Source organism: Morganella sp. GD04133 (genome assembly GCF_029835375.1).
Classification (GTDB): Bacteria; Pseudomonadota; Gammaproteobacteria; order Enterobacterales; family Enterobacteriaceae; genus Morganella; species Morganella morganii_B.
Map to the genome: position 1 here is coordinate 1 of NZ_JAODZS010000024.1, position 56,963 is coordinate 56,963.

Genomic DNA, 56,963 nt, shown 5'->3' on the forward strand with positions numbered 1-56,963 from the left:
AGTTTTAGCCAGAACGGTGGTGATTGCAGCAGTCAGGGTAGTTTTACCGTGGTCAACGTGGCCGATAGTACCAACGTTAACGTGCGGTTTCGTACGTTCAAATTTTTCTTTAGACACGACTCTATTCCTTATGGAGTCCCTTCTTCACTGTGAGAAGGGACTGAAATTAACGAGTTAAACCGGTAAATTACCGATTATTTTGCATTACGAGCTTCAATAACAGCCTGAGCTACGTTGTTTGGCGCTTCATTATACTTCAGGAATTCCATGGAGTAAGAAGCACGGCCCTGGGTCTGTGAACGCAGGTCAGTTGCATAACCAAACATTTCAGACAGTGGCACTTGCGCACGGACGATTTTACCGGTAGGCATATCATCCATACCTTCGATCATACCGCGACGACGGTTCAGGTCACCAATGACGTCACCCATGTAGTCTTCCGGTGTTTCCACCTCAACTTTCATGATTGGTTCCAGCAGAACGGGTTTCGCTTTTTTGAAGCCGTCTTTAAACGCCAGAGATGCTGCCAGTTTAAACGCCAGTTCAGAGGAGTCAACATCATGGTATGAACCGAAGTGCAGACGAACACCCATGTTAACAACAGGGTAGCCTGCTAACGGACCAGATTTCAGCTGCTCCTGGATACCTTTGTCAACCGCAGGGATGTATTCACCAGGAATCACACCACCTTTGATTTCGTTGACAAATTCGTATTCCATGTTGACGCCTTCTGCGTCTTTCTTGTTCAGCGGGTACATGTCGATAACAACATGACCGTACTGACCACGACCACCGGACTGTTTAGCGTGTTTACCTTCGATATCAGCCACTTTCATGGTGATAGCTTCGCGGTAAGCAACCTGTGGTTTACCCACGTTCGCTTCAACTTTGAACTCACGACGCATACGGTCGACCAGAACGTCCAGGTGTAATTCACCCATACCGGCGATGATAGTCTGGTTAGTCTCTTCATCACTTGATACGCGGAATGATGGATCTTCCTGTGCCAGACGGCCCAGTGCGATACCCATTTTTTCCTGGTCAGCTTTGGTTTTCGGCTCGATTGCAACAGAGATTACCGGCTCAGGGAATTCCATACGCTCCAGGATGATTGGTGCTTCAATCGCACACAGAGTATCACCTGTAGTGACGTCTTTCAGACCGATAGCAGCCGCGATGTCACCAGCGCGAACTTCTTTAATCTCTTCACGTTTGTTAGCGTGCATCTGAACGATACGACCGAAACGCTCTTTCTTGGATTTAACCGGGTTCAGTACGGTATCACCGGAGTTAACAACACCAGAGTATACGCGGAAGAACGTCAGGTTACCCACAAACGGGTCGGTTGCAATTTTAAATGCCAGAGATGCAAACGGCTCTTCGTCAGAAGATTTACGCTCAGCCGGAGTATCTTTACCGTCGTCCAGAATACCTTTAATAGCAGGAACTTCTGTCGGAGATGGCAGGTACTCAACAACCGCATCCAGCATCGCCTGAACACCTTTGTTCTTAAATGCAGAACCACAGGTTACCAGGATAATTTCATTCGCCAGTACGCGCTGACGTAATGCTGTTTTAATTTCAGCTTCAGTCAGTTCTTCACCGCCGAGATATTTTTCCATCAGCTCTTCAGAGGCTTCAGCTGCGGCTTCAACCAGATTCTGGTGCCATTCGTCAGCTAATTCCTGCATGTCCGCCGGGATATCTTCGTAGACGAAGGTAACGCCCTGGTCTTCTTCACTCCACTGAATCGCTTTCATTTTGACCAGGTCAACAACACCGGTGAATGACTCTTCAGCGCCGATAGCTAACTGAAGAGGAACCGGAGTTGCAGCCAGACGGGTTTTAATCTGGTCAACAACTTTCAGGAAGTTTGCACCCATACGGTCCATTTTGTTAACGAACGCGATACGAGGTACATGATATTTGTTTGCCTGGCGCCATACGGTTTCAGACTGTGGCTGAACACCACCAACGGCACAGTAAACCATGACAGCACCATCAAGAACACGCATGGAACGTTCTACTTCGATTGTGAAGTCAACGTGCCCCGGGGTGTCGATGATGTTGATGCGGTGTGGTTCAAATTGTTTACCCATACCGGACCAGAACGCAGTGGTTGCTGCGGAGGTGATAGTAATACCACGCTCTTGTTCCTGCTCCATCCAGTCCATCGTTGCTGAACCTTCGTGGGTCTCACCAATTTTATGGTTCACACCTGTGTAGAACAGAATACGTTCTGTTGTGGTGGTTTTACCGGCGTCGATATGTGCACTGATACCGATATTACGGTAACGTGAAATGGGTGTTTGACGAGCCATTTTTTCCTCTCTCTTGGACGTTCGTTTAATTTGGTCGGGCAGCCTTACGGCTACCCTATACACAATTCACTACGGTTTGATTACCAACGGTAGTGTGCGAACGCCTTGTTAGCTTCTGCCATACGGTGAACGTCTTCACGTTTCTTAACGGCAGTGCCTTTGTTTTCAGCTGCATCGGATAATTCATTTGCCAGGCGCAGAGCCATGGACTTATCACCGCGTTTACGGGCAGCTTCAACGATCCAGCGCATTGCTAATGCATTGCGGCGGACCGGACGAACTTCAACCGGCACCTGGTAAGTAGAACCACCAACGCGGCGGGACTTAACTTCGACAGTCGGGCGCACGTTATCCAGTGCGATTTCGAATGCTTCCAAGTGATCTTTACCTGAACGCTGAGCCAGGGTCTCAAGCGCGGTATATACGATTGATTCTGCGGTAGATTTTTTACCGTCTACCATCAGGATATTAACAAATTTGGCCAGCAGCTCTGATCCGAACTTAGGATCTGGCAGAATTTTACGTTGACCAATTACACGACGACGTGGCATGGAAATACTCCGTTGTTAATTCAGGGTTGTCCAAAACTCAATGAGTTTATTTGACATTAATGCGATAAATGTTTGGCCTTACTTAACGGAGAACCATTAAGCTTTTGGCTTCTTCACACCGTACTTAGAACGAGCTTGTTTACGGTCTTTAACACCGGAACAGTCCAGTGCGCCGCGAACAGTGTGGTAGCGAACACCCGGTAAGTCTTTAACACGACCACCGCGGATCAGGATCACGCTGTGTTCCTGCAGGTTATGACCTTCACCACCGATGTATGAAGAAACTTCAAAACCGTTGGTTAAACGTACACGGCATACTTTACGCAGTGCTGAGTTAGGTTTTTTAGGTGTGGTGGTATATACACGGGTACATACGCCACGTTTTTGCGGGCAGGCTTCCAGTGCAGGAACGTTGCTTTTCACAACTTTCGAGCTACGGGATTTGCGAACCAGCTGATTAATCGTTGCCATTATAAAAAAAGCTCCTGGTTTTTTGCTTCGTAAACACGGATTTGTGCCTCGTATCTGTCAAAGACAAAACACGAGGACGCGAAATTTTATTGCTGACGCAACAGGGTGTCAAGAAATATACAATGATATTTGCTATTCCCACGCAAAATGTTGCGTGTGTGTGACCGTGAGCGCCACAAAACCAGTATAGTCTGTGATTCTCACTTTGCCCGAAAGGAACGGTAATAAACCGCGTGCTTCGGCATCCTCCCGCAACACACAGGGAATATGACCCGACTGAATAAGCGCCTGCAACAACGGGTTACCTTCCGTTGCTGCGATTACGCCATCTTCGGTAAAAAGGATGTCATCCTCAGGGGATAACAGATTCAGTAATGATTGGATATCAATACGAAATGGCGATTGGCTGACAGTATATAGCATCTTGCTCACCGTAAGTAGATCAAAATGACACCACGGCGTCAAATGCCGCCAGTTTCCGGGCCAGTTCCGCCGCACTCAGGCAGGTGACCGGCAGGATATACGGCGTCTCCGGGGATAACCCGCGCGCAGCCATATCCTCCGCACAGCAGTAGCACTCTTCAATATCGTACAGCGGCAGGACTTTGAAGGTGGCGATATAATCCCGGGCGAGAATTTTGGCCGGCGTCTGCTCCGGTAATAATTGCAGCACCCCGTCAGACACAAAAAAGGCCGCAACCTCTTCTGTATAATTACTGGTTGCCAGCAGTGCATCCAGCCCTTCCCGGCCGCTGCTGCTGCCGTGAGGTGCACTTCTGAAAACAAATGCGATACGTTTCACCGGATCTCCCTAAAACTGGATGACACGATCACAGGTCATCATGGCTTCCGCCAGCGTGCCCAGGCCGCTGAGGGAAAAGCCGTCCGCCAGGTTGGCCGCCGCCAGTTTCAGCGATTCTGCCTGCGCGGCATCGGCGACACCGCGGCGCAGTGCCGCAGCCACACAGACTGCCAGCTGAATACCGTTATCGCGGGCAAGCTGCTGCCACTGACGCACCATGTCGGTTTCGTCCCCGGCCGGTGATGTCAGCACATTGGCGTTGCTGACCCCTTCGCGGTAAAAAAACACACACTGAATCCGGTGCCCGGCTGCAATCACATGCTGTGCAAACAGCAACGCGCTGCCGGCACGCTGTGTGCCGTAAGCCGGGCCGGTAACCAGCAGGCAGTAAGATAACGGTGTCATTGCTCCGTGCTGCCTTACTCGCCGTTTTTAAACTGGCGGATGTAGAGATAGACCGTGTGTTTAGAGATATTCAGACGCACCGCCACAAGGTTGATGGCATCTTTGATATCAAATATCCCTTTCTCATACAGGTTCAGTACCACCTGTTTGTTCTTCGCGTTGTTTGCCACGTTGCGGTCGGCATTGACTTCTTCAATCGTCTGTTCCAGCGTCTGTGCCACCAGGTCCTCAACGGAAGAGGCAAAGTTCACATTGGAGGTTTCTTCCGCCAGCTCTTTCGGGATAAACGTCTGAACGACCTGGGAGAACGGCACATCCAGGTTCATGTTAATACACAGCAGCCCGATAATACGCCGTGATTTATTGCGGATAGCAATCGTCAGCGATTTCATCAGTGCCCCGGTTTTCGCCCGCGTGAAATAGGCTTTCGAGGTGCTGCAGTCTTCATCGGTAATGTCGTGCAGCATACGCAGCGCGAGGTCAGTGATCGGCGAACCGATTTTACGGCCGGTATGGTGACCGTTTGCGATCTTCACCGCTGAGCGCTTCAGGTCTTCCAGTGAGTGGAGAACGATTTCACAGTGCTCACCGATGAGCAGCGCCAGGCCATCAACAGCCGCCTCATAGGATTTCAGGATCTCATAATCCGTTTCAGTAAACGGATGATTTACAATGTAATCCGAATCATTGTCATTAAATAATACTGGGTTAGACATTTAATACACCACTCTTTGTAACGTGTGAACGTCGTTGGTTTTACTCATCTGTAATCTTTCACTGCAGGAGGAGGATTACCCTGTCATCATCTGTCAATTATATACCCGGATTTCCCGGGTGCAGGAAAGCAGCAAATGACGGGCTTCCGGTTCTGTGCAGGTACCCGCATGTTAAGTTATAGCGAAAAACAGGCCGTTTTGCGCCTGAGGTGATCAAATTCTGGTAAAAAATACAAAAAAACACGGATGTTTTGCAAATTTTTCATAATCCTGATCGTGGCGGAAACAAAAACCCGCACAACAGGGCGCGGGTTTTGTCAGTTTCCGGTATCAGCAGGGCTTATTTGGCCGCAGGTTTGATATCCAGTAACTCGACGTCAAAGACCAGAGTGGAGTTGGCAGGTATCCCCGGAACACCGTCGGTGCCGTAAGCAGCTTCCGGCGGAATGACCAGCTTGGCTTTACCGCCTTTCTTCATCTGCTTCAGACCTTCGGTCCAGCCTTTGATTACGCTGTCCAGACGGATAGTCAGCGGCTCGTTACGGTCGTAAGAGCTGTCAAACTGGGTACCGTCGATTAATGCACCTTTATAGTGAACAACAACGGTGTCAGTGTCTTTCGGAGATGCGCCGTTACCGTCTTTCTCAGATTTGTAGAGCACACCGCTCTTAGTTTTTTCAACGCCTTTTTCTTTGGCGAATGCCGCACGGTATTTGTCACCGGCTGCCTTGTTTTCAGTCGCTTCGCGTGCCATTTTTTCCTGAGCGGCACCTTTCACCTGCTCTTCAAAGCCGCGCAGCGTCTGGTTGATCTCTTCATCACTCAGTTTGCTTTTGTTATTGAATGCATCCTGAACGCCTGCCATCATCTGATCGCGATCCAGATCCAGACCAATGGATTTCTGCTCATTCAGGGCATTTTCCATGTAACGGCCCAGTGACGCACCCAGCGCATAAGCATTCTGCTGACTTGCGGTTTTAAATGCGCTGTTCAGTTTCACTTCTTCTTTTTTCGGCGCGGTATCCGCATAAGCCTGTGACATACCTAATGTCATTGCCAGCGAGGTTGCGACAACAGTCGCTTTAAACAGTGATTTCATCCTTTTCTCCATAAATTTTGCAACAGTTACAGGACGTACCGCACAGCAGATCACGTCAGAGAGTCCTTGCAGCCGTCACCGGGCGACATCATAATGTCACGGTTTTGTGATGCTGAGACAACCTTAGCAAAAAGAGGTTTCATAGTAACCCCCCAATAAAAGATATCCTCTCACACTAAGTGTATTTCACAGGAATATTACATACTTTTACACAGGAATCACCGTCTCAGACAGGAGAAAACGATGGACCTTTTGGAACTTGAACAACGCCTCGAACAACTGGAAAGCAAAACCGCCTTTCAGGACCTGACCATTGAGGAACTCAATCAGGTGGTAACACAGCAGCAGATGGATATCACCCGGCTGAATGAAAGGCTCCGCCTGCTGACCGAGCGCCTGAAAGCCACTCCGGGCTCAAATGTGGCACCGTTGTCTGAAGAAGTGCCGCCACCGCACTACTGATAAACAGCGGACATAAAAAAAGCGCATCCGTCAGGTATGCGCTTTTTTTGTCCGGTTCAGACGCGGGTTATCAGTGACAACCGCAGCCGCCGTTACCGTGGCCTTTACCTTTACCGTGACCGCCACCGCCGCAGCAGCCGCCTTCACCATGTTCGTGACCATGGTCGTGATCGTGACCATGACCGCCGCCGCAGCAACCGCCTTCTTCGCCGTGGTCGTGACCACCGCAGCAGCCGCCTTCTTCTCCGTGAACGTGACCATGCTCCAGCTCTTCTGCTGTTGCTTCACGCACACCGATAACTTCGACGTGGAATTTCAGGTTCTGACCGGCCAGCATATGGTTGCCGTCAACGATCACTTCGTCACCTTCGATACCGGTGATTTCAACCGGTACAGGGCCCATATCGGTGTCTGCCAGGAAACGCATACCGACTTCCAGCTCATCAACACCGACGAAAACGTCTTTCGGTACGCGCTGAACCAGGTTTTCGTCATACTGACCATAGGCGTCGTTTGCGCCGACATCAACGTCGAACACATCACCGGCAACACGGCCGTCCAGTGCACTTTCCAGCCCGCTGATCAGCGCGCCGCGACCGTGCAGATAGTCTAACGGAGCACTTGCCGGAGACTCATCAACTAATACACCGTCTTCTGTTCTTACCTGATAAGCCAGGCTCACTACCAGGTCTTTTGCTACTTTCATGGTATCTCCTACACATCCGCGGGGGATAAGATTTTAATTAACGCGCCGATTGTAACGGAATTTACAGCCACTGTATCTGTTTTGGGACAAATTCCCCCAAATTCTCTGTGAAAAGCAGCAGCCTGTTATTCCCCCGGTCTGAAGATACCAATCACCTGTTCATCTTTGCGCACATGCTGCTCCGCATGCGCATCCGCCCGGCGCTCAAGATGACCGCACTGCACACACTGCACCACGTCCACATTATCCTCACGCCACATGGCGAGGGTGTCCTGTGCCTGACACTCAGGGCATACCGCGCCTGCAATAAACCGTTTCCGGTTGCTCATTTTTCAGCTCCTGTCTCTGTCCGTCCGCTGCCCGGTGAGTCTTCCGTCAGGTTCCAGCTGTCCGGCAGATGTTTTTCCCGTTTCATTTCATTATCAAACAGATTTTCCAGCTCGCGCCGCGCTTCTTTCACCCGGGAGATATGCGAGATCTCCTCTTCCGCCTGCGGGATAAGCTCACGCAGCAGCTGCATATCCAGCCTGCGGAATAATTGCTGCGCCCGGTGTGCTTCCGCCGGATGCGTGCCCAGCCCGATCAGGGTTTTGCGCGCCAGTTCTAGCGCTGACGAGAAGGTTTCGCGGCTGAACTGTGTTACGCCGTGTGTAAGCAGCTCGTGTGCCTCCACCCGTCCCCGGGCGCGGGCAATAATCTGCAGGTGCGGGAAGTGCTCCTGACACAACTGCACGATTGTCATGGTATCTTCCGGCTTATCACAGGTAATGACAATCACCTTTGCCGTCTCTGCCCCGGCAGAGCGCAACAATGCGAGTCCGGTCGCATCCCCGTAATAAACCTTATAGCCGTAACGGCGCATGGCGCTGACCGCACTGACATCTTTTTCCAGTACCGTCGGATGTATTTTGTTCGCCATCAGCAGACGACCGATGACCTGCCCCATCCGCCCGAAACCGACCAGAATGACATGCGGGTGGTTATCCTCCACAAACGGCGTTTCACCTGTTCCCGGTTCGGCATTATTGTAACGGCGCGCCAGAATCATATCGATGCCCTGCATCAGCAGCGGCGTGGTCATCATGGAAAGGGTGACCACCACCAGCAGCAGCGCCATCTGGTGATCCGTAATCACACGGCTGGCCAGCGCTGCCGAGAACAGCACGAACGCAAATTCCCCGCCCTGACTGAGCACCCCGGCAAACTGCAAGCGCCCGCTGCGGCGGCAGGCCAGATATGCCAGCAGATACAGCACCGTCATTTTGACACTCACCAGCACAATCACACCCAGCAGAATTTGCGGCAGATACTGCCACAGCACACCGATATTCAGCGACATACCGACAGAAATGAAGAACATTCCCAGCAGCAGCCCTTTAAACGGCTCAATGGTGATCTCCAGCTCATGGCGGTATTCCGTATCCGCCAGCATCACCCCTGCGATAAATGTTCCGAGCGCCATGGAAAACCCGAGCTGCTCCATAAACACTGCTGAGCCGATCACCACCAGCAGCGAGGCGGCGGTAAAGACTTCACTGACCCCGGATTTCACCACCAGCCGGAACAGTGGCCGCAGCAGATAGCGCCCACCAATCAGCAGCCCGGCAAAGGCCAGAATTTTGATACCGATACGATACCAGTCGCTGCCCGCGGCTTCCCCGCCCAGCAGAGGGATCACCGCAAGAATCGGGATCACTGCCATATCCTGGAACAACAGCACAGAGAATCCCATCTGACCACTGTCGTTGTTGGTCATGCCCTTTTCATCCATCAGCTGTAACGCCATCGCCGTGGAGGACATCGCCATTCCCAGCCCGCCGACCACCGCCGCCTGCCAGGAGAAATCCGTCAGCCAGAGCAGCACCCCGAGGATCAGGGCGGAGAACACCACCTGCGCGGTACCGGTGCCGAAAATAGATCGCCGCAGTTTCCACAGTTCACGCGGATTCAGCTCCAGCCCGATCAGAAACATCAGGAACACCACACCAAGCTCGGAGAAGTGCAACAATTCATTGACGTTTTTGATAAACCCCAGCCCCCACGGGCCGATAGCAATTCCCGCCAGCAAATACCCCAGTACCGCACCGATACGCAGCCGCTGCGCCACCGGCACCATCACCACGGCTGCCGCGAGAAACACAATACCTGCATGCAGCAGGTTGCCGTCAGCTGGCTCCATTTTTACGCCCTCCGGTCAGTTGTGGTGCCCGCAGCCAGTCACAATACGCCTGCGCCTGTTCATGCAGCATCGCTTTTCCCTGACGGCGCGCGGCATAGAGAATCACCGGTGCCAGCCAGTGCATTTCACACAGCGCCGCCGTCAGCTCAAACGGTCTCAGCAATTCACTGAGCGGAAAACGGTTATAGCCGCCGTGCTGGTAGGCCTCCGCCGGTTCCCCGGTGGTGATCACCTGACGCCAGTATTTACCGGACAGCTGTCTGCCGCCCTGCTCACCGGAGAAATCACGGGTCAGTACACGGTCAAACCACTCTTTCAGCAGCGCGGGGCAGCTGTAAGTGTACAGCGGGTGCTGAAACACAATGATGTCATGCTGCCGCAGCAGTTCCTGCTCATGGCGGATATCGATAAAAAAGTCCGGATAGGTGCCGTACAGGTCATGCACCGTCACATGCCCGAGTTCCGACGCCGCAGAGATAAGCGCCTTGTTGGCGATGGAGTGATGCGGTTCCGGATGGACGTAAATCAGTAATATAGTCGGATTATTTATCATCACTTCCTCTTAAAAACGTGAGAATCTTTGTGATTTTCGCTACTATGCCCGCTGCAACGATACTCCTCGCCTGCTGACGGGTGATTTGCTGCTGACAACGCACGAATTACATTAATTTTACTCTCAATTACTTACCCTATCGATATTTATGATTGTTTTCTCTTCACTTCAGGTTCGCCGCGGCGTCCGTGTTCTGCTCGACAACGCAACGGCCACCATCAATCCGGGCCAGAAAGTCGGACTGGTGGGAAAAAACGGCTGCGGTAAATCCACGCTGCTGGCACTGCTCAAGGGCGAGCTACAAGCCGAAGCAGGCAGTGTGTCATTTCCGGGAAACTGGTCCATGGCCTGGGTTAACCAGGAAACGCCGGCACTGGATGAACCGGCGATCGAGTATGTCATTGACGGTGACCGCGAATTCCGTGAGCTTGAGGCAAAATTACAGCAGGCGAATGAACAGAATGACGGCCACGCCATTGCCGTGATCCACGGTCAGCTCGATACCCTCGATGCCTGGACCATCCGTTCCCGCGCCGCCACACTGCTGCACGGGCTGGGATTCTCACAGGAACAGCTGGACACACCGGTACGGGCCTTTTCCGGGGGCTGGCGGATGCGCCTGAACCTGGCACAGGCACTGATTTGCCGCTCTGATCTGCTGCTGCTCGATGAACCGACCAACCACCTGGATCTCGATGCGGTGATCTGGCTGGAAAAATGGCTGAAGAGCTATCCCGGCACCCTGATTCTGATCTCCCATGACCGCGATTTCCTCGATCCGATCATTGATAAAGTCCTGCACATTGAACAAAACGGCCTGTTTGAATACACCGGTAACTACTCCTCCTTTGAGGTGCAGCGTGCCGAGAAAATGGCTCAGCAGCAGGCACAATATGAAAGTCAGCAGTTACGCCGCGCACATCTGCAGAAATATGTCGATCGCTTCCGCGCCCAGGCGACCAAAGCCAAACAGGCGCAGAGCCGTCTGAAAATGCTGGAGCGCATGGAGCTGATTGCCCCGGCACTGGCAGATAACCCGTTCCGTTTCAGTTTCCGCCCGCCTGAAGCACTGCCGAACCCGCTGCTGAAAATGGAAAAAGTCAGCGCCGGATACGGTGAGAAAGTGGTGCTGGATAATATCAAACTGAACCTGGTGCCCGGCTCGCGTATCGGCCTGCTCGGTCGTAACGGTGCGGGTAAATCCACCCTGATTAAAATGCTTGCCGGTGAACTGGAGCCGTTACAGGGCAAAATTGGTCTCGCCAAAGGTATCAAACTGGGTTACTTCGCCCAGCATCAGCTGGAATTTTTACGGGCGGATGAATCCCCGTTACAGCATATGGTGCGCCTGGCGCCGGATCAGACCGAACAACAGCTGCGCGATTACCTCGGCGGTTATGGTTTCAAAGGTGATCAGGTGACCGATAACACCGGTCGTTTCTCCGGCGGGGAAAAAGCGCGTCTGGTACTGGCGATGATTATCTGGCAGCGCCCGAACCTGCTGCTGCTCGATGAACCGACCAACCACCTGGATCTGGATATGCGCCAGGCACTGACTGAAGCGCTGATCGAATTCGAGGGCGCGATCGTCGTGGTTTCCCACGATCGTCACCTGCTGCGATCCACCACCGATGATCTGTATCTGGTGCATGATGGTCAGGTCGAACCGTTTGACGGCGATCTGGATGATTATCAGCGCTGGCTGGCAGACAGCCAGAAACAGATGCGCCAGAGTGCGGAACCGGCGGCGGAAAACGGTGAGGAAAAAAATACCGTCACCGCGCAGGATCGCAAAGAGCAGAAACGCCGTGAGGCAGAATTCCGCCAGCAGACTCAGCCGCTGCGCAAAGAATCGGAGAAACTGGAAAAAACCATGAGCCGGTTATCGGACGCTATTGCCGTGATTGAGGAAAAACTCGGTGACAGCGGCCTGTACGATCAGTCCCGCAAAGCCGAACTGAACACCTGCCTTCAGGAACAGGCGCAGTTCAAAGCGGAGCTGGAAGAGGCGGAAATGGCCTGGATGGAGATTCAGGAAAACCTCGAAGCCATGACACAGGCATTTGAAAATCAGTAAGTGATAAAGAGCGGCAATTGCCGCTCTCTTTTCTTATCAGCCGTCCAGGCTGTTAATCATGGTGCGGGCATTGATCACCAGTTGCCGCGCCTGCTCTTCCCGCCGCTGTAACAGCGCCATAAACAGCAAATCCGTTACCGTATTCTGTGCCGTCCGCGAGGAAATGGACGAACTGCGCCACTCATTTTCTTCCGCAACCGTTTCCAGCACATAATCCGCCATTTTTGCCAGCGGTGACTGACGGTTCCCGGTAATCGCAATCAGCGTGGCATTCTGTTTTTTCGCCGTGGCGGCGGTGACCAGCATATCCTTGCGTTTGCCGCTGAATGACAATACCACCAGCACATCCTTTTCGGTCAGCGTCTGGGAAAAAGCGATCTGGATATGGTGGTCGGCTTCTGCCAGTGTCATCAGCCCGATTTTCTGGAGCTTATAGGCCAGGTCTTTCGCCGTCAGCCCGGAGCCGCCGATGCCGGCAACCTGAATACAACGGGCATGATCCAGACAGGCAACAATCTCTGCCATCTGTTCAAAATCGAGCCGCCGGGTGGTTTCCGTAATGGAATGCTGCTTTTCCTGTGCCAGTTTCTGTGCGATCACCAACAGCGGATCATGTGCTTCAATCCGGTTATGCAGCGCTTGCTGCTGATTAGCTGCCAGCACCCGGTTGCGGCCAATCTCTTCGCTGATAGCGACTTTCAGTGCCGGAAATCCCTTAAATCCCAGTTTCTGACTAAACTTCACTATAGCGGACTGACTCACACCCACCCGCTCCGCCAGTACCTGAGAAGAAAGTGTGACGGTTTCTTCCGGCTGCGCCAGAATGAAATCGGCAATATGCTGCTGATTGGTCGCCAGCTCTGCTTTTACCCAGCTGATTTTTGTCAGGATCGCCATGTGTGTCTGTTTTCCTTCTGCAGAGAATAAAAAAGGAATAAATTATTTTAACAAAAACGACGAATTATTCCTGATAAATAACGTATCTTATTAATAAAAAATATATTTATATTCAACCAAATATAAAAAATAAAATGATGGGGGAAATGAAACTATTCCTGCTATAGCATCATAGTTGAATAGATTGCTCTGTGATAATTCTCACACAAAAAGAATATTTAATTCTTTAGCATGCGATTATATCTTATACAAAGGATCACGCATGAAGATTGACTTAACCTCTATGATTACCGAGAGCCGCAACCCGGCCAGCGCGGATATCGACAGCCTGCCGACATTAGATATGCTGCGGGTGATTAACCGCGAAGACCAGACCGTAGCCCTTGCCGTGGAAAAAACCCTGCCGCAGGTGGCACAGGTGGTGGATGCGGTGGCACAGGCATTCCGTCTGGACGGACGCCTGATTTATATGGGCGCGGGGACTTCCGGTCGCCTCGGGATACTGGATGCCAGTGAATGCCCGCCGACCTTCGGCACCCCGGCAGAGCAGGTGGTCGGTCTGATTGCCGGTGGTCACAAAGCTATTCTGAAAGCTGTTGAAAATGCGGAAGATAACCGCGAACTGGCGGTGAGTGATCTGAAAGCGCTGAATTTCAGTAAGAACGATGTCCTGGTCGGGATCGCCGCCAGCGGTCGTACCCCTTATGTGCTGGGTGGCATGGAATACGGGCTGTCGCTCGGCGCAACAGTTGCCGCCATCAGCTGTAACCCGGACAGTGAAATGAGCCGCCTCGCCGGTATCGCCATCACACCGGTGGTCGGCCCGGAAGTCATTACCGGTTCCTCCCGTATGAAAGCCGGCACCGCCCAGAAACTGATACTCAATATGATCACCACCGGTGCCATGATCCGCTCCGGGAAAGTGTACGGCAACCTGATGGCAGATGTGGAAGCAACCAACGCCAAACTGGTTGAGCGGCAGAAACGTATTGTGATGGCCGCAACGGAATGTGACAGAGCGACCGCAGAACAGGCCCTTACCGCCTGTGGCGGACACTGCAAAACCGCCATCGTGATGATCCTGGCACAGCTGAGTGCCGGTGACGCCAAAGCCCTGCTGGCACAGCATCAGGGGTTTATCCGTGACGCGCTGACCGGCGCGGCGCACTCCTAACACAAGGTAATCACCATGGCCAAAATCAGTCAGTCAACCATCATACAAATTCTGGATGCCATCGGCGGTCCAGGTAACGTGGCACAGAGCGGCAACTGTATGACCCGCCTGCGTCTGACACTGAACAATACACAGCTGGCGGATAAAATTGCCATCAAAAAAATTGAGGGCGTGCTGGGTGTGATTGAGAGTGATGAGCAGTTCCAGATTGTGCTGGGGCCGGGCAAAGCACAAACCGCCGCAGAACTGATGCAGAAACATCTCGATGACTATGTTCCCGGCAGTGAACCGGACGGCCGCAGCCTGAAAGAAATTGCCGCCGATCAAAAACAGCATCTGAAAGAGAAACAAACGAACCCGGTACAGCGTTTTCTCGCCAAATTTGCCACGATTTTTACCCCGCTTATTCCGGGTTTTATCGGCGTGGGTCTGCTGCTCGGCTTTGCCACACTGTTTGAATCGCTCTGGGTCACCGGAAATCCGACCCCGAACAGTACGCTGGTCGAAGTGCTGAGCTACATGAAGGTGTTCGGCAAAGGGCTGTTTACCTTTATGGGGATCCTGATCGGCTATAACGCACAAAAAGCCTTCGGCGGTTCCGGCGTCAATGGCGCAATTATCGCGGCGCTGTTTATCCTCGGTTATGATCCGCAGGCGACCAAAGGTTTCTACTCCGGTATGGAAACGTTCTTTGGTCACGGTATTGACCCGCGCGGTAACATTATCGGTATTCTGATCGCCACTATCACCGGCGCATGGGTGGAACGGCAGGTACGGCGCTTTATCCCGGCAAACCTGGATATCATTCTGACCTCCGCCATCACCCTGCTGATTATGGGCGCACTGACCTTTATTGTGATTATGCCGATCGGCGTCTGGCTGTTTGACGGCATGTCCTGGCTGTTTATGCACCTCAACGCCAACCCGTTCGGTGCTGCGGTTCTCGCCGGTCTGTTCCTGATTGCGGTGATGTTCGGTATCCACCAGGGCTTTATCCCGGTGTACACCGCGCTGGTCGGTACTCAGGGTTTTAACTCTCTGTTCCCGATCCTCGCCATGGCGGGTGCCGGTCAGGTCGGTGCTGCGCTGGCACTGTACGTCCGCGCGAAAAAAGATTCGGTGCTGCGTAATCAAATCCGCGGGGCGATTATCCCGGGCTTCCTCGGGATTGGCGAGCCGCTGATCTACGGTGTGACCCTGCCGCGCGTGAAGCCGTTTATTACCGCCTGTTGCGGCGGTGCGGCAGGCGGGTTCTTTATCGGACTTGTCGCCTGGTTCGGCTATCCGGTCGGGCTGAACACCGTTTTCGGGCCATCGGGGATTATCGCGATTCCGGTCATGACATCCGACAGCGGTATCTTCATGGGGATGGCGGTCTATACCGGCGGGTTACTCGTCGCCTATCTGACCGGATTTCTGTTTACCCTGCTGTTCGGCAGTAAGAATGTGGATTTAAGCTGATTTCGATTTCGCTGCAGTGATAAAAAAAACAGACCGCAATGCGGTCTGTTTTTCATGATTATTCAAACAGGATAAAATCAGCGGGAAATAAGTGCCTGCTCCAGTAACTGAACAATAAACTGATTTTTTGAGACTGAATTCGCTGTTGTGGCAGCATTCAGCCGCGCCTCAAGCCAGCCCGGATAACGCAGCGTAAAGGCCTTTAACTTATCAGTCTCTTTAAAAGGCTCAATGCCTTCTTCAATACAAGATTGTATAAATTCCTCCAGAGACACTGCGCCTTCTTTTTTCAGGCCTTCAATGCTGTCAGATACAAAATCGCAATACCCGTTTACATCCAAAAACTTACCACGGAATGCCTTAATTTCATCCTCATAAGTTACGGATGCAGGGTGACCTTCGATAGTCATGATATTTGTGCTCTTAATCATGTTCCACCCCAATATTATTCTCAAACCACTCTTTCAGACCCGCCACCGCCCCTTTGTCCATCACATTTCCGGGATGAGGCTGATGAGTCAGGTACACAGACCTCATCAAAACAAACCTCCGGCGGGAGCCGTTTCCATTTTTAACTTTACCGCCAAGATTACCGATCAGGCTGCTGACATCATCCCATTTTATTCCTGACTTTGGTGGTGTTGTCAGTATATCAGCCATCGTTTTACGGTGCCTGGCACTCAGCGCTTTGATCTTAATCATTACTTATCCTGCCGGTGTCATTTAATGATATCACTTTATGCAGGAAGAATATGACGTCAACTCATGATATCACATAGAATAGTGAGGCAGATTATTGTGAGCCATTTTTCATTCAGCTTCTGTTTTTGTTCCGCAGGTTATATTATGTCGGCTATTCAAGCCAGATGAGCGGCACACAGGCGGCGGTGAGTAACCCCATCACAATATTGAAGGTGAACCAGGCATTGCGGCTGCGCAGAAAACGGCCGATAAAGGCACCGAATCCGATCCAGATAAACCCGGCAACCAGGTTCACTGAGACCATCACGATACTCATCACCCCGACAGACAGCATATAGGCATCACCGCTCAGGCTGTAACTGCCGACCGCCCCGAGTCCCATCAGCCAGGCCTTGGGGTTGATAAACTGTAACAACGCCCCCTGGTACCAGGTGACCGCCTTGCTGACCTGCGGTTCATCAATAGGCTGATACGGCGCAGTAGCCAGTTTTTTGGCAAGCCACAGAAGGTAAAGACTGCCGGCAATTTTCATAGCAGTATGCAATTTGGGATAAATCAGTAAAATAGCCGCAACACCAAAGGCGGAAAGGTATAATACTGTCTGCATACCGAGCATAATACCGGCCATCAGCACCAGTGTGCGGCGGAAACCGTACTGCGCACCGGAGGCGGTCAGTAACAGATTATTCGGTCCGGGCGTGACTGCCGCGATAAACATAAAAACAGAAAGCGAGATAAGAAGGTGTGCAGTCATGAGTCATCCGGCAACATGGTCATTTTCTTTACCGGAAATTACCAGCATGTTTTTCATTAAACAAGAGATGTTTTTTCATTACGAATCTAACTATGTCTAGTCATTTTCAACCGATTTCCTGGGCAACAAATCCGCACCTGCAAACGCTGCTGCCCCGGATTTTCCGCCGGAAACCAATGATAAAACCATTCTGGCAGCGCCTGACGCTGCCGGATAATGATTTTATTGATCTTGCATGGAGCGAAGACCCGGATACCGCGCGCCATAAACCACGTCTGGTCATCTTTCACGGGCTGGAAGGCAGTTTCCGCAGCCCGTATGCGCACGGTATTCTGGCTGCGGCTGCCCGTCAGGGCTGGCTGGGCGTTGTCATGCATTTTCGCGGCTGCAGCGGCGAGCCGAACCGATCAAAACGGATTTACCACTCCGGGGAAACCGGTGATGCCCGTTATCTGCTGAAGTGGCTGCAGGATACCTACGGCAAAGTTCCGACCGGTGCGGTCGGTTATTCACTCGGCGGTAATATGCTGGCCTGTTATCTCGCCGAAGAAGGTGAAAATGCGGCGGTGGATGCCGGCATTGTGGTTTCTGCCCCGCTGATGCTGGAACCCTGCTCCTTCAAAATGGAAAAGGGCTTTTCCCGTTTTTATCAGTGGTATCTGCTGAAAGGGCTGAAACGTAATGCCACCCGCAAACTGGTGCGCTACCCGAATTCACTGCCGACAAACCTGCTGCATATCCGTGCGATTAAACGTATCCGCGAATTTGATGACATTATCACCTCACGGATCCACGGTTTCCGTGATGCCTCGGATTACTACCGCCGGTGCAGCGCGCTGCCGAAACTCCCGGCTGTACGTAAGCCGATGCTGATCATCCACGCCAAAGATGATCCCTTTATGGCACAGGAAGTGGTGCCGGATCTGTCACAATTACCCCCGTGTGTGGAATATCAGATGACCGAGCACGGCGGCCATGTCGGTTTTGTGACCGGCAGCTGGCGCCGTCCGCGTTTATGGCTGGAGGAGCGCATTCCGGAATGGCTTGCACCGCATCTGGCCGCAAAGGAGACACCATGATTATTCCCTGGCAGGATATCGCGCCGGAAACACTGGAAAGTATCCTGGAAAGTGTGGTGCTGCGTGAAGGTACTGACTACGGCGAACATGAAAAATCACTCAGTGATAAAGTAGCGGATCTTTACACGCAACTCAAAAACGGCGACATTGTGATTGTCTGGTCGGAATTACACGAAACACTCAACATCATGCCGTCGGCACAATTCCGCGGCTGATTCAGCCGGAGGAAACACCGCATGTCACGGACCCACCCGATTATCGCCGTTACCGGCTCCAGCGGAGCCGGTACCACGACCACCAGTCAGGCATTCCGTAAGATCTTCCAGCAACTGGATGCGGTTCCCGCCATTATTGAAGGCGACAGTTTCCACCGTTACACGCGGCCGGAAATGGATGCCGCCATTCGTAAGGCCCGCGAACAGGGGCGTCATATCAGCTATTTCGGGCCCGAAGCCAACGATTTTGGTCTGCTCGAAAGCACATTCCGCCAGTACAGCGGGAACGGCAGCGGCGAGCGCCGCAAATACCTGCATACCTATGATGAAGCCGTGCCCTATAACCAGCTGCCCGGCACCTTCACCCCGCGTGAGGCACTGCCTGCCGGGACAGACGTACTTTTCTATGAGGGATTGCACGGCGGCGTGGTCACGCCGGAACATAATATTGCCGGTCATGTGGATTTGCTGGTCGGTGTGGTACCGATAGTCAATCTGGAGTGGATACAAAAGCTGGTCCGTGACACGAACGATCGCGGTCATTCACGGGAAGCGGTCATGGATTCTGTCGTGCGTTCGATGGATGATTACATCCGCTATATCACCCCGCAGTTTTCCCGCACCCACATTAATTTCCAGCGGGTGCCGACGGTGGATACCTCCAACCCGTTCTCGGCCAAATCCATTCCGTCACAGGATGAGAGCTTTACCGTGATCCGCTTCCGCGGCCTGAAAAAAATCGATTTCCCCTATTTGTTATCCATGCTTCAGGGCTCCTTTATTTCCGCCTCAAATACCATTGTCGTGCCCGGCGGAAAATTAGGGCTGGCGATGGAATTAATAATGGCGCCGCTGGCAGAGCAATTATTGCAGGGAAAACAAATAAACAAGCGATAAAAAAACCGGGTAATAATGTATTACCCGGTTAGTGTTCAAAAATAAAAATAATATTTCAAAAAATCATTCAATATTTTTTACGTCGAAGCTATGTGTAATTTTAACACTTTCGCCTAACATTAATGAAACAGAGCAATATTTCTCAGCGGATAATTGCACAGCACGTCCGACAACATTTTCAGTCAGGTCACGCCCGGTCACAATAAAATGCAGATTGATATGAGTGAATAAACGCGGCGCGGTTTCACGACGTTCAGCGGTGAGTTTTACATCACAATCAATGACTTGATTACGGCCTTTTTGCAAAATAGAGACAACATCAATGGCGCTGCAGCCGCCGGTTGCCATCAGTACCATCTCCATCGGGTTCGGGGCTTTTTCACCGGCATTACCGTCCATTGTAATCTGGTGTCCTGACGCGGATTCCCCTAAGAAAGTCATGTTCTCAACCCACTTTACACGCGCTTCCATTTTTATACCCTCATCATCAATATAATTCACGACAGACTACCCTTTCATTCACGGGCTGGCAATCTCTCTCATAGTTTATTATGCTGAAGCGAGACAGTGGAAGACAGGACGGTTTTCCTGTGCTAAAAACACGGCAAGGATTTATCTATGGCTAAGATCAATATCTTTCCGTGAGGATTATTATACTATTTTAATAAACTAACTTGCCGGAAATTCAGCAAGTTAATATGATAAGCTAAGACTTTATATAATTGCAGAGCGTAAACAACGGTTTGCAATAACTAACAACAGAGGATAACGCGAATGGTTCTCGGCAAGCCACAAACAGACCCCACGCTTGAATGGTTTTTGTCTCACTGCCATATCCACAAATATCCATCCAAAAGCACGCTTATTCATCAGGGCGAAAAGGCAGAAACACTCTACTACATTGTAAAAGGTTCTGTTGCGGTGCTGATCAAAGATGAAGAAGGCAAAGAGATGATTTTATCCTATCTCAACCAGGGTGATTTCATCGGTGAACTCGGATTATTTGAGGAAGGACAGGAACGTACAGCGTGGGTACGGGCAAAAAGCGCCTGCGAAGTTGCAGAAATCTCGTACAAAAAGTTCCGCCAGCTTATCCAGGTTAACCCGGATATCCTTATGCGCCTTTCCGCGCAGATGGCAAGCCGCCTGCAAACCACATCAGAAAAGGTCGGAAACCTTGCATTCCTTGATGTGACAGGCCGCATCGCCCAGACATTACTCAACCTGGCAAAACAACCGGATGCCATGACACATCCGGACGGTATGCAAATCAAAATTACCCGTCAGGAAATCGGCCAGATTGTGGGATGTTCCCGCGAAACGGTCGGCCGTATTCTGAAGATGCTGGAAGATCAGAACCTGATCTCCGCACACGGTAAAACCATCGTGGTATACGGCACCCGTTAATCCGGACGGCCTTTATCACCAAAACAGGCGCAATTGCGCCTGTTTTTTTATTTCTGAATTCCGCCGTTTTACTGCATTTCCCGGAAATCATTCAGGGTTTTTGCCAGCCGTTTCATCCCTTCATCCACATCCGCTTTTTCAATAATCAGCGATGGCGTGAAACGCAGCACATTGGTTCCGGCGTTAAGCAGCATCAGACCGTTTTTAGCCGCCAGTCCCAGCAGTGTTTTTGATTGATCACGGTAGATACCCGCCAGTTCGGCACCAATCAGCAGCCCTTTCCCGCGGATCTCCGCAAACGCGCCAAATGTGCTGTTCAGGGATTGCAGTGCATCCGCAAACCACTGATGGCGCTCATTCACACCCGCCAGCAGTGCCGGGTCGTTGATCAGATCAAAGGCCGCATTGCCGACCGCACAGGCCAGCGGGTTACCGCCGTAGGTTGTGCCGTGTGTACCGGGCACCATCACCTGCGCAATGTCCTGTTTTGTCAGCATGGCACTGATCGGAAAACCGCCGCCCAGCGCTTTCGCCGTAGTCAGGATGTCCGGCTCAATGCCATAATCCATATAGGCAAACAGTTTTCCGCTGCGCCCCATCCCGCTTTGCACTTCATCAAAGACCAGCAATGCCTGATGTTTATCACACAGGTCACGTACTCCCTGCATAAAAGCAGGAGTGGCAGGCGTGATCCCCCCCTCACCCTGAATGGGTTCCAGCACCACGGCACAGGTGTGATCGTCCATCACCGCTTTGACAGCATCGAGGTCGTTAAAAGGCACATGAATAATATCCGCCGGTTTCGGCCCGAAGCCATCGGCATATTTCGGCTGACCGCCGACAGAAACGGTAAAGAGTGTCCGGCCGTGAAAACCGTGATGAAAAGCGATAATTTTGGTTTTATAAGGATGATGACGGGTCAGTGCATAATGGCGCGCCAGTTTGAATGCGGCTTCATTCGCCTCCGCGCCGGAGTTGGCAAAGAAAACCCGTTCCGCGAACGTGTGGTTTATCAGCTTCTGCGCCAGTGTCAGCGCCGGTTCATTGGTAAAAATATTGCTGACATGCCAGAGCGACTCGCTCTGGGTTTTCAGTGCCGCGACCAGTGCCGGATGACAATGACCCAGCGCCAGCACGGCAATCCCCCCGGCGAAATCAACATATTCGGTGCCATTCTGATCCCACACCCGGCTTCCCTGTCCTCTGACAGGAATAAAATCAGCCGGTGCATAAATTGGCAGCATTACTTCATCATAAGTGCCGCGCGTAACCGCATTCTGTTTTGTCATCGTTCCTTACCTGATCTATCCACAAGTGAAAATATAATCACCAAATATGAATAAAAAATCAAATCAAAACGAATGAAAAAACAGAACCGGGGATAAAATAAGCGATAACTGATTAGTATTTCAGGAAATTATTCAGGAGTTCATGCCCCTGCTCACTGAGAATACTTTCCGGATGGAACTGCACACCTTCAATCGGCAGCGTTTTATGGCGGATCCCCATGATTTCATCCACATTACCGTCATGCAGGCTCCATGCGGTAACCTCAAACGAAGCCGGTAATGTTTCCGGGGCAATCACCAGCGAGTGATAGCGGGTGACGGTCAGCGGACGGTTCAGCCCTTTGAACACACCCTGCTGGTTATGATGGATTGCGGTGGTTTTGCCGTGCATCACTTTACGCGCCTTCACCACCTGCGCGCCGAATGCCTGGCCGATAGCCTGATGCCCGAGACACACCCCGAGGATCGGGATTTCACCGGCGAAATGGCTGACCGCATCCAGCGAAATACCGGCTTCTGACGGCGTGCAGGGACCCGGTGAGATCACCAGATGAGATGGCGATAATTGCTCAATATCACTGAGGCTGACGGCATCATTTCGTTTAACCTGTACATCTGCACCTAACTCACAGAAGTATTGATACAGGTTATAAGTAAATGAGTCATAATTATCGATAATTAATAGCATGATTATCTATATCCGACTGATATATTTATCTTTTTTATTTTCAAACTGCTGTATCAGGCACACGTTGACAATACCCTGCAACCCCGGGGGATTGCACAGACAGTTTCATGAAGCGGGCTATAATACCACAGCCGGACAGAGAAAATAGCCCGAATGCGGCACGGCGCCGCAGAGGCAGATGTCGTCTTATTCAGACTATCAGGGAGTTTGACACACTTACGGGGAATATCCGGAAATATTCCCCTTAATCTGCACGAAAATACGGTTTATTTTACGATAGTTGCAGAGATAATTTTGATCGGCGTTGACGGCACGTTCTGATACGGACCAATGTTTTCTGTCTTCACTTTTGAGATTTTATCGACAACATCCATGCCGTTCACGACTTTACCAAACACGGCATAGCCGAAATCACGCTGGCCGTGATCGAGGAATGCATTATCCGCCACATTGATAAAGAACTGGCTGGTTGCGCTGTCTTTATCTGCAGTACGCGCCATTGCAATCGTGCCGCGCAGGTTACGCAGGCCGTTATCCGCTTCATTTTTTACCGGCGGACGGGTTTGTTTCTGATTCATATCCGCCGTGAAGCCACCACCCTGTACCATAAAGCCCGGGATGACACGGTGGAATGTTGTATCGTCATAGAATTTATCGGTGACATACTGTTTGAAATTTTCCACGGTTTTCGGCGCTTTTTCATTATCCAGCGCAATTTCAAAATCGCCTGCAGTGGTGGTAAATTTAACATGCGTCTGCTCTGCCGCAAACGCCAGCGACGTTGCACTGAGGGTACAGGCTGCCACAAATGTAACTAAAACACGTTTTAACATTCCCAATTCCTTTCAACGAAATAAACTGACACTAATCTTATCGATTTTAATGGGCAATGACGCTGAGCGCCACCGATTTACTTTAATTTACCTTTACCGCCGGGATAACTAATTAATATAAGAATTTTTCACGTATTTGTACTGATGATATTCTGTGCACAGTCCGTTATTTAGCAAAATAAGACGTAACTGTCCATTCTGCTGTACCCTTATTGCATTTAATGCGTAAATATAAATATTGCTTTGATTTTGATGGAAAATTTTTATTTCCCGATAAAAAAATCAACTTATACCAAATAAAAAATAGCACCTGTCTGTATAACAGATAATAAACCATTCTGTTTTTTATCTTTTTGCGGGTAAATATCCGCGTTTTTTTCACCGGAAAGACGTTGTTTTCTCCGGATTATATCGGTTGCTGCCCCCGGCCTGTTATTGTTATTACTTTTTCCCGTTCTGAGAATAAACAGGCACAGTAATCTCTCCGCCGCAGTTCTTAAACAACAGCCATTAGGCTATAATCATCCCGGTTTCGACCTGAGGAGAACAGATTTTGACCATTAAAACGCACAACTACCAAGTGACCCATTTTGTCATCAGCGCACCGGATATCCGCCATTTACCGGAAGATACGGGGATCGAAGTGGCGTTTGCCGGTCGCTCCAATGCCGGAAAATCGAGTGCGCTGAATGCACTGACACAGCAAAAAAGCCTGGCGCGCACCAGTAAAACACCGGGACGTACCCAGCTTATCAACCTGTTTGAGGTCACTGACGGCTGCCGTGTGGTTGACCTGCCGGGCTACGGTTACGCTGAAGTTCCGGAAGCCATGAAACGTAAATGGCAGGCGGCACTGGGCGAATATCTGCAAAAGCGCAACTGTCTGCGCGGCCTGGTGGTGCTGATGGATATCCGCCATCCGCTCAAAGACCTGGATATGCAGATGATTGAATGGGCAGTGGCAATGCAGGTGCCGGTTCTGGCACTGCTGACCAAAGCCGACAAACTGGCCAGCGGCGCACGTAAGAAGCAGCTGATGGCGGTGCGTGATGCACTGACAGACCTGAGTGACACCGGTGATATTCAGGTAGAATATTTCTCCGCCCTGAAAAAAATCGGCATTGATAAGTTACGCCTGAAACTGGACACCTGGTTCAGCGAAAGCGACACAGAATGATCCGCTGACATATCCGCTCATGAAGAAGCCCGCATACAGCGGGTTTTTTTATGCAAAAAAAATGCTCCGGTCAGACGTTATCTGACCGGAGCAGCTAATATTCAGCTAAATCCGATTACGTGAAGTAAAAGGTCTGAAAGATAGAACATCTTACCTCTGTACCCTACGCGAACAACTTTACCGCAAATTTACGGACAAAAAAACCTTTTTTGTAATTTTTTTTCATATTAAGCACGATTCAGCTTGTCACAAAACGGTAATATTCCCTTCAAATGTACTTTAATTACATATTTATGCGATCCGGGTCTATAGATAGTTCCGGTCTGATCGCACAAAATAGCAACAAAACAGCACAAATGGTGCCGTTTTCACACCATACTGTTATGATAGTCTGAGCGCATCCGGGAGTACGTCTCCCCATAATTTTTATTTATATTAGTGAGTTAGCTATGGCATTACTGACATTACGGCATTTCCCTGATCCCTGCCTGCGGGAAACAGCCCAACCCGTCACGGTTTTTGATGACGAACTGAAAACATTTGTCACAGATATGACAGAAACCATGTATGCCGAACGGGGCATCGGCCTTGCTGCGCCGCAGGTCGGTGTCTGTAAGCGTGTGATTATCGTGGATGTCTCTGAAAACCGCGATCAGCCGATGGCGCTGATTAACCCGGAATTTATTCAGTGCGACGGCGACATGATGATGATGGACGGCTGCCTGTCCCTGCCGGAGAGTTATACGGAGACACAGCGCTACTCTTCAGTCACTGTCCGTTATCAGGATATAAACGGTACAGAACATACCCTTGAAGCGGAAGGATTACAGGCGGGCTGCCTGCAGCACGAAATCGACCACCTTAACGGCAAGCTGTTTATCGACCATCTCTCGCCGCTGAAGCGCCAGCGCATTGAGAAAAAAGTGAAGAAAACCCTGAAAATGCGGGAAGAAAACGCATAACAGGAAAATCCCCCCGGAACACAATGCCTTTACGCTATAGATTTCATCTGTGGCAAAGCAGCAAAAGAAGAAATCCGGGGAGCATATATCAGTATGTGACCCGGATTTCTGAGTGCAACCGACATGATGCCGGATGCTAAGGCTAAATCATTCGTTTTGCAGCAAGGCAGCAAGCAGAAGGAACCGGGGAGCATACATCAGTATGTGACCCGGTTCGTGACGCGCAGCGAACACCGCTGCAGACCGAAGGATGACGCCTTAGTGGGCTTCGTCCCAATTGGCACCAACCCCCGCTTCCACTTTTAACGGCACATCCAGCTTCATCGCGGCTTCCATCAGCCCGCGGATCTTCTCTGCCATCTCTGCCTGCTGTTCTTTTCTGACTTCAAACACCAGTTCATCGTGTACCTGCATAATCATCAGTGCATCGATGTTCTCTTTTTGCAGCCAATCATCCACGGCGATCATCGCTTTTTTGATGATATCCGCTGCGGTGCCCTGCATCGGGGCGTTGATCGCCTCGCGCTCAGCGGCCTTGCGGCGCATACCGTTACGGGAATTGATTTCCGGCAGCCAGAGACGGCGGCCTTCCAGCGTTTCCACGTATCCTTTTTCTGCCGCATGTTCACGGGTGCGGGCCATATACTCCAGCACGCCCGGGTAGCGTTCAAAATAGAGATCCATATAGCGCTGCGCTTCACCGCGCGGGATCCCCAGCTGACGTGCCAGACCAAAGGCGCTCATGCCGTAAATCAGACCGAAATTAATCGCCTTCGCGCTGCGGCGCTGATCTGCCGTCACATCGTCCAGCGGCACACCAAACACTTCTGCGGCGGTTGCACGGTGGATATCCTTGCCTTCGGCAAAGGCTTTCAGCAGCCCTTTGTCCTGTGACAGATGTGCCATGATGCGCAGTTCAATCTGCGAATAGTCCGCCGCCATAATGCAGTAGCCGTCACGGGCAATAAACGCCTGACGGATACGGCGGCCTTCATCGGTTCTGACCGGAATATTCTGCAGGTTCGGATCACGGGAAGAAAGACGGCCGGTCGCGGTCACTGCCTGGTGATACGAGGTATGCACACGGCGGGTTTTCGGATCCACCATCAGCGGCAGCTTATCGGTATAGGTGGTTTTCAGTTTGGACAGGCTGCGGTGCTCGAGGATCACGCGCGGCAGTTCATGGTTATCCGCCAGCTCCTCCAGCACTTCCTCATTGGTTGACGGTGCGCCGCCCGGGGTTTTTTTCACCACCGGCAGATTCAGTTTTTCAAATAAAATGGTTTGCAACTGCTTCGGTGAAGAGAGGTTAAACTCCTCTCCGGCAATCGCAAATGCCTGCTTCTCCAGTTCATCCAGACGGGCTGTCAGTTCTACTGACTGTGCAGCCAGCACATTGGCGTCGATCAGAACCCCTGTCCGTTCCATGCGGGAGAGCACCGGCACCAGCGGCATTTCGATATCCTGATAGACATGCAGCAGCGATTTTTCCGCTTCCAGCTGCGGATACAGCGCCTGATGCAGCAGCAGTGTGATATCCGCATCTTCCGCCGCATAATTGGCAGCTTCTTCCAGCGGGATCTGATTAAACGTCAGCTGTTTCTTGCCTTTCCCGGCGATATCTTCAAAGGTGGTGGTTTTGTAATTCAGATGGCGGTCAGCAAGGCTGTCCATATCATGACGTCCGGCGACACTGTTGAGCACGTAAGATTCCAGCATGGTATCAAAGGCAATGCCGCGCAGTTCCACACCGTAATTTTCCATGATCCCGCGATCAAACTTCAGGTTTTGACCGATTTTACGGATGTTTTCATCTTCCAGAATCGGTTTCATCACCCGCAGCACCTGCTCGGTTAACAACTGATCCGGTGCATCCAGATAATCATGGCCGATCGGCACATACGCCGCATGGCCTGCTTTCGCCGCAAATGACATCCCGACCAGACGCGCAGAGAGATTATCCAGGCTGTCAGTTTCGGTATCAAACGCAAACTCACCGGCTTCACGCAGGATATCCGCCCAGCGGTTCAGCGCCTCTTCATCAAGGATGGTTTCATAGTTTTCGCTGCTGATGTCCGGCGTGGCTGCCGGTGCTGCCGGGGTCTGTGCTGCGGCGGTTACCGCGGCTTTTGACGGCGCGCTGCGGGTACTTTTCTTCGCCAGCCAGCCGCCGTTTTCCAGATCACTTATCCAGCGTTTAAATTCATACTGTGTGAATAAGGCATGCAGCTTATCCAGATCCGGTTCCGACAATGCCAGGGAATCCCAGGTGCGATCGAGTTCCACATCGGTTTTGATGGTCGCCAGAGTGTAAGAGAGGTACGCCATCTCTTTGTTGGTTTCCATCTTCGGTGCGAGGGTTTTGGCACCACGGAAGCTCAGTCCGGCGATTTTATCCAGATCTGCATAGATATCATCCAGGCTGCCCAATCCCTGCAATAAGGCCTGAGCGGTCTTCTCACCGACCCCCGGAACCCCCGGGATGTTATCGGAGGAATCGCCCATCAGTGCCAGATAATCAATAATCAGTGACGGCGGAACACCGTATTTGGTTTCCACTTCTTCCGGCCCGAGAATGGTGTTATTCATGGTATTAATCAGGGTGATATCCGGTGTCACCAGCTGTGCCATATCTTTATCACCGGTGCTGATCAGCACAGCGCGGCCTTCTGCCGCTGCCTGTTTCGCCAGTGTCCCGATAACATCATCCGCTTCCACGCCGGAGACAGATAACAACGGCATCCCCATTGCGATAACCATGTCATGCAGCGGTGCTATCTGCTCACGCAGATCATCCGGCATCGGCGGACGATGTGATTTATAGGCTTCAAACAATTCATCACGGAATGTTTTACCTTTGGCATCAAATACCACGGCAACATGGCTGGGTTCATACTGCATCACCAGGCTGCGCAGCATATTCAGCACGCCGTACATGGCACCGGTCGGTTGTCCGGCGCTGTTGGTCAGCGGGGGGAATGCGTGGTAAGCACGATAGAGGTACGATGAACCATCGACTAAAATCAAAGGGTTGTCTGCAATCTGAGCCATAATTGCCTTCACAGTATTAAAGGGATTCTTGCGGGTAGCATGCCACAGACTGCGGCATCAGACGACTATTATCGGCCTCAGCCGTTAATCTTCCCGCACTCAGAACAGGACGGGTATCGCGGGAAAATAAAAAATAACAAGCTGTGGATAACTTTGTGGGTAAATTTATGAACCCTATGTAAATCACTGTCTGCAGCGCAGATATACCCGAATCTCATTCAAAAAAATCAATAGGTTATAAACGAATACCGCAAGATAATCTGCCGTTGTAATCACTTGATTAATGTGGATAGTAAAAAAGCAATGGCGTTACCGCCATTGCTTCCGGAGATACAAATTCTGAGATCAGTTTTGCTTAATCAGATAATTGACCGTATCAGAGAACGCTTTACCGTATTCATTCACATCTTTGACTTCCAGACCGGCATTGTTGATCTGGTATTTACCTTTGACAAAGACCGCAGGCACACCGCGTAATTTGTAATCCGCCGCCGCTTTCTGCTGCTTGGCAATCAGGGATTTCACAAAGATGCTGTTAGCGGCAGAATCATAATCCTCACCGGTCACACCCGCTTTGATAAAGGCGTCACGGACATCGGCAGGCGTTTTAATGGTGCCGGTTTTCTGAATGCCTTCGAACAGGATCGGCGTCACTTTGTCTTCAACCCCCATCGCCATGGCCACAGACCACGCTTTGGTCATTTCAGGACCCATCGGGCCACCGAGGAAATCAACATGATAACGTTCATGTTTGGCGCCTTCCGGCAGATTTTTGCTGATGGATTCCGGTACTTTGAAGTTTTCTTCAAACTGATAGCAGTGCGGACAGTAGAAGGAGAAAAACTCCACCACGTCAGGCTGATTTGTGACCGGTGTACTCAGTTCGGTGTACTCTTTTCCGGATACCGGGTTTGCAAACACACTGAAAGACATCGCAAATCCAATCAGCGCTAACCAAAGTTTCTTCATCTTTATCTCTCCTGAAAATCAATAAGGCAGAAAGCGCGTCAGCGGAGGCTCCGCCAGTACGGCTGTCTGTTCCGTCATCAGTGATTGCTGCTGTGACCAGAAATCACTTTCCGCCATCCATGGAAAAGCTTTAGGAAAAGCGGGATCCTGCCAGCGGCGTGCCACCCAGGATAAAAAATGAACCATGCGCATGGCGCGCAGCGGTTCAATCAGTGCCAGCTCCCGCGTATCGAAGTCACAAAACTCCTGATAGGCATCGAGCAGAATGTCGAGCTGATAACGGCGCGAATCGGTATCCCCGCTGAGCAGCATCCACAAATCCTGCACCGCCGGGCCGTTGCGGGCATCATCGAAATCCACCAGCCACGGTTCATCACGCCATAAAATATTACCCGGATGACAATCCCCGTGCAGACGGATGGCATGCCAGTCGTCGTGCCAGCGGGCAGCTGTCTCACGGATCAGGGTATCCAGTGTCGCGATAAAGCTGTCACGACGCGCCTGCGGGATCAGCGGACACTGCGCGAGGATTTCACGCGGTGTCAGCAGATATTCCTGCAGTCCGATCGCCGGCCGGTGCTCAAAACAGCGTTCCCGGCTTATCTGGTGCAGCCGTCCGAGCAGCCGCCCGGTGCTTTCCAGCTGATCAAGGTTATCGGTTTCATACGCCCGTCCGCCGATCGACGGGAACAGCGCGAACAAATAACCGTCCTGTGACAGCAGTGTGTCACCGTCAAAGGCCAGCGGTGCCGCGACCGGCAGCCCGGCCTGAGCTAGTGTCAGGGCCAGGTCGTGCTCCTCGCGGATCTGCGCCTCATCCCAGCGTGCCGGGCGATAAAATTTCACCACATAACGGGTACGGTTTTCATCCGTAAACTGATATACGCGGTTTTCATAGCTGTTCAGCTCTGTCAGACCGGAATCCAGCCAGATACCGTAACGGCTGAGGCTGTCGATCAGACGGTCGGGCCGGAAATCCTGAAAAGTGAAAACCGGCGGAGTTGTCGTCTGCATTACTCTTTGATAATGCCGCGTGCACGTAACAGGGCGGTTTTAAAATCGTCTTCGTAATCTTTTTTCAGACCCGGAATGGCGTCTGTTGCCTCTGAGCCGCGCATTTTCAGGTGATAAATAAGAATATCATCAGTCAGGTCAGATAATTCACCCTCAAACCCGGCTTCGTCAGCCAGTTTCTGTAACATCTGCATCAGATTCAGATCAGAGTGTTGCTGCCAGACAGGGTGCAGAAGTTCAATAACCTCATTAAGACGATGACATTTCATAATAAATTCCTTATAAGCAAGATCGTAACACATTACCAATTATCCGCCGCTCCGGAAAGAACAGGACTGTCAGGATGCGTAAATATTGGCAGGCTGTAATAACTGCGGCGTATTATCCGTGATTATAACGACCATTGCATTGATATTCGCGCTCACTATACCGGAATCCTTGTTAAGATAAGTTCAGAATATTTATCAGAGATTGTCAGAGAAACTGAAAATGATGATGCAACTCAGCGGCTGTATTCTTGCCGGCGGACGGGCCACCCGGATGCAGGGACAGGATAAAGGCCTGGTATTACTGGGCGGGATCCCGCTTTATCAGCACAGTGTAAAGCTGCTCGCTCCGCAGACAGATGACATTTTTATCAATGCTAACCGCAATGCGCGGGATTATCACGCCACCGGCCTGCGGGTGGTCGCCGATACATTACCGGATTTTCCCGGCCCGCTTGCCGGGATGCTGGCAGGTCTTGAAAACGCCCTGCACGACTGGGTGCTGTTTGTGCCGTGTGATGTGCCGCAGTTCCCGGCTGATCTGGCGGAAAAACTCTGGCAGCAGAAAGGGGATGCCCTGTGCGCTTATGCCTGTGATCACCAGCGGGCGCATCCTGCCTTTGCACTGTGTCACCGCTCATTGATCACCCCGCTCAGAGAATACCTCACCGGCGGCGATCGCAAACTTCTGCTGTTTATGGATAATATCGGTGCAAAAGCCGTCACATTTGATGCAAATTCCGGTGATTTCATCAATCTCAATACCCTTGCGGAGTGCCGGGAATGGGAAAAACAGCACCGGCTGCCGCATCAGGTGCCCCTGCTGGCCGTCACGGCCTACAGCGGCACCGGTAAAACCACCCTGCTGAAAAAGCTGATCCCGCAACTGCGGGAAAGCGGGTTGCGCATAGGGCTGGTCAAACACACGCATCATGATATGGATGTCGATACCCCGGGAAAAGACAGCTATGAGCTGCGCAAAGCGGGCGCTTATCAGACGCTGGTAGTCAGTCAGGAGCGGTTTGCGCTGATGACAGAAACCCCGGGCGGTGCAGAGCCGGATCTGATGCAGCTGGCTGACCGCTTTGATACCCGGGAGCTGGATCTTATCCTGGTGGAAGGGTTCAAGGGTGAATCCGTAGCGAAAATTGCCCTGTTTCGTGATGTGACTGACCGCCCGTACCAGACACTGCTGGATGAATTTGTTATTGCATTTGCGTCTGATAAACCACGGCAGGATGTCACGGTACCGCAGCTGGATATCAACAATATCACTGCCATCCGCGACTTTATTATCCGCTGGCTGGAAAATAATCCGTAACCGTCACTCATATCGGGACTGGTATAAAATCATGTTACCCGGCCCGATATGAGTCTCACCGGGATACTCATACTTTTTATCCTGAAAAAACCGGTTAATATCATTATTTACGTTTTAAAAACAGAGAAATATTGAATATGACGTTATTTAATCTATTCTGAAAACGTGTTTATTGTATTTTCTGAAACAAAAAACGAGGTTTATTTATCATGAAAAAGTATTTCGTCACCGCGTGTCTGGTTGCTGCAAGTGCATTTTCCTCAGTGGCTCTCGCTGAACCTGCTGATATTCAGGTACCCGATAAAATGACCTGTAAAGAATTCGTGAATCTGAATCCGCAAAGCTGGGCGCCGGTTGCCCTGTGGGTGATCAGTAAAGACACACAATATCCGGGCGGTGACTTTGTGGCACTGTCAGAAAAAGGGATTGCAGAAGCGCCAAAAATCGTTGAATTCTGTAAAAAATTCCCGGAAGGTACACTCCAGGATTACCTGGCTGCCCGCAATAAATAATCCCCCCGAATAAATAATGAAGCGCCGGAGATATATTCCGGCGTTTTTATGCCATTATTCCGGCAAACTTTCCGCTGCATATTTGCTACAGTATATCTTTCAGCCGCTTTACCGGATAAAAGATATAATGAGTGACGAACTGATTCTGGTCGATGAACATGATAATGCCCTCGGGTATGACGAAAAACTCCGCGTTCATCAGCTCGGATTACTGCACCGTGCATTTTCTGTGTTCCTGTTTAATGATGCGGGTGAACTGCTGATCCAGCAGCGCGCACTCAGCAAATACCATTCCGGCGGATTGTGGGCCAACAGCTGCTGCAGTCACCCCCGTCGCGGTGAATCGCTGGAACAGGCAACACAGCGCCGTCTGCAGGAAGAGCTGGGGATCACCTGCCCTTTACAGCCTGCTGGTCATATTATTTACCGGGCGGATGTTCCGCCGTCACTCATTGAACATGAGTATGACCACCTGTTTACCGGTCACTATAACGGCCCGTTTTCCCTGAACCCGCAGGAAGTCGCTGCCGTGCGCTGGATACCACTCACTGACCTGAAAAAAGAGATGCATGATCATCCGCAACATTTTGCCGAATGGTTTAACGTCATTGCCAAAAAGTCCCCCTTATTACAGATAACAACATCATGACACTGATTACGGAAGAACGTGCGCCTTCCGCACAGGAGTATTGCACCCTGCGCATTAAGGCCGGATTATCGGCAAAATCACTGAAAGCCGCTGAGATCGGGCTGCCCAACAGTTTATATATCGTGACTATCCGGGATGACGGAACGCTTATCGCCATGGGGCGCGTGGTCGGTGACGGTGCCTGTAATTTTGAGGTGGTTGATGTCGCCGTTGATCCGGCATATCAGGGCGCGGGGCTCGGCCGCCGGATAATGGACAGTATCGATGGCTATCTTGCATCCGCCACACTCGAAGGTTCTTATGTCTCGATGATCGCGGATAAACCCGGTTTCTATGAAAAACTCGGCTGGAAATCGGTCAGCCCGGCATCAGAGGGAATGTCGAAGAAGTTCGGGTAACCGTCAGCTATTCAGAATAGTTTCGTCATATCCTCCTCCGGAAACAGTACTACATCCTCTTTAACATGGCCCTGCGTAGTGTCATTGTCATTACGTAAAAAGAAAGCAGGCCGGACATCGTCACGGCCTGCTTTGCAGACATCAGTATCAATTAATGTGCCATCAGCGCATTGTCACAAACTCTTCCGCTGCTGTCGGGTGGATGGCCACGGTGTTATCGAAATCTTTCTTGGTGGCGCCCATTTTCAGTGCGACCGCAAAGCCCTGCAGGATTTCGTCCATACCGTAGCCGATGCCGTGGATACCGACGATTTTCTCGTCTTTACCCGCACACACCAGTTTCATTTTGCATGGCTGGCGGTGGCTGGTGACCGCGGTATACATGGCGGTGAAAGAGGACTTGTAGCATTTCACATTGTCCGCGCCGTACTGCTCAATCGCCTGTGGTTCTGTCAGACCCACGGTGCCGATTGCCGGATGGCTGAAGACAACGGTCGGGATGTTGGTGTAATCCAGGTGCTCGTCCGGCTTGTTGTTAAACAGGCGCTCAGAGAGACGGCGGCCTGCGGCAACCGCAACCGGGGTCAGTTCAACTGCGCCGGTGTTATCACCCACCGCATACAGGCCCGGAACCGACGTGTTCTGGTATTTGTCCACCTGAATATAAGCGCGATCGTTAAGTTTCACGCCGGTCACATCCAGATTGATATTGTCAGTTGCCGGTTCACGGCCGATAGCCCAGATCAGGCAATCCACAGTCTGCTCGTGGCCGTTTTCCAGTTGCAGGGTCAGGCTGCCGTCAGCATTTTTCACAACCGCTTTCGGTACCGAGTTGGTGTGCAGTGACGGCCCTTCAGTGTTCATCACTTCAACCAGCGTTTCGGTGATCAGCGGGTCGAAATTACGCAGTGGAGCATGTTTGCGGACAAACAGATGTGTTTCGCTGCCCAGGGCATTCAGCACCCCTGCCAGTTCCACGGCGATATACCCGGCACCGACCACCGCCACACGTGACGGCAGAGCTTTCAGTGCGAAGAAACCATCAGAATCAATGCCGTATTCCGCGCCCGGAATGGACGGCGGAACCGGACGGCCGCCGGTGGCGATCAGGATATGATCCGCAGTGTACGTTTCACCGTTCACTTCCACGGTATGTGCATCTTTAAAACGGGCAAACCCGGTGATCACATCCACTTTATTATTGCCGAGAACGCGCTCATAAGACTGGTGAATACGATCAATATACGCAGAACGGCTTTCCAGCAGTTTGTCCCAGCTGAAATGGTTGATGGTGGTATCAAACCCGTAATCCGGGCCGTACTGGCGGATAGCTTCCGCAATCTGCGCACCGTACCACATCACTTTTTTCGGGACACAACCGACGTTAACACACGTGCCGCCGAGCGCTTTTGCTTCAATCAGGGCACATTTCTGCCCGTACATTGCTGCCCGGTTTACAGACGCAATACCGGCACTGCCGCCGCCGATTGCAATATAATCGTAATGTTTGCTCATAGTTGGCTCGTTCCATTTATCAGTCAATACATAAACACCCGCTGCCGTCATGCCCGCAGCGGAAACGAATTATTCCGGTGTGATCCAGTCAACCAGTGTATGCCCTGTACCTTCCGGTACCAGCACGTTATGCAGCCACGGCAGCACAGATTTCATCTGCGACTCCAGCTTCCACGGCGGATTAATCACAATCATACCGGATGCGGTCATACCGCGCTGATCACTGTCAGGGCGTACCGCCAGTTCGATTTGCAGAATTTTGCGGATCCCGGTTGCCTGAAAATCTTTTACCATCCGTTTGATCTGCTGGCGCAGCACCACCGGATACCAGACCGCATAAGTCCCGGTTGCAAAGCGGCGGTGACCTTCCTGAATCCCTTTCACCACGGCCTGATAATCACTTTTCAGTTCATACGGCGGGTCAATCAGTACAAATCCGCGCCGGGATGACGGCGGTAACTGTGATTTCAGTTGCTGATAGCCATCTTCCCGTACCACACGGGCACGGTTATCGCGGCTGAATTCATTGCGCAGCAGCGGAAAATCAGACGGATGCAGCTCACTGATATTTAATTTATCGTGATCACGCAGCAAATGTGCAGCGATCAGCGGCGACCCCGGATAAAAACGCAGGTCACCACGCGGGTTCAGTGCACTGACGGCCTCAAGATACGTTTTCAGTTCTTCCGGCACCGATTCCTGCGCCCAGATGCGGGCGATCCCTTCCAGGTACTCCCCGGTACGCTCCGCATGCTCACCACTGAGCTGATAACGCCCGGCACCGGCGTGCGTATCCAGATACAAAAAGGGTTTGTCTTTCTCTTTTAATGATTCAATGATCAGACTCTGGACGGTGTGTTTTAACACATCCGCATGGTTGCCGGCGTGAAAGCTGTGGCGGTAACTAAGCATACAAAGGCCTCAGATGGTCGGGTGTACACCACCCGGAACAAGAATATCAGTACAGATTGAAGCACTCAGTATAACCTGATTTCGGCAGGAAAGAACCAATGCCCTTTCCTCATCTGTGCGGCGTGATAATGAACCATTGTCATTATCAGTAGTCATAAAATGACGATTGATATAAATAGCGAGGTAAATATGACACGTTTTACAACCACGGTGCTGGCACTGGCAACATTACTGGTCAGCACCTCCGCGCTGAGTGCGCAGAATGGCTGTGACATTAAAAAGAGTAAAATTCAGGAGCAGCTCAGCTACGCCAAAGCACACGGCAACACACACCGGGTACAGGGGCTGGAGCGGGCTTTGCAGAATGTGAATACTTACTGCACACCAAACAGTCTGCGGGATGATGCCCGTGATGAAGTCAGCGATCGGACAAAGGAAGTGGCTGAACGCAAAGCCGATTTGCAGAAAGCCATTGATAAAGGCGATATCAGTAAGATTGCCAAACGCGAACGCAAACTGGCCGAAGCCGAAGCGGAATTAAAAGAAGCGCAGGCAGAACTGGATGCATTATCGAAGTAATCATGCCGCTGCCGGTTTTCTGATAACAGAAACCGGCAAACCGTATTAAAACTCCGTTGCTCTTAACTGACCGAAATAATTCGTCAGCCGGAAGCGAACTTCAAAATTCCGCGTTCCGGGATGAATATTCAGGCGGCGCTGAACGTCTGACCCGAGCGTTATCAGCGCAGTATAAGAATATCCGCTCCGGAAGGGGTAATTCTGCACTGAAATACAGCGCTCCCGGCTGACCGCCGCCTGCGCCGGCGTAAAGGTATGCGTTAACAGCCGTTTATTTTCACTGCCGATTTCATTTATATCCAGGCGGATAATTCTCTCATCCCCCTCCGGCCGGGTAAGCAGACACACATGGTTTGACACAACCACCACGTTTGCCGGTAAATACGGCCCTTCCGGTTTATAAACACACCCGCTAATAAGCAGCAGAATAACCGTGATCAGCAGAGATCGGTAATTCCGCCGGTTATTTCCGGGAAAAACATATTTATTATTCATATTGTGAACATCTTATAAGATGGTATTTATTTTCATTATTCTGAGATGAAATAAGTGCGGTTAATTACATATTATTATCCCGGTTTATCAATCGGGAAATTCTGAAGGCCGTTATATCAAAACCTGAATTGTTCATCCGGTGAGTCCTGTAGTAAACTTAAACGGAATCAATTTCCGAACAAGCGAGGATACATGACCCGGGAAAATGACACACCGGAAGATGACAACAGCACATCATCATTAACCCCCCTGCGGAAGAATTTTGATGAAGGAATAAAACAGGGAAAAAAAGCCCTGAAATGGAGTGTGAAAACCGGGAATTATATCCGTGATATCCCGTTTATTGCTCACCTGATCCGCACAGCCACCCGCTTTAATGACAGAATGGGCAGCCCGTTCGGTGCCGCGATCACCTATTTCTCGTTTTTATCCATGATCCCGATTCTGATGGTCTCTTTTGCCGCCGCCGGTTATGTGCTGGCCTTTAATCCGGAACTGCTGACCAAACTTATCCGCGGTGTTGCCAACAGTATCAGCGACCCGACACTCGCTGCCACCATTGAACGCAGTATCGATACCGCCATCCGCCAGCGTGCGACTGTGGGGTTAACCGGTCTGGCACTGGCACTCTATTCCGGGGTGAACTGGGTGGGTAATCTGCGGATGGCTATCCGTGCGCAGTACCATGACCAGTGGGAGCCGGATATCGAAGTCAAAGAGAATATGGTTCTGCGCTATCTGCGGGATTTTCTCGCGCTGATCGGCCTGCTGGTGGCACTGGTGATCACCCTTTCCCTGACCTCCATTGCCGGTGCCGCACAAGCCCGGATAGTCGCGTTTCTCGGCCTGGATGCTATCGAATGGCTGCGTCCCGCCTGGACAGCGATCGGCCTGACCATTTCCATCCTCGCCAACTACCTGCTGTTTACCTGGATTCTCTGGATCCTGCCGCGCATGAAGCTGAGCCGCCGCTCCCTGCTGAAAGGCACACTGCTGGCTGCGATCGGCTTTGAGATCCTGAAAACCATCATGACCTGGCTGCTGCCGAATATGGCGGCTTCCCCGTCCGGTGCGGCATTTGGTTCGGTGATCGGCCTGATGGCCTTTTTCTATTTCTTCGCACGGCTGATCCTCTTTTCTGCCGCTTGGATTGCGACTGACATCCAAAAAAATAAAACCGCCTGAGATTTTGGCTGCAATATGGTATGAATATCAGTCAGTGTAACGGATACTGAACCGTTACCGGCTGATATTCAGACAGTTGCAGACCAACACATCTATCAGGAGCCTCTATGCCATTCATCAATATCCGCATCACCAAAGAGGGTGCGACCGCAGAACAAAAACAAAAACTGATTGAAGGTGCCACGCAGTTACTCGTTGATGTGCTGGGGAAAAATCCGGCTTCAACGTTTGTGATTATTGATGAGGTGGAAACCGATAACTGGGGTGTCGGCGGGCAGAGCGTGACGAAACTGCGCGCTGATGCGAAGCAATAACGATGCCCGCGCGGAATTTGTCTGCCCTGCTGCAGGATGTTCAGCCGGCAGGTTTTGCCACGGCGTTCTGTTTCACCGGTGAAGGGTGTGATCTGCCGGACGGTGCCGCACACGGCGGCCTGAGCAGAAGCGACAGTACACCGGTTACCCCGGATACCCCGGTGCGGATCGCCAGTAACACCAAGACGTTCACCGCGGCGGCCGTGCTGCGCCTGTATGAACAGCAGAAACTCAGTCTCAGTTCACCGGTCGCACCGCTGCTCTCCCCGCAGTATGTCCGCTGGCTGACAGAGGCAGGTTATGATCTGAATGCCATCACGGTGCAGCATCTGCTCAGTCACAGCAGCGGGCTGTATGATCATGCCGATGAGAAGTATATCCGTGATGTGCTCGCGGACCCGGGCCATCTCTGGACACGGGATGAGCAGATCCGCCTGTATGTCAGCCGGGGCTATCCGCTGATGAAACCGGGCCTCTGCTACTTCTATTCCGATACCGGATACCTGCTGCTGGGCGATATCATTGAACAGGTCACGCAGCTGCCTCTGGCACAGGCAGTCCGGCAGTTGCTGCGCTTTGATGCCCCGGGTATGGAATCCGCTTACTGGGAGCTGGAAGAGCCGGTGCCGGCGGGTCTTCCGCCACGGGCACATCAGTATCTCGGCAATATTGACGGGGATACTATCAGCCCGACGATGGATCTTTGGGGTGGCGGCGGGTTAATTATGTCGGTAAATGCCCTGGCGGTGTTTATGGCGAATCTGTTTGAAGGACGTATTTTTGACAAGCCGGAAACCCTTGCAACCATGCTGCAACCGGGCAGCCATGACGGCGCGGAAGATTACCGCTGCGGGGTGATGGTGACAGAGCGGGACGGACAGGCGCTCTGGTATCACCTTGGATTCTGGGGAACCGCAGCTTATTATCACCCGCAGAAAAAAATTGCGGCGGCGGGATTTGTGAATAACCGTGATACCCGTCCATGGCTGATGAGTCTGCTGGAAAGCAGCTTATGTCAGGACGATAACTAACCAATAAAAAGGGTATCTTCCAGATACCCTTTTTATTTCATGCTGTTACCCAAAATCAGGCACTGACACCGTCGGTGTTATTATCTGCCGCCGGTGGTTCGCTGTTACCGTTTTGTCCGCCTTTTTTATCCGGCGCCGGTGCTGCCGGTTTCACGTCCTGTGACGGCTCTGCGGCTTCCGGGGTTACCACCGGGGCTTTGACCTGCTCTGCGGCGGCTTTTTCTGCCGCTGCTTTTTCCGCAGCCGCTTTCTCCGCAGATTCCGCATCTGCCGCCCGTTTCTCTGCCGCAGCAACCGCTTTCTCCGGGTGCATTATCTTATCGAACTGCGCGCGCAGCTGATCCACATTCATTTCTGTCTCACCTTTCGGCTGAGTAAAGAAGAATGCGGTATCCTGCTCTAAAATCGCATGAATTTCTGCGTTCAGCACATCCGGTGTCAGGTTGTTCAGGAATGCCTGACGCAGACGCTGGTACTGCTCCGGCGGAATATCGATGATATTGCTCTGCTGGGACATCAGACGCTGGTTGATCAGGATATCGGTGGTGGTACGGGCATAGATAGCAAACAGCTGCTGAAGCTGAGCCTGTTTCATGGCAATCAGGGCATCAAAGTTCTCAGCGGAAATCCCTTTTTCTTTCAGCACAGCCAGTTCACCGGCCAGCTCAGAGACAATCACCGGCATTTTTTCATTCGGTGCCCGCAGACTGAGCATACAGCTGGCGCGCTGATACTGCATCCGGCAATCCATATTCATTGCCATGAATTTTTCATTTTTCTTGCCGATGCCCTGCTGTAATGCGCCGAAAAGGGCTTCACGGGCGAGATCATTTAACCAGTAGCGGTTCAGTGCATCCGAATCTTTAACGGAAGACCAGTTCAGATCCCAGACCAGCGCCAGCATATCGTCTTTCTGATTTTCATTCACCGCATGAACTGAGCGCGGTTTCATCGGCGGCAGAGTGGCAACACTGACCGGTGTCTGGCGTTTACCTTCCTGGGAACCGAATGCTTTGCTGATGGCATCTTCCAGCGCACGCTTATCAACCGGGCCGGCAACATACAGTGTTGCCATATCCGGCGTGTACCAGCGCTGATAGAAACTGTTCAGTGCCTCAACATCAATTTTGCCCGCAGGCGGCGGTACCGGGTCAAACCCCTGGAGGGTGGTGCCTTTTATCCGGGCACGCCAGATAGGATCATTGATATCCGGCGGATAGGTGGCGATCGGAGAGTCCGGCGCAGCCAGCGCAGCCGCAACGGTTTCCTGATTAAAAATACCATGACCTGAGACATCCGCCATCCAGCTCAGTGCCGCTTTCAGCACCTCCGGATTATTATTCGGCAGGCTCAGGTTATAGAGTGTGAAATCATAGGAAACAATGGCCGGCGGCAGCGGCATGTCCGGGCTTATCCCGTTACGCAGCAGGTTCGATAACTGCTGTGTGTTCAGACTCTGGCTGTTGAACATCACCACTTTCGGGATGAGATAAGCAAACCCTTTTTCAGCCGGTTTTTCCATCATGGAACCGGTCTGAACAGAAAGGCGCATCTGTATGCGGTCATTAGGGCGCTGCGGCGTCTGAAGCAGCTGCCAGCTGAATCCGTTTGCCAGTTTACCCTGCTGCCATGCCGGGTCCGGCTGTAATGCTTCTGCGTGTAACTGAGATGTGACGGCAATCAGGACGCCACCGAGTAAAACACGTAAATAAGAGCGTTGCATGCTGACCTCTTTTAATATGAATCCCTGGTATGCCTTCTTCTGAGGTTTACCACTGATGCCGGAAATACTGTTCTGACAGACGATACGTACAGGCAAAAACTGACCGGCTTCCGGGACGTCCTTTGATTCGTCCGGATTTAGACAGCAAACTGTCCGGGAAGTTTTATGATGACTCCGGTTTGTGTTTATTCAGCTGGTTCCGGTAACCCTTCGCCAGCAGGCCGAGTTCATCATCCGCATGATAAGCTGAACAACTGAGCTGCTCAGCAGGCTCATCACTGTTCAGCTCACGGGCCATTTTACGCAGCGGCCGCACGATCAGGCGGTTAATACACCAACTTATCGCGATCACCAGTACCAGTGCCAGCAACAGGTAACTGGTTACCATCAGTGCCACGACATTCATCGCGAAGCGGTATATGCGGTTATCATCCACCTGAAGAATGAGATAACCCTGCGGGGGTTTTCCGGTATGTGCCACGCCATAGGCGTACAGCGGAACCTTAATCTCAACCGGGATCCCGAAAATCATTTTTGCTGTGCCGGGAATAGGGCGGTGTGTGGCAAAATCCAGGCTTATCACCTGAACATTTTCCGGCGTCATCACAATCGCACGTCCTAAAATCCCGCTGGCCCGCAATGTCATCAGCGTCGATTTTATCGCGTTTAAGTCCGACCCTAACAAGGCATCTGCCAGCGGTTTCCTGACCTGTACTGACGAATTATAAAGCTGATTGATGTAATCATCTTTCCGCTGTTGTATCAGATGTGATAACAGAAGCGTCATAAAAAGTGCGATCGTCACCAAAGTCACCGCAGCGACAACTGACATCTGTTTGATAGTCAGTGACTTTCTGACTTTTACACGCATATTCCACGCCTTTCGTTACAATTCAGTTATCGCATCTTTCGCCATACGCCGTGATTATACGTCATCATTGTGCTTTGTGCTGATCTAATCTCACACGTCAGACAGGAAAAAGCGATAACGGAGCGCTCCATTATCGCTGTTTGTCTTCTGTTAAAATATGTTTCTCTGCTATCTGCAGTAAAACAGAATGTTATGCGGAAATTTTCGCCTCTTCTTCTCTGTCCACTGCAAAACAGGCAATCAGCTGCCCGCCATAGGATTTGAGCTCCGGGCGAAACTGCGTACAGGTGCCGAATGCATGACGGCAGCGGGCAGCAAACGCACATCCCGGCGGCGGATTCAGCGGGCTCGGCAGCTCACCGGTCAGTTTAATCCGTTCGCGGCGCTGTGCCGGATTGAGCCGTGGTGTCGCAGAGAGCAGTGCCTGTGTGTAAGGATGGCGCGGATTCTCAAAAATCTGCGCTTTGGTACCTTTTTCCACACAACGCCCCAGATACATGACCATCACATCATCCGCGATATGTTCCACCACCGATAAATCATGGGAAATAAACACATACGACAGCCCCAGCTCATCCTGGAGATCCATCATCAGGTTCAGTACCTGAGCGCGGACGGACACATCCAGTGCGGATACCGGCTCATCGGCAATCACCACATCCGGATCCAGCATCAGCCCCCTGGCAATGGCAATACGCTGGCGCTGACCACCGGAGAACATATGCGGATAACGGCTGTAATGCTCGGTTTTCAGACCAACTTTCGCCATCATCGCCAGCACTTTCTCTTTGCGCTCTGCCGCACTGAGGGACGTATTGATAATCAGCGGCTCTTCCAGTATCTGCCCGACTTTTTTACGCGGATTGAGTGAACCATACGGGTTTTGAAACACAATCTGGATTTTCTGCCGCCGCAATTTCTCCGCCTGTTTATCCGCCACCAGCAGATCCTGCCCCTGGTAAAACAGCTCCCCGCCGGTCGGTTTTTCAATCATGGTCAGCAGACGGCCAAGGGTTGATTTTCCGCAGCCGGACTCCCCGACCACCGCCAGGGTTTTCCCGCGGTTCAGATCAAACGATACGCCGTCGAGGGCTTTCACCATCCGCTCCGGCGAGAAAAAGCCTTTCTTCACCGGATAATATTTTTTCAGATCACTGACATGTAACAGCGGCTGTGTGGTTTCACTCATGGCCCGGTCTCCCTTCATCATCCAGCGGGGTATGACATTTCACCTGACGCGCCCCGACAGTACGCAGTTCCGGTTCCGTGCTGCGGCATAAATCCGTGGCATACGGGCAGCGCGGGTTCAGCAGACAACCCTCAGGCCGGTCATATTTACCGGGCACAACCCCCGGCAGTGATGCCAGACGGCTCTTGTTACCGGCAAATTCCGGCAGTGCCCGTAACAGTGCCTGAGTATACGGATGACGCGGTGCGCGGAAGATATCCGACGCCTTACCGGACTCCGCCACCTGCCCCGCATACATCACAATAATGTGATGAGCGGCTTCCGCCACCAGCGCGAGGTCATGAGTGATCAGCACCAGCGCCATGTTTTCCTGCTGCTGTAACTCGAGCAGTAACTCAATGATCTGCGCCTGAATGGTCACATCCAGTGCCGTTGTCGGCTCATCGGCAATCAGCAGCTTCGGACGGCAGGCTATCGCCATTGCAATCATCACCCGCTGGCTCATCCCGCCGGATAACTGGTGCGGATAGACATCCAGCCGTGATTTCGGATCCGGAATGCCGACCAGCGTCAGCAGATCGACAGTCCGCTGTAACCGGGTTTTCCGGTTACCGCCCTGGTGAACTTTCAGGGCTTCCATAATCTGATACCCCACGGTATAGCAGGGATTCAGGCTGGTCATCGGATCCTGGAAAATCATTGCCACATCCGCGCCCACCAGCTCGCGCCGCTCTTTTTCTGAGATGGTCAGCAGATGGCGGCCGTCAAACTCAAGGTTATCCGCCATCACCCGGCCCGGAAAATCAATCAGCCCCATAATCGCCAGTGAACTGACGGATTTACCGGAGCCGGATTCCCCGACAATCCCGAGCACTTCGCCTTCCTCAACCTGATAGCTGATCCGGTCAACAGCGCGGAATGGCATCTCTTTTTCACCGAAGTGAACAGATAATTTATCAACTGTTAATAACGCCATGTCTGCACCTCTACTGCTTAAGCTTAGGATCAAGGGCATCACGCAATCCGTCGCCCATCAGGTTAAACGCCAGTACCGTCAGTAAAATCGCCAGGCCCGGGAAGGTCACCACCCACCACGCGCTCTGCGTAAACTGTAAAACATCGGACAGCATGGTTCCCCACTCCGGTGTCGGCGGCTGTGCCCCCATCCCGAGGAAACCTAATGCCGCCATGTCCAGGATAGCGTTGGAGAAACCCAGCGATGCCTGCACAATCAGCGGTGCCAGGCAGTTCGGCAGAATATTGACAAACATCTGGCGCACCGGGCCTGCGCCCGCCACCGCAGACGCGGTCACATAGTCGCGGCTCACTTCCGTCAGCACCGCCGCGCGGGTCAGACGGATATAGTGCGGCAGTGCCACGAAAGTCAGCGCCAGTGAGGCGTTAACAATCGACGGGCCGAAAATCGCCACCAGCACCAGTGCCAGCAGCAGGCTCGGCAGTGCCAGCATAATATCGACGATACGCATAATCAGGGCATCAACCCAGCCGCCGAAATACCCGGCAGCGAGGCCAATCACCACACCCAGCAGCAGCGACAGCGCTACCACCAGGCAACCGACCAGCAGTGAAAGCCGGGCGCCGTACATCAGGCGCGACAGAATATCGCGGCCGATATCATCAGTACCGAGAATAAACTGCCATGAGCCGCCTTCCTGCCAGACCGGCGGTTGTAATAAATGGTCACGGAACTGCTCATCCGGCAGATGCGGGGCGAGCAGCGGGGCAAAAACGGCGATCAGCAACATCAGCAGGATATAGATCAGGCCGAGCAGCGCGCCTTTGTTGCGCCGGAAGTAGTGCCAGAATTCGCGCAGCGGGGAAAGCGGCTCAGGCGCGCGGGTCACGGTAGTATTTGTCGTCTCAGACATTGTGCGCTCCTGTTATTTTTTATGACGGATCCGCGGGTTAACGACGCCGTAAAGTAAATCCACGCACAGGTTAACCAGGATAATCAGAATGGCGATCAGCAGAACGCCGCCCTGCACCACCGGATAGTCGCGGCGCTGAAGAGCATCGATCAGCCAGCGGCCGATACCGGGCCAGGAAAAAATCGTTTCGGTCAGAATCGCGCCGGCCAGCATCACGCCGACCTGTAAACCGATAACGGTCACCACCGGCAACAGGGCGTTGCGCAGTGCATGCACCACAATCACGCGGAGGCGGCTCAGCCCTTTGGCGCGGGCGGTACGGATATAATCCTCACCCAGCACTTCCAGCATTGCCGAACGGGTCATACGGACAATCACCGCCAGCGGGATGGTACCGAGCACAATAGACGGCAGAATAAGATGCATCACCGCATCATGAAAATCGCCGTCCTCACCCCAGATCAGGGTATCAATCAGCATAAATCCGGTCAGCGGCTGACTGTCATCGAGGAACACACTGTCCGATAACCGCCCCGACACCGGTGTCAGATCGAGATTTACGGACACCAGCATGATCAGCATAATACCCCACCAGAAAATCGGCATCGAATAGCCGGTCAGGGAGACCCCGATAGCGGTGTGATCAAAGATCGACCCGCGTTTGACGGCCGCCAGCACCCCGACCGGGATGCCGACCGAGATGGCAAAAATCATCGCGCAGGCGGCAAGTTCCAGGGTGGCTTTAAAACGGGGAACAAACTCTTCCCACACCGGCTGGCGGCTCTTCAGAGAGAGGCCGAGATCACCGTGCAGGACACCATTGATATAATGAAGGTACTGTTTCCAGTAAGGCTGATCCAGCCCCAGCGCCGCCATCAACTGAGCGTGGCGCTCCGGGGAAATTCCCCGCTCACCCGCCATGATAGTGACCGGGTCTCCCGGGATCAGATGAACAAATATAAACGTCAGTAATGTAATACCGATAAATGTCGGTATTACCATCCCGACACGCCGGAGGATAAATTGCAGCATATCCCTGTTTCTCTTGTAATGGCCGCTGACAGCGCTCTGGTCATAAGACCGGACGAAAGGGAGGACTTTCCCTTTATACTCACACGATGAATAATATTGTTTTAATTATGTGTTCTGCGTCGTCCGTGCAATGCGGTTCGATACAGGGTTGCCGCCCCCCGGAGGAGGCGGCAGACCGGTAACACTCATTTCCGGTTTACTTATTTTTCGATAGAAACATTGTCAAAGTGGTGTTTACCCAGCGGATCCACCACATAGCCTTTCACTTCTTTGCGCACCGGCTCAAACACTGTTGAGTGTGCAACAATCAGTGCAGGTGCCTGCTCTTTCATCACCACCTGAGCCTGCTCATACAGCTTGGCACGCTCTTTCGGATCAGCCGTGGTACGTGCCGGCTGAATGATGTTTTCAAAGGACTGATCACACCATTTCGAGTAGTTAGAGCCCTGCTCTTTAGCCGCACAGCTGAAGAGTGTGGCGAAGAAGTTATCCGGATCCCCGTTGTCACCGGTCCAGCCCATCATGACAGTCTGAGGCTCGCCCGCTTTCGCGCGCTTGAGGTACTCACCCCACTCATAGGTCACAATTTTGGCTTTCACGCCGACTTTCGCCCAGTCTGCCTGGATCATCTCAGCCATACGGCGGGCGTTCGGGTTATACGGACGCTGAACCGGCATCGCCCACAGGTCGATTTCAAAGCCGTTTTCCATACCTGCTTCTTTCAGCAGCGCTTTGGCTTTTTCCGGATCATACGGATAGTCTTCAATACTGTTGTTGTAGCCCCACATGGTCGGCGGGATCAGGTTTTTCGCTTTCTGGCCTGCGCCCTGATACACCGCGTCAATGATGGCATCTTTATTCACCGCCATATTCAGCGCCTGACGCACTTTGACGTTATCCAGCGGTTTTTTCGTGACGTTATAGGAGAGATAACCGACGTTCAGACCCGGCTGCTCTTTCAGGACAATGTTTTTATCCGCACGCATACGCTCCAGATCGGCCGGGTTCGGGTACGGCATCACCTGGCACTCATTTTTCTGCAGTTTGGCGTAACGGACGGACGCATCCGGGGTGATGGAGAAGACCAGGCGGTCAATTTTCGGTTTGCCGTTCCAGTAATCGTCGTTGGCTTTATACAGAATACGGGAATCTTTCTGGTACTGCTGCAACACAAACGGCCCGGTGCCGATCGGGTTCAGGTCGACTTTCTCCGGTGTACCGGCTTTCAGCATCTGATCGGCATATTCGGCGGAAAGAATGGAGGCGAAGTCCATCCCGAGGTTTGCCAGGAATGGTGCTTCAGCGCGGCTCAGCTGAAAACGGACGGTGTTGTCATCAACTTTCTCAACTTTGTCGATGATTTTATCCATATCCATGCCGCTGAAATATTCATAGCTGCCGCCGGACACTTTGTGATACGGGTTATCCGGGTTTTTCTGGCGGTCGAAGGTAAAGACCACGTCATCTGCATTCAAATCACGGGTCGGTTTGAAATCCTTGCTGCTGTGGAATTTCACCCCTTTACGCAGATGGAACGTATAGGTTTTTCCGTCTTCGCTCACATCCCAGGATTCCGCCAGGCCCGGCTCCAGCTCTGTGGTACCGGCCTTAAACTCCACCAGCCGGTTATACAGCGGCACGGAGCTGGCATCATACGTGGTTCCCGAGGTAAACAGCTGCGGGTTAAACCCTTCCGGTGATCCCTCAGAACAAAAAACCAGCGTTCCCGCCGCATTGACGCTGGCAGACACCGCCAGGGCAACCAGTGTAATACCCAGCTTCGCTAATCCTGTCTTACGTTTGGCGCTTCTCATCATCATTATCTCCGCCTGTCGTTGAATGTCGTGTTTGCTCTGTCGTCCGGCAATGCCGGACGACAAATTTCAGTTTGTTTATTATTTTCTGACACTTCACTAAATCAACTGTCACAGAGGCAGTCAATACTATTGACTATGGGCGATGACTACACATAAAACACACAAATCAAACGTTTTGATAACAAAAACAGCTAAAATGTTTGAGCGGGTACACAACTGAGCATTTATTCAGCTGCCGGATAAAACGTTCACAGAATAAACAGCTGATAAAAATTATCCGGATTTTGTGACTGAATGCTTAATTACTGCGCGATTATTTTGTCTGATATCGCTGTCACAGTGTTTTCCGTTGCACATTTTGCCACGACTGCCGCTGTAATCCGCCTCCTGCCTGATATACAGCGGAACTATCACGTACTGAAATCAAACTGCGCCTCAGTAACTGACACTGACAGAAAATCCACCCACTGGTGAAAAGGCCCGTACACGCTCCGCTTCTTTCAGCGGCAGACCGGCAAAGACCTGGTAGCTCAGTGAGTTATAAAACCCCTTCATCCCGATCTCCGTACCCGCCAGACCATGCGATCGCGCACCGCCGGAAATCGTTGCCCCCGGCAGCCCGGCATCTGCCGCCAGATACAGGTTATGCCCCGGCAATACCTGCTGCCAGACCACTTCATTACGGCTGATAAACGCCCGCGCGGCGCTCATGCTGTGGGAAAACGGATAACCGCGTACCGAATAACGACCGCTCATGGATTCGTAATCCATCTCGTCCGCTTTATCCGCATTCATAAAACCACGCATAACGCCTTCATAATAAAACGGCTGACCAGCCAGACGGAACGGCACTGTCAGTGTTGTTTCCGCCATCAGTTGCCGCGTCGGTTTCAATTTTTTTTCGGTGACCGGCAGCGCACCAAAACGGTTCAGGGAATGCTTATACTGCACCTGATACTGAAAGGTAAAACCCGGCAGATACCAGCGGTGATTCAGCCCGGTATTCCAGTAAACAGAACGGCGCTCCGGCAATATCAGCGGCGCATGTCCGAGTGTGACATGCCGGGTCAGCGCAGAAACACCGCTGCTGAGGGTGATATCATGCGCCGGGGTCAGAAGCAGCTTACGACCGAGGCTCAGATCCAGCGTTTTACTGCGGGTGAAATAGTCCAGTGACCCGCGGTACACCGGGTATTGCTGCTTCTGCTCACTGTAACTGCCGCCTGCGGTAAACTCCCAGTGCCGGAAAGGGAGCCGGTACTGGCCATAAATAAATTTTACGCCGGCAGAATGGTCGCGATCCGTATCGCGCAGGGTATAAATAAACAGGCGGTCATACAGTTGCAACGGATTCTCAATACTGAGCCGGTTGCTTATCTGCCTGCTGCCGGTTGACGGGCTGCCGTGATTATTGATTTCCAGTGAGCCGCTGATGCTGCGTTTTTTCTGCCGGGCAATGGTGATAATACTGTTACCGGGGTTTTGAGGGTCAGGTTCAACAGCGGCCTGAGCACCCAGTCCGGGCAATTGATTCAGATGAGTCATTCCCAGTTCGGTATCACGGATATTCAGTTGCCCGTCCGCCCGCTGCGGAAAAATCAGATTCAGGCCGAAATGTGCATCCCCACCCTCTTTGTCGCGGTAGCCAGTCAGATAACCGGGCAGATAGTGGAGTGTCAGTGTGCCGTCGCTGACATTCTGCGGCGGCACACTGATTTGTGCTGTGATAAAACCGGCCTCATGCACCGCTGACTCCAGAGCCATCACCGCTTCTGCCATCTGTTCTGATGTCAGACAGCGCCCGGTGATATCTTTTTCAAATTGATCCGCCAGATAAGACGGCCCGATTAATTCACGCTGCTCAATCACCACGTCTGACAGTATGGCGCAGGAGGCCGGAGAAACCGCTGAAGATGTGTCTGTACTGCCCCACGCACAGCCGGAAACCGCCATCACAGCAGCAACGAGTGTTTTTTTTATCATGTATCCGTCCGTCTGATGAAATCCTTTCAGCGGGCAGTTAAACGGATAACAGAAAACAGCGATATCAAAAAAGCGGCGTAATTTTTGAAAGGAACAGAAGGAAAAAGTGCAGGATGCTGAAAAGCAAAAAACCCTGCTGTAAAAGCAGGGTTTTTCTTAATATGGTCGGCGAGATAGGATTCGAACCTACGACCCACTGGTCCCAAACCAGTTGCGCTACCAAGCTGCGCTACTCGCCGAAAGCGGGATGGATATTACTGCCGGAAAGGCTAAACGTCAAGAGCAGAAACCGGAATTTTTTGTTTTTCGCCTCATTATTTTTATTTCGCCGGTTTATCAGCCAAATTTCTGTTTTTTATCCGCTTATTGGTAAACGGTATGTTTTTTATTTGCTATCGGAATGCTGAAAACTGACAAAAAATAACCACGCTGTTCCTATCTCCTGTCAGCGATTTTATTTATCCTGCCCGTGGATTTGATACCTCAACAACAACCAGGGAGTGGTTATGCCAAAAATAGTAAAGCTGTCCGTTATCAGCAGTGCCCTTTTCCTCGCTCAGTTCGCCTCTGCGGCGGATATTACCGTTAATCCTGCATCTTCCGCGTCAACTCAGGTCGTCCGTCAGGGAAACAACACCACCATCAATATCGCCCCGGCAAATACACACGGTGTTTCTTATAATGCCTACGACCAGTTTAATGTTGATAAACAGGGTGTGGTATTTAATAACCGTGACGCCGGTGCCGGGACAATTATTAACGAAGTGCTTTCAACCGGAAAATCACGTCTGCACAGCAATATGCATGTGGATGGCCAAAAAGCCCATCTGGTTATTGCTAACCCGAACGGTATTGCCTGTAACGGATGCAGTGTGACCGGTGTGAACAGTTTAAGTCTGGCTGCCGGTAATGTCAGTATGACGCCGGACGGGCAATTTTCCGGTTACCGGAATATCAGCGGAAAAGTCCGCATGCTGAATACCGCAGAACAGCATTTTGCTGATACCGATAAACTCACATTCATTGCCGCGGCTATTGATATGAAAAACAGCCAACTGAAAACCAAAAATCTGGCAACCTATATCGGTCATTATGATCTGGCAAAAACAAACAGCGGTCTTCGTGATTTGGAAATGATCAAACCGGATTACGCTTTGAAAAACAGAAAAAACACCAGAAACTTTCTGAATATCAAAGGAAACAGTCATATCAAAGCGGATAACATGTATATTCATTCTGCTGCTGCGCAAATACGGAATGCAGGACAGATAACCATCGGGCCTGAATTACAGCTGACTGACCCGGAAAAAACACCAATGTATGGCCATAACCAGCTGACAATGGATCTGCATCATTCCGGATTTGAAAATACACCATCAGGTAAGATTAATACATTGCTGATGAATACCATTATGAGTAACAGCAGCATTGAAAATAACGGTCAGATGAAAACAAATTACCTTAATCCGAAAAGCCCGATCAGTGATTTCACCCTGATTTTTGACGGTACAAATTATATCGGCGGAAAGCAGGATATTGAGCTGAATAAAATGGATATCCGGAAAACTGAAGGCGCATTATTACTGCCGTTCGAGTAAAAAAATAAAGCCCGGTCATCAAACCGGGCTTTATCCTGTAATATCACCGCAACATCACTATCACTGCAACAGTGAAATATCCGCAACACCCAGGAACAGGTTGCGCAGTTCATTTAATAATGTCAGACGGTTGCGGCGGATATTATCATCCTTATCCATCACCATCACACTATCAAAGAATGCATCCACCGCTTCACGCAGAGAAGCCAGTTCAGTCAGTGCTTCCTGATATTTGCCTTCCGCATAGAGCGGAGCCAGCTGTGTTTTCAGGTCAGTCACGTACGCTGCCAGACGAATTTCTTCCGGTGCATTCATTAATGACGCCAGAACGGTATCATTCAGTGCATCATCACTCTTCGACAGAATGTTGGAAACACGCTTGTTAGCAGCGGCCAGAGCGGCAGCTTCGTCCAGTGTGCGGAAGTGCGTGACCGCTTTCATGCGGGCATCAAAGTCTGCCGGACGGGTCGGACGACGCGCCAGTACCGCCTGGATAGTATCAATCGCAAAACCCTGCTCCTGATACCAGGCGCGGAAACGGCCTAACATGAAATCAACCACGTCAGTGACCACATTCGCGTTCGTCAGCTTATCACCATACAGACGGACCGCTTCCTGAGTCAGCGTTTCCAGGTCGAGGTTGTAGCCTTTCTCAACGATGATACGCAGCACACCGAGTGCGGCACGGCGCAGCGCAAACGGGTCTTTATCCCCTTTCGGATGCTGGCCGATGCCAAAGATCCCCGCCAGGGTATCCATTTTGTCAGCAATCGCCAGCGCATCAGACACCGGCGTTGACGGCAGGTTATCACCGGCGTAACGCGGCTGATACTGCTCTTTCAGTGCCAGCGCCACGTCTTCGGATTCACCGTCATGGCGTGCATAGTGCATGCCCATCACACCCTGGGTATCAGTGAATTCAAAGACCATGTTGGTCATCAGGTCACATTTGGCCAGCAGACCGGCACGGGTGGCATGATTCACATCCGCACCAATCTGACCGGCAATCCAGCCTGCCAGTGCTTCCAGGCGATCGGTTTTATCACGCAGTGTGCCCAGCTGCTGCTGGAACAGGACCGTGCTCAGACGCGGCAGGTTATCTTCCAGACGTTTTTTGCAGTCGGTTTTGAAGAAGAACTCGGCATCCGCCAGACGCGGACGAACGACTTTTTCGTTACCTGCGATGATCTGTGACGGATCAGAAGACTCGATATTGGCGACAAAGATAAAGTTCGGCATCAGGTTGCCGTTTTTGTCGTAAACCGGGAAGTACTTCTGGTCACCTTTCATGGTGTACACCAGGGCTTCAGACGGAACCGCGAGGAATTTTTCCTCGAATTTCGCTGTCAGCACAACCGGCCATTCCACCAGTGAAGTGACTTCTTCCAGCAGGCTGTCAGTCAGGTCAGCCACGCCGCCCAGTGCCAGTGCTGCTTTTTCCGCATCACGTTTGATCATGGCTTTACGGGCATCGTAATCCGCCATCACTTTACCGCGCGTTTCCAGAATGGCCGGATACTCATCTGCGTGTGCGATAGTGAATTCCGCTTCACCCATAAAACGGTGACCACGGATAACACGGTCAGAGGTGATCCCCAGGACGTCACCCGGAATCACATCCGCGCCCATCAGCATCGTGACGGTATGAACCGGACGCACAAAGTGAGTCTCTTTATCACCCCAGCGCATCAGTTTCGGGATAGGCAGTTTTGCCAGCGCACGGCTGACCATACCGGCCAGTAATTCTTTGGCGTTATTCCCTTTTTCCACCGCGCGGTACAGCAGCCATTCACCTTTGTCAGTGACCATGCGATCAGCCTGATCAGCGGTGATCCCGCAGCCGCGTGCCCAGCCTTCCGCCGCTTTGGTCGGTTTGCCTTCAGCATCAAATGCCTGGGCAATAGCAGGGCCGCGCTTTTCCACTTCGCGATCAGCAGCGGATTCCGCCAGACCGGCAATTTTTACCGCCAGGCGGCGTGGTGCGGCATACCAGGTCACATCACCGTGAGTCAGGTTCGCTGCGGCCAGTTCTGCAGTCAGGTTAGCCGCAAAAGATTCAGCAAGAGAACGAAGCGCCTTCGGCGGTAACTCTTCTGTGCCGATTTCCGTCAGGAAAGTCTGTTGTGTCATGACAGCCTCTTAGTTCTTTTTACACATCGGGAAGCCCAGTGCCTCACGGGAGGCATAGTAAGCTTCGGCAACGGCTTTGGTCAGGGTACGGATACGCAGGATATAACGCTGACGTTCCGTCACCGAAATCGCTTTGCGCGCATCAAGCAGGTTGAAAGAGTGAGCCGCTTTCAGAATACGCTCGTAGGCCGGTAACGGCAGCGGAGTTTCCAGTGCCAGCAGGGACTGCGCTTCTTTCTCATACTGTTCGAAACAGGTGAATAAGAAGTCCACATCGGCGTATTCAAAGTTATAGGTGGATTGCTCAACCTCGTTCTGATGATAGATATCACCATAGGTGGTTTTACCCAGCGGGCCGTCACACCAGACCAGATCGTAAACGCTGTCCACGCCCTGGATATACATCGCCAGGCGCTCGAGACCGTAAGTGACTTCCCCGGTAACCGGTTTGCACTCCAGACCGCCGACCTGCTGGAAGTAAGTAAACTGTGTGACTTCCATGCCGTTCAGCCAGACTTCCCAGCCTAATCCCCAGGCACCCAGTGTCGGGTTTTCCCAGTTATCTTCAACAAAACGGATGTCATGGACTGTCGGGTCAATGCCCAGCTCTTTCAGAGAGCCGAGATACAGCTCCTGGATGTTATCCGGAGACGGTTTGATGATGACCTGAAACTGATAATAGTGCTGCAGACGGTTCGGGTTTTCCCCGTAACGGCCGTCCGTCGGACGACGGGATGGCTGCACATAGGCCGCCGCAATCGGCTCCGGCCCTAACGCTCTCAGACACGTCATCGGGTGTGAAGTGCCGGCGCCGACTTCCATGTCCAGTGGCTGAACAATGGTACAGCCCTGGCGCGCCCAGTAATCCTGTAACGTCAGGATAAGACCCTGGAAGGTTTTGGTATCAAACTTTTGCATGTTGGATCCGCACGCGAGAAAATGAATAATAAAATAAAGTCATTCAGTATACCCTCTGACCGCCGGACTATACAGCGCTTCTCCGATCTTTTTCCGCCCGGATCGAAAAACCGGAAACATACCCGTTTACATGGATATTCATCCAGTATAGATTAACAGAAACGCTGTTTTTCCGGAGAACGTCATGTCACCGTCCGCTGCTGCCCGGACCCGCTGTGCCTGGGTTACTGATGACCCGCTTTATATTCAGTATCACGACACGGAATGGGGTGTCCCTGAACGGGATAACCATAAGCTGTTTGAGATGATCTGCCTTGAAGGCCAGCAGGCGGGTCTTTCCTGGCTGGTGATCCTGAAAAAACGGGAAAATTACCGGCAGGCGTTTTTTCAGTTCGACCCGGAAAAAGTGGCGGCTATGACCGATGCCGATGTGGATAAACTGATGCAAAACCCGGGCATTGTCCGCCAGCGGGCAAAAATTAATGCCATTATCAGCAATGCAAAAGCCTATCTGGCGATGCAGCAGGCCGGAGAGGATTTCAGTGATTTTCTGTGGAATTTCACCGGTAACACGCCGCTGGTTAACCACCATACCGACAGCAGCACCATCCCTGCCGATACCCCGCTGTCCCATGTTCTGGCAAAAGCACTGAAAAAACGCGGATTTAAATTCTGCGGGCCGGTTATCTGTTATTCCTTTATGCAGGCCATCGGTATGGTTGATGATCATCTGCCACATTGTTGCAGCCGCCGGTAAAAAAATCCCCGTTATGTGGTAAGAACATAACGGGGTAAAGGTATAACGAGGACTTTGGATCTGTTAACTGACATTACCGGCCGGTATAAAGCACAAGGCATATTTACCTCACACCGTTCAGTAATGCGTCCCAGTTTACCCGGAAGTTCCTCCGGTAATGGCTGTAATAATCCCCTTATTATCATTGTATTAACGCCGACAAACCGCATTGTTCAATAAATTCAGTCACATTTTCTGACAGATAATTCTGCCGGTTCTGTTAAAACAGCTCTCCGGGGATGATACCCTTTGTCTGTGATCTGCGCGTTTTTACCGGTGGCAATTTACCGGTAATCATGTGCTGCCGTTAAACAGAAACCCGGATCACACAAAAAAACAAAAACTTCTCAGTACACTCTATTTATGGAATAGTACGCCGGTCGGGTGAAATAATTACCGGTACCCGCCCGCTGTATATGCAGGGACATGTTATGACACGCAAATGTATGATGATAAGCGGATTGCTGGGACTGAGTACAATACTCAGCGGCTGCTCAAGTATTATGACCCGGACCGGCCCGACAGAGGGCTACTATTCCGGTACCAAAAACAGTATCGCCATGTTGCAGGATGACGAAACCGGCTGGGTAATGAAACCGCTTGTCGCCATTGATCTGCCGTTTTCTGCGGTGCTCGATACCCTGCTGGCCCCGGTCGATTATGCCACCGACGGCAAAGACAACAGTGAGTCATCCCCTGCGGAACGGGTAAAACGCCTGGAAGCAGCGGAAACCGCGCACAATTCCCCGCCACCTGCACCGCAGGAATAATCAGCCACTGTTACAGCCCGGTGTCTGCCACCCAAATTTGCTGCCAGCCGTTTGTGCGGCGCAGGAATGCCACCCGGCTGTTATCCGGTGAAAACACCACCGCATCCCCTGACACCGGTTCTGCCGATGATGTTGTCACCGCCCGGCATACCCCGGTTT

The 56,963-nt window shown here is 51.8% G+C and carries 60 protein-coding genes, 1 tRNA gene and 1 pseudogene (1 of these 62 running past the window's edge); 22 read left to right on the forward strand and 40 right to left on the reverse strand.

The window, feature by feature from the left end:
• From N7387_RS12860 to fkpA, 9 genes are all read right to left on the reverse strand, one after another.
• Positions 1-117, reverse strand: a 117-nt coding sequence (locus N7387_RS12860; protein WP_000031649.1) for a GTP-binding protein, incomplete at its 3' end; no start/stop codon positions are given.
• A 77-nt stretch (positions 118-194) separates the two neighbouring features.
• The gene (gene fusA / locus N7387_RS12865) at positions 195-2,321 is read right to left on the reverse strand and encodes an elongation factor G (RefSeq protein WP_279799443.1); all 2,127 of its coding nucleotides are present in this window, start codon (positions 2,319-2,321) and stop codon (positions 195-197) included.
• 80 nt (positions 2,322-2,401) lie between these two features.
• Positions 2,402-2,872 (reverse strand): 30S ribosomal protein S7, encoded by a 471-nt coding sequence (gene rpsG / locus N7387_RS12870; RefSeq protein ID WP_025154802.1) that lies wholly within the window; start codon positions 2,870-2,872, stop codon positions 2,402-2,404.
• A gap of 96 nt (positions 2,873-2,968) precedes the next feature.
• Positions 2,969-3,343 carry a 30S ribosomal protein S12 gene (rpsL, locus tag N7387_RS12875; RefSeq protein ID WP_004236497.1) on the reverse strand — a complete coding sequence of 125 codons (375 nt, stop codon included), beginning with the start codon at positions 3,341-3,343 and terminating at the stop codon, positions 2,969-2,971.
• Positions 3,344-3,475: 132 nt separating this feature from the next.
• Positions 3,476-3,766 (reverse strand): sulfurtransferase complex subunit TusB, encoded by a 291-nt coding sequence (gene tusB, locus N7387_RS12880; RefSeq protein WP_262861616.1) that lies wholly within the window; start codon positions 3,764-3,766, stop codon positions 3,476-3,478.
• A 19-nt stretch (positions 3,767-3,785) separates the two neighbouring features.
• Complete coding sequence (gene tusC / locus N7387_RS12885; RefSeq protein WP_025154800.1) at positions 3,786-4,145, reverse strand: sulfurtransferase complex subunit TusC; 360 nt, start codon at positions 4,143-4,145, stop codon at positions 3,786-3,788.
• A 9-nt stretch (positions 4,146-4,154) separates the two neighbouring features.
• Positions 4,155-4,550 (reverse strand): sulfurtransferase complex subunit TusD, encoded by a 396-nt coding sequence (tusD, locus tag N7387_RS12890; RefSeq protein ID WP_262861615.1) that lies wholly within the window; start codon positions 4,548-4,550, stop codon positions 4,155-4,157.
• 14 nt (positions 4,551-4,564) lie between these two features.
• Entirely contained in the window at positions 4,565-5,266 is a 702-nt protein-coding gene (locus N7387_RS12895) for a transcriptional regulator (protein ID WP_025154798.1), read from the reverse strand.
• A 340-nt stretch (positions 5,267-5,606) separates the two neighbouring features.
• On the reverse strand, positions 5,607-6,365 hold the full coding sequence (gene fkpA / locus N7387_RS12900) for an FKBP-type peptidyl-prolyl cis-trans isomerase (protein ID WP_036412181.1): 759 nt from the start codon (positions 6,363-6,365) through the stop codon (positions 5,607-5,609).
• A gap of 243 nt (positions 6,366-6,608) precedes the next feature.
• On the opposite strand from fkpA, the gene N7387_RS12905 reads away from it, so the two are divergent.
• Entirely contained in the window at positions 6,609-6,827 is a 219-nt protein-coding gene (locus N7387_RS12905; protein ID WP_004240722.1) for a SlyX family protein, read from the forward strand.
• A 70-nt stretch (positions 6,828-6,897) separates the two neighbouring features.
• Here N7387_RS12905 and slyD read toward each other — a convergent pair whose 3' ends face one another.
• The 4 genes from slyD to kefG all read right to left on the reverse strand — a co-directional run bounded on the left by slyD (position 6,898) and on the right by kefG (position 10,265).
• Positions 6,898-7,533, reverse strand: a complete 636-nt coding sequence (slyD, locus tag N7387_RS12910) for a peptidylprolyl isomerase (RefSeq protein WP_262861614.1) — start codon at positions 7,531-7,533, stop codon at positions 6,898-6,900.
• A gap of 125 nt (positions 7,534-7,658) precedes the next feature.
• A complete protein-coding gene (locus N7387_RS12915) occupies positions 7,659-7,862 on the reverse strand; it encodes a YheV family putative zinc ribbon protein (protein WP_025154795.1) in 204 nt (67 codons plus the stop codon).
• Entirely contained in the window at positions 7,859-9,712 is a 1,854-nt protein-coding gene (gene kefB, locus N7387_RS12920) for a glutathione-regulated potassium-efflux system protein KefB (RefSeq protein ID WP_279799449.1), read from the reverse strand. The genes N7387_RS12915 and kefB overlap by 4 nt, the downstream gene beginning before the upstream one ends.
• A complete protein-coding gene (gene kefG, locus N7387_RS12925) occupies positions 9,699-10,265 on the reverse strand; it encodes a glutathione-regulated potassium-efflux system ancillary protein KefG (protein ID WP_262861612.1) in 567 nt (188 codons plus the stop codon). Before kefG ends, kefB begins: the two co-directional genes overlap by 14 nt.
• Positions 10,266-10,413: 148 nt before the next feature.
• On the opposite strand from kefG, the gene N7387_RS12930 reads away from it, so the two are divergent.
• Positions 10,414-12,342 (forward strand): ABC transporter ATP-binding protein, encoded by a 1,929-nt coding sequence (locus tag N7387_RS12930; RefSeq protein WP_004236508.1) that lies wholly within the window; start codon positions 10,414-10,416, stop codon positions 12,340-12,342.
• 36 nt (positions 12,343-12,378) lie between these two features.
• On the opposite strand, the gene N7387_RS12935 is transcribed toward N7387_RS12930, so the two are convergent.
• Entirely contained in the window at positions 12,379-13,239 is an 861-nt protein-coding gene (locus tag N7387_RS12935) for an SIS domain-containing protein (RefSeq protein ID WP_274371070.1), read from the reverse strand.
• A gap of 262 nt (positions 13,240-13,501) precedes the next feature.
• On the opposite strand from N7387_RS12935, the gene murQ reads away from it, so the two are divergent.
• Together murQ and murP are read left to right on the forward strand one after the other, a co-directional pair.
• A complete protein-coding gene (gene murQ / locus N7387_RS12940; RefSeq protein WP_279799453.1) occupies positions 13,502-14,413 on the forward strand; it encodes an N-acetylmuramic acid 6-phosphate etherase in 912 nt (303 codons plus the stop codon).
• A 15-nt stretch (positions 14,414-14,428) separates the two neighbouring features.
• Positions 14,429-15,874: a PTS N-acetylmuramic acid transporter subunit IIBC gene (murP, locus tag N7387_RS12945; protein WP_279799455.1), complete on the forward strand. Its 1,446-nt coding sequence runs from the start codon at positions 14,429-14,431 to the stop codon at positions 15,872-15,874.
• Between the two features lie 77 nt (positions 15,875-15,951).
• Here murP and N7387_RS12950 read toward each other — a convergent pair whose 3' ends face one another.
• The 3 genes from N7387_RS12950 to N7387_RS12960 all read right to left on the reverse strand — a co-directional run bounded on the left by N7387_RS12950 (position 15,952) and on the right by N7387_RS12960 (position 17,330).
• Complete coding sequence (locus N7387_RS12950) at positions 15,952-16,305, reverse strand: type II toxin-antitoxin system HicB family antitoxin (protein WP_262883834.1); 354 nt, start codon at positions 16,303-16,305, stop codon at positions 15,952-15,954.
• The gene (locus N7387_RS12955; RefSeq protein WP_262883835.1) at positions 16,298-16,576 is read right to left on the reverse strand and encodes a type II toxin-antitoxin system HicA family toxin; all 279 of its coding nucleotides are present in this window, start codon (positions 16,574-16,576) and stop codon (positions 16,298-16,300) included. The genes N7387_RS12950 and N7387_RS12955 overlap by 8 nt, the downstream gene beginning before the upstream one ends.
• Positions 16,577-16,727: 151 nt before the next feature.
• Complete coding sequence (locus N7387_RS12960) at positions 16,728-17,330, reverse strand: LysE family translocator (protein WP_025154788.1); 603 nt, start codon at positions 17,328-17,330, stop codon at positions 16,728-16,730.
• A 92-nt stretch (positions 17,331-17,422) separates the two neighbouring features.
• Between N7387_RS12960 and N7387_RS12965 the strand changes: the two genes are divergently transcribed.
• The 3 genes from N7387_RS12965 to N7387_RS12975 are packed head-to-tail and all read left to right on the forward strand — an operon-like array spanning position 17,423 to position 19,521.
• The gene (locus N7387_RS12965) at positions 17,423-18,409 is read left to right on the forward strand and encodes a hydrolase (protein ID WP_274371066.1); all 987 of its coding nucleotides are present in this window, start codon (positions 17,423-17,425) and stop codon (positions 18,407-18,409) included.
• Complete coding sequence (locus N7387_RS12970; protein WP_004236514.1) at positions 18,406-18,624, forward strand: YheU family protein; 219 nt, start codon at positions 18,406-18,408, stop codon at positions 18,622-18,624. The genes N7387_RS12965 and N7387_RS12970 overlap by 4 nt, the downstream gene beginning before the upstream one ends.
• 21 nt (positions 18,625-18,645) lie before the next feature.
• The gene (locus N7387_RS12975) at positions 18,646-19,521 is read left to right on the forward strand and encodes a phosphoribulokinase (protein WP_279799461.1); all 876 of its coding nucleotides are present in this window, start codon (positions 18,646-18,648) and stop codon (positions 19,519-19,521) included.
• A gap of 63 nt (positions 19,522-19,584) precedes the next feature.
• On the opposite strand, the gene N7387_RS12980 is transcribed toward N7387_RS12975, so the two are convergent.
• Positions 19,585-19,992: an OsmC family protein gene (locus N7387_RS12980; protein WP_025154785.1), complete on the reverse strand. Its 408-nt coding sequence runs from the start codon at positions 19,990-19,992 to the stop codon at positions 19,585-19,587.
• Positions 19,993-20,295: 303 nt separating this feature from the next.
• On the opposite strand from N7387_RS12980, the gene crp reads away from it, so the two are divergent.
• Positions 20,296-20,928: a cAMP-activated global transcriptional regulator CRP gene (gene crp, locus N7387_RS12985; protein ID WP_004240730.1), complete on the forward strand. Its 633-nt coding sequence runs from the start codon at positions 20,296-20,298 to the stop codon at positions 20,926-20,928.
• Between the two features lie 68 nt (positions 20,929-20,996).
• On the opposite strand, the gene N7387_RS12990 is transcribed toward crp, so the two are convergent.
• The 3 genes from N7387_RS12990 to ppiA form a co-directional block, all read right to left on the reverse strand.
• Positions 20,997-22,217, reverse strand: coding sequence for an aspartate aminotransferase family protein (locus tag N7387_RS12990; protein WP_262883837.1), 1,221 nt, complete (start codon positions 22,215-22,217; stop codon positions 20,997-20,999).
• Between the two features lie 112 nt (positions 22,218-22,329).
• Positions 22,330-22,905 carry an aminodeoxychorismate synthase component II gene (locus tag N7387_RS12995; protein WP_004236520.1) on the reverse strand — a complete coding sequence of 192 codons (576 nt, stop codon included), beginning with the start codon at positions 22,903-22,905 and terminating at the stop codon, positions 22,330-22,332.
• A gap of 266 nt (positions 22,906-23,171) precedes the next feature.
• Positions 23,172-23,738, reverse strand: a complete 567-nt coding sequence (ppiA, locus tag N7387_RS13000) for a peptidylprolyl isomerase A (RefSeq protein ID WP_025154783.1) — start codon at positions 23,736-23,738, stop codon at positions 23,172-23,174.
• A gap of 553 nt (positions 23,739-24,291) precedes the next feature.
• Here ppiA and yihA point away from each other — a divergent pair.
• The gene (yihA, locus tag N7387_RS13005) at positions 24,292-24,915 is read left to right on the forward strand and encodes a ribosome biogenesis GTP-binding protein YihA/YsxC (protein WP_025154782.1); all 624 of its coding nucleotides are present in this window, start codon (positions 24,292-24,294) and stop codon (positions 24,913-24,915) included.
• A gap of 449 nt (positions 24,916-25,364) precedes the next feature.
• A complete protein-coding gene (def, locus tag N7387_RS13010) occupies positions 25,365-25,877 on the forward strand; it encodes a peptide deformylase (RefSeq protein ID WP_262859565.1) in 513 nt (170 codons plus the stop codon).
• A 258-nt stretch (positions 25,878-26,135) separates the two neighbouring features.
• Here the strand turns inward: def and polA are convergent, their stop codons facing one another.
• The 4 genes from polA to N7387_RS13030 form a co-directional block, all read right to left on the reverse strand.
• Positions 26,136-28,928 carry a DNA polymerase I gene (gene polA, locus N7387_RS13015; RefSeq protein ID WP_279799466.1) on the reverse strand — a complete coding sequence of 931 codons (2,793 nt, stop codon included), beginning with the start codon at positions 28,926-28,928 and terminating at the stop codon, positions 26,136-26,138.
• Positions 28,929-29,273: 345 nt separating this feature from the next.
• A complete protein-coding gene (dsbA, locus tag N7387_RS13020) occupies positions 29,274-29,897 on the reverse strand; it encodes a thiol:disulfide interchange protein DsbA (RefSeq protein ID WP_025151494.1) in 624 nt (207 codons plus the stop codon).
• Between the two features lie 18 nt (positions 29,898-29,915).
• Complete coding sequence (locus N7387_RS13025; RefSeq protein WP_279799469.1) at positions 29,916-30,911, reverse strand: serine/threonine protein kinase; 996 nt, start codon at positions 30,909-30,911, stop codon at positions 29,916-29,918.
• Positions 30,911-31,180, reverse strand: coding sequence for a YihD family protein (locus N7387_RS13030; RefSeq protein ID WP_025151496.1), 270 nt, complete (start codon positions 31,178-31,180; stop codon positions 30,911-30,913). Before N7387_RS13030 ends, N7387_RS13025 begins: the two co-directional genes overlap by 1 nt.
• Positions 31,181-31,406: 226 nt before the next feature.
• Here N7387_RS13030 and mobA point away from each other — a divergent pair.
• From mobA to N7387_RS13055, 5 genes and pseudogenes are all read left to right on the forward strand, one after another.
• A pseudogene (gene mobA, locus N7387_RS13035) lies at positions 31,407-31,943 on the forward strand (molybdenum cofactor guanylyltransferase MobA); the annotation flags it as partial.
• Between the two features lie 36 nt (positions 31,944-31,979).
• The gene (mobB, locus tag N7387_RS13040) at positions 31,980-32,498 is read left to right on the forward strand and encodes a molybdopterin-guanine dinucleotide biosynthesis protein MobB (RefSeq protein WP_279799533.1); all 519 of its coding nucleotides are present in this window, start codon (positions 31,980-31,982) and stop codon (positions 32,496-32,498) included.
• Positions 32,499-32,707: 209 nt separating this feature from the next.
• On the forward strand, positions 32,708-33,010 hold the full coding sequence (locus tag N7387_RS13045) for an HdeA/HdeB family chaperone (RefSeq protein WP_004240743.1): 303 nt from the start codon (positions 32,708-32,710) through the stop codon (positions 33,008-33,010).
• 127 nt (positions 33,011-33,137) lie between these two features.
• The gene (gene idi, locus N7387_RS13050; protein WP_262859568.1) at positions 33,138-33,659 is read left to right on the forward strand and encodes an isopentenyl-diphosphate Delta-isomerase; all 522 of its coding nucleotides are present in this window, start codon (positions 33,138-33,140) and stop codon (positions 33,657-33,659) included.
• Positions 33,656-34,057: a GNAT family N-acetyltransferase gene (locus tag N7387_RS13055; protein ID WP_279799476.1), complete on the forward strand. Its 402-nt coding sequence runs from the start codon at positions 33,656-33,658 to the stop codon at positions 34,055-34,057. The genes idi and N7387_RS13055 overlap by 4 nt, the downstream gene beginning before the upstream one ends.
• A gap of 162 nt (positions 34,058-34,219) precedes the next feature.
• On the opposite strand, the gene gorA is transcribed toward N7387_RS13055, so the two are convergent.
• A complete protein-coding gene (gorA, locus tag N7387_RS13060) occupies positions 34,220-35,572 on the reverse strand; it encodes a glutathione-disulfide reductase (protein ID WP_279799477.1) in 1,353 nt (450 codons plus the stop codon).
• A 69-nt stretch (positions 35,573-35,641) separates the two neighbouring features.
• On the reverse strand, positions 35,642-36,484 hold the full coding sequence (locus tag N7387_RS13065; RefSeq protein ID WP_262859571.1) for a 23S rRNA (adenine(2030)-N(6))-methyltransferase RlmJ: 843 nt from the start codon (positions 36,482-36,484) through the stop codon (positions 35,642-35,644).
• 189 nt (positions 36,485-36,673) lie between these two features.
• On the opposite strand from N7387_RS13065, the gene N7387_RS13070 reads away from it, so the two are divergent.
• Positions 36,674-37,063: a DUF1090 domain-containing protein gene (locus N7387_RS13070; RefSeq protein ID WP_262859572.1), complete on the forward strand. Its 390-nt coding sequence runs from the start codon at positions 36,674-36,676 to the stop codon at positions 37,061-37,063.
• A gap of 45 nt (positions 37,064-37,108) precedes the next feature.
• Here the strand turns inward: N7387_RS13070 and N7387_RS13075 are convergent, their stop codons facing one another.
• Positions 37,109-37,558, reverse strand: a complete 450-nt coding sequence (locus N7387_RS13075) for a putative T6SS immunity periplasmic lipoprotein (RefSeq protein WP_279799479.1) — start codon at positions 37,556-37,558, stop codon at positions 37,109-37,111.
• Positions 37,559-37,750: 192 nt separating this feature from the next.
• On the opposite strand from N7387_RS13075, the gene yhjD reads away from it, so the two are divergent.
• The 3 genes from yhjD to N7387_RS13090 all read left to right on the forward strand — a co-directional run bounded on the left by yhjD (position 37,751) and on the right by N7387_RS13090 (position 40,088).
• The gene (gene yhjD, locus N7387_RS13080; protein WP_262859574.1) at positions 37,751-38,743 is read left to right on the forward strand and encodes an inner membrane protein YhjD; all 993 of its coding nucleotides are present in this window, start codon (positions 37,751-37,753) and stop codon (positions 38,741-38,743) included.
• A 107-nt stretch (positions 38,744-38,850) separates the two neighbouring features.
• Positions 38,851-39,057: a 4-oxalocrotonate tautomerase family protein gene (locus N7387_RS13085; RefSeq protein WP_279799481.1), complete on the forward strand. Its 207-nt coding sequence runs from the start codon at positions 38,851-38,853 to the stop codon at positions 39,055-39,057.
• A gap of 2 nt (positions 39,058-39,059) precedes the next feature.
• Positions 39,060-40,088, forward strand: coding sequence for a serine hydrolase (locus tag N7387_RS13090; protein WP_279799483.1), 1,029 nt, complete (start codon positions 39,060-39,062; stop codon positions 40,086-40,088).
• A gap of 55 nt (positions 40,089-40,143) precedes the next feature.
• Here N7387_RS13090 and N7387_RS13095 read toward each other — a convergent pair whose 3' ends face one another.
• From N7387_RS13095 to N7387_RS13135, 9 genes are all read right to left on the reverse strand, one after another.
• Positions 40,144-41,811, reverse strand: a complete 1,668-nt coding sequence (locus tag N7387_RS13095) for an insulinase family protein (RefSeq protein ID WP_279799485.1) — start codon at positions 41,809-41,811, stop codon at positions 40,144-40,146.
• Positions 41,812-41,974: 163 nt separating this feature from the next.
• Complete coding sequence (locus N7387_RS13100) at positions 41,975-42,682, reverse strand: HAMP domain-containing protein (RefSeq protein WP_262883594.1); 708 nt, start codon at positions 42,680-42,682, stop codon at positions 41,975-41,977.
• A gap of 190 nt (positions 42,683-42,872) precedes the next feature.
• On the reverse strand, positions 42,873-43,889 hold the full coding sequence (dppF, locus tag N7387_RS13105) for a dipeptide ABC transporter ATP-binding subunit DppF (RefSeq protein WP_262859626.1): 1,017 nt from the start codon (positions 43,887-43,889) through the stop codon (positions 42,873-42,875).
• On the reverse strand, positions 43,864-44,847 hold the full coding sequence (dppD, locus tag N7387_RS13110) for a dipeptide ABC transporter ATP-binding protein (RefSeq protein WP_279799487.1): 984 nt from the start codon (positions 44,845-44,847) through the stop codon (positions 43,864-43,866). The genes dppF and dppD overlap by 26 nt, the downstream gene beginning before the upstream one ends.
• A 10-nt stretch (positions 44,848-44,857) precedes the next feature.
• Positions 44,858-45,760, reverse strand: coding sequence for a dipeptide ABC transporter permease DppC (dppC, locus tag N7387_RS13115; RefSeq protein WP_262859580.1), 903 nt, complete (start codon positions 45,758-45,760; stop codon positions 44,858-44,860).
• A 12-nt stretch (positions 45,761-45,772) separates the two neighbouring features.
• Positions 45,773-46,792 carry a dipeptide ABC transporter permease DppB gene (dppB, locus tag N7387_RS13120; protein WP_072871414.1) on the reverse strand — a complete coding sequence of 340 codons (1,020 nt, stop codon included), beginning with the start codon at positions 46,790-46,792 and terminating at the stop codon, positions 45,773-45,775.
• A 200-nt stretch (positions 46,793-46,992) separates the two neighbouring features.
• Entirely contained in the window at positions 46,993-48,606 is a 1,614-nt protein-coding gene (gene dppA / locus N7387_RS13125) for a dipeptide ABC transporter periplasmic-binding protein DppA (RefSeq protein ID WP_262883600.1), read from the reverse strand.
• A gap of 438 nt (positions 48,607-49,044) precedes the next feature.
• Positions 49,045-50,592, reverse strand: a complete 1,548-nt coding sequence (locus N7387_RS13130) for a ShlB/FhaC/HecB family hemolysin secretion/activation protein (RefSeq protein WP_279799491.1) — start codon at positions 50,590-50,592, stop codon at positions 49,045-49,047.
• Positions 50,593-50,754: 162 nt separating this feature from the next.
• Positions 50,755-50,831 (reverse strand) — tRNA-Pro (locus tag N7387_RS13135).
• Between the two features lie 267 nt (positions 50,832-51,098).
• Between N7387_RS13135 and N7387_RS13140 the strand changes: the two genes are divergently transcribed.
• A complete protein-coding gene (locus N7387_RS13140; RefSeq protein WP_279799493.1) occupies positions 51,099-52,190 on the forward strand; it encodes a filamentous hemagglutinin N-terminal domain-containing protein in 1,092 nt (363 codons plus the stop codon).
• A gap of 60 nt (positions 52,191-52,250) precedes the next feature.
• Here N7387_RS13140 and glyS read toward each other — a convergent pair whose 3' ends face one another.
• Together glyS and glyQ are read right to left on the reverse strand one after the other, a co-directional pair.
• Positions 52,251-54,320 carry a glycine--tRNA ligase subunit beta gene (gene glyS, locus N7387_RS13145; protein ID WP_279799495.1) on the reverse strand — a complete coding sequence of 690 codons (2,070 nt, stop codon included), beginning with the start codon at positions 54,318-54,320 and terminating at the stop codon, positions 52,251-52,253.
• A gap of 9 nt (positions 54,321-54,329) precedes the next feature.
• Complete coding sequence (gene glyQ, locus N7387_RS13150) at positions 54,330-55,238, reverse strand: glycine--tRNA ligase subunit alpha (protein ID WP_004236554.1); 909 nt, start codon at positions 55,236-55,238, stop codon at positions 54,330-54,332.
• Between the two features lie 184 nt (positions 55,239-55,422).
• Here glyQ and N7387_RS13155 point away from each other — a divergent pair, with 184 nt between their 5' ends.
• Entirely contained in the window at positions 55,423-55,995 is a 573-nt protein-coding gene (locus tag N7387_RS13155) for a DNA-3-methyladenine glycosylase I (RefSeq protein ID WP_279799498.1), read from the forward strand.
• 470 nt (positions 55,996-56,465) lie between these two features.
• Complete coding sequence (locus N7387_RS13160) at positions 56,466-56,804, forward strand: YceK/YidQ family lipoprotein (RefSeq protein WP_262859586.1); 339 nt, start codon at positions 56,466-56,468, stop codon at positions 56,802-56,804.
• Between the two features lie 10 nt (positions 56,805-56,814).
• Here the strand turns inward: N7387_RS13160 and N7387_RS13165 are convergent, their stop codons facing one another.
• Positions 56,815-56,963 carry the 3' portion of a DUF3748 domain-containing protein gene (locus N7387_RS13165; RefSeq protein WP_279799501.1) on the reverse strand. It continues 1,132 nt past the right edge of the window, so only the last 149 of its 1,281 coding nucleotides appear in the window; its start codon lies beyond the right edge, outside the window — the gene reads right to left on this strand; the stop codon is at positions 56,815-56,817.

Coding starts and splice junctions, on each gene's coding strand:
- fusA (WP_279799443.1), bottom strand. CDS start 2,321: ATGGCTCGTCAAACACCCATTTCACGTTACCGTAATATCGGTATCAGT.
- rpsG (WP_025154802.1), bottom strand. CDS start 2,872: ATGCCACGTCGTCGTGTAATTGGTCAACGTAAAATTCTGCCAGATCCT.
- rpsL (WP_004236497.1), bottom strand. CDS start 3,343: ATGGCAACGATTAATCAGCTGGTTCGCAAATCCCGTAGCTCGAAAGTT.
- tusB (WP_262861616.1), bottom strand. CDS start 3,766: ATGCTATATACTGTCAGCCAATCGCCATTTCGTATTGATATCCAATCA.
- tusD (WP_262861615.1), bottom strand. CDS start 4,550: ATGACACCGTTATCTTACTGCCTGCTGGTTACCGGCCCGGCTTACGGC.
- N7387_RS12895 (WP_025154798.1), bottom strand. CDS start 5,266: ATGTCTAACCCAGTATTATTTAATGACAATGATTCGGATTACATTGTA.
- fkpA (WP_036412181.1), bottom strand. CDS start 6,365: ATGAAATCACTGTTTAAAGCGACTGTTGTCGCAACCTCGCTGGCAATG.
- N7387_RS12905 (WP_004240722.1), top strand. CDS start 6,609: ATGGACCTTTTGGAACTTGAACAACGCCTCGAACAACTGGAAAGCAAA.
- slyD (WP_262861614.1), bottom strand. CDS start 7,533: ATGAAAGTAGCAAAAGACCTGGTAGTGAGCCTGGCTTATCAGGTAAGA.
- N7387_RS12915 (WP_025154795.1), bottom strand. CDS start 7,862: ATGAGCAACCGGAAACGGTTTATTGCAGGCGCGGTATGCCCTGAGTGT.
- kefB (WP_279799449.1), bottom strand. CDS start 9,712: ATGGAGCCAGCTGACGGCAACCTGCTGCATGCAGGTATTGTGTTTCTC.
- kefG (WP_262861612.1), bottom strand. CDS start 10,265: ATGATAAATAATCCGACTATATTACTGATTTACGTCCATCCGGAACCG.
- N7387_RS12930 (WP_004236508.1), top strand. CDS start 10,414: ATGATTGTTTTCTCTTCACTTCAGGTTCGCCGCGGCGTCCGTGTTCTG.
- N7387_RS12935 (WP_274371070.1), bottom strand. CDS start 13,239: ATGGCGATCCTGACAAAAATCAGCTGGGTAAAAGCAGAGCTGGCGACC.
- murQ (WP_279799453.1), top strand. CDS start 13,502: ATGAAGATTGACTTAACCTCTATGATTACCGAGAGCCGCAACCCGGCC.
- murP (WP_279799455.1), top strand. CDS start 14,429: ATGGCCAAAATCAGTCAGTCAACCATCATACAAATTCTGGATGCCATC.
- N7387_RS12950 (WP_262883834.1), bottom strand. CDS start 16,305: ATGATTAAGAGCACAAATATCATGACTATCGAAGGTCACCCTGCATCC.
- N7387_RS12955 (WP_262883835.1), bottom strand. CDS start 16,576: ATGATTAAGATCAAAGCGCTGAGTGCCAGGCACCGTAAAACGATGGCT.
- N7387_RS12960 (WP_025154788.1), bottom strand. CDS start 17,330: ATGACTGCACACCTTCTTATCTCGCTTTCTGTTTTTATGTTTATCGCG.
- N7387_RS12965 (WP_274371066.1), top strand. CDS start 17,423: ATGTCTAGTCATTTTCAACCGATTTCCTGGGCAACAAATCCGCACCTG.
- N7387_RS12970 (WP_004236514.1), top strand. CDS start 18,406: ATGATTATTCCCTGGCAGGATATCGCGCCGGAAACACTGGAAAGTATC.
- N7387_RS12975 (WP_279799461.1), top strand. CDS start 18,646: ATGTCACGGACCCACCCGATTATCGCCGTTACCGGCTCCAGCGGAGCC.
- N7387_RS12980 (WP_025154785.1), bottom strand. CDS start 19,992: ATGGAAGCGCGTGTAAAGTGGGTTGAGAACATGACTTTCTTAGGGGAA.
- crp (WP_004240730.1), top strand. CDS start 20,296: ATGGTTCTCGGCAAGCCACAAACAGACCCCACGCTTGAATGGTTTTTG.
- N7387_RS12990 (WP_262883837.1), bottom strand. CDS start 22,217: ATGACAAAACAGAATGCGGTTACGCGCGGCACTTATGATGAAGTAATG.
- N7387_RS12995 (WP_004236520.1), bottom strand. CDS start 22,905: ATGCTATTAATTATCGATAATTATGACTCATTTACTTATAACCTGTAT.
- ppiA (WP_025154783.1), bottom strand. CDS start 23,738: ATGTTAAAACGTGTTTTAGTTACATTTGTGGCAGCCTGTACCCTCAGT.
- def (WP_262859565.1), top strand. CDS start 25,365: ATGGCATTACTGACATTACGGCATTTCCCTGATCCCTGCCTGCGGGAA.
- polA (WP_279799466.1), bottom strand. CDS start 28,928: ATGGCTCAGATTGCAGACAACCCTTTGATTTTAGTCGATGGTTCATCG.
- dsbA (WP_025151494.1), bottom strand. CDS start 29,897: ATGAAGAAACTTTGGTTAGCGCTGATTGGATTTGCGATGTCTTTCAGT.
- N7387_RS13025 (WP_279799469.1), bottom strand. CDS start 30,911: ATGCAGACGACAACTCCGCCGGTTTTCACTTTTCAGGATTTCCGGCCC.
- N7387_RS13030 (WP_025151496.1), bottom strand. CDS start 31,180: ATGAAATGTCATCGTCTTAATGAGGTTATTGAACTTCTGCACCCTGTC.
- N7387_RS13045 (WP_004240743.1), top strand. CDS start 32,708: ATGAAAAAGTATTTCGTCACCGCGTGTCTGGTTGCTGCAAGTGCATTT.
- idi (WP_262859568.1), top strand. CDS start 33,138: ATGAGTGACGAACTGATTCTGGTCGATGAACATGATAATGCCCTCGGG.
- N7387_RS13055 (WP_279799476.1), top strand. CDS start 33,656: ATGACACTGATTACGGAAGAACGTGCGCCTTCCGCACAGGAGTATTGC.
- gorA (WP_279799477.1), bottom strand. CDS start 35,572: ATGAGCAAACATTACGATTATATTGCAATCGGCGGCGGCAGTGCCGGT.
- N7387_RS13065 (WP_262859571.1), bottom strand. CDS start 36,484: ATGCTTAGTTACCGCCACAGCTTTCACGCCGGCAACCATGCGGATGTG.
- N7387_RS13070 (WP_262859572.1), top strand. CDS start 36,674: ATGACACGTTTTACAACCACGGTGCTGGCACTGGCAACATTACTGGTC.
- N7387_RS13075 (WP_279799479.1), bottom strand. CDS start 37,558: ATGAATAATAAATATGTTTTTCCCGGAAATAACCGGCGGAATTACCGA.
- yhjD (WP_262859574.1), top strand. CDS start 37,751: ATGACCCGGGAAAATGACACACCGGAAGATGACAACAGCACATCATCA.
- N7387_RS13085 (WP_279799481.1), top strand. CDS start 38,851: ATGCCATTCATCAATATCCGCATCACCAAAGAGGGTGCGACCGCAGAA.
- N7387_RS13090 (WP_279799483.1), top strand. CDS start 39,060: ATGCCCGCGCGGAATTTGTCTGCCCTGCTGCAGGATGTTCAGCCGGCA.
- N7387_RS13095 (WP_279799485.1), bottom strand. CDS start 41,811: ATGCAACGCTCTTATTTACGTGTTTTACTCGGTGGCGTCCTGATTGCC.
- N7387_RS13100 (WP_262883594.1), bottom strand. CDS start 42,682: ATGCGTGTAAAAGTCAGAAAGTCACTGACTATCAAACAGATGTCAGTT.
- dppF (WP_262859626.1), bottom strand. CDS start 43,889: ATGAAGGGAGACCGGGCCATGAGTGAAACCACACAGCCGCTGTTACAT.
- dppD (WP_279799487.1), bottom strand. CDS start 44,847: ATGGCGTTATTAACAGTTGATAAATTATCTGTTCACTTCGGTGAAAAA.
- dppC (WP_262859580.1), bottom strand. CDS start 45,760: ATGTCTGAGACGACAAATACTACCGTGACCCGCGCGCCTGAGCCGCTT.
- dppB (WP_072871414.1), bottom strand. CDS start 46,792: ATGCTGCAATTTATCCTCCGGCGTGTCGGGATGGTAATACCGACATTT.
- dppA (WP_262883600.1), bottom strand. CDS start 48,606: ATGAGAAGCGCCAAACGTAAGACAGGATTAGCGAAGCTGGGTATTACA.
- N7387_RS13130 (WP_279799491.1), bottom strand. CDS start 50,592: ATGATAAAAAAAACACTCGTTGCTGCTGTGATGGCGGTTTCCGGCTGT.
- N7387_RS13140 (WP_279799493.1), top strand. CDS start 51,099: ATGCCAAAAATAGTAAAGCTGTCCGTTATCAGCAGTGCCCTTTTCCTC.
- glyS (WP_279799495.1), bottom strand. CDS start 54,320: ATGACACAACAGACTTTCCTGACGGAAATCGGCACAGAAGAGTTACCG.
- glyQ (WP_004236554.1), bottom strand. CDS start 55,238: ATGCAAAAGTTTGATACCAAAACCTTCCAGGGTCTTATCCTGACGTTA.
- N7387_RS13155 (WP_279799498.1), top strand. CDS start 55,423: ATGTCACCGTCCGCTGCTGCCCGGACCCGCTGTGCCTGGGTTACTGAT.
- N7387_RS13160 (WP_262859586.1), top strand. CDS start 56,466: ATGACACGCAAATGTATGATGATAAGCGGATTGCTGGGACTGAGTACA.